The sequence below is a fragment of the Sphingobium sp. R-21 genome (genome assembly GCF_049913335.1).
Classification (GTDB): Bacteria; Pseudomonadota; Alphaproteobacteria; order Sphingomonadales; family Sphingomonadaceae; genus Sphingobium.
The window spans coordinates 1,452,098-1,509,768 of record NZ_CP184375.1 but is presented as its reverse complement, the minus strand read 5'-3'; the positions used below and the strand labels follow the sequence as shown (position 1 = coordinate 1,509,768).

Sequence of the window (57,671 nt, the reverse complement as noted above, 5' to 3'; positions counted from 1 at the left end):
CGAAATCGGGCAGGGCGGCGCGCAGGGCGGGGGCATTGCTATCGTCCACCTTCGGCAGATCGAGGTCGAGCGCCTCGCAAAGGTCGAGCGTCAGCGCCTTGAACGCGCCGCTCTCTCCCAGCACCGCGACGCCGCCAGCGGGAATGGTCGGGCAACGCAGCGCGATTTCCGCAATGTCGCCCAGTTCCTCCAGCGTTTCGGCGAAGATCACGCCGGCGCGTTCAACCTTCACGCGCATCAATTGATAATCGCCCGCCATGGCGCCCGTATGAGTCGCGGCGGACTCGCGGGCCGCGCTCGACTTGCCGGGATGAAGCAGCACAATGGTCTTGCCCAGTGCCCGCGCGCGCCTAGCGGCGGCCAGGAAGCGCCGGGGCTTGCGGAACTGCTCGACGATCATGGCGATGACCTGGGTGGAGGCATCGTCCAGCAGATAGTCGACATAATCCTCCACTCCGGAGGCGGCTTCGTTACCGGTAGAGATGGAGAAGGAAAGGCCCAGGTCACGGCTTGCCAGCGTGGTGCCGAGGACACAGGCCATGGCGCCGCTCTGGGAGACGATGCCGATACCGGCGCGGTCGCCCAGCGGCCTGGCCTCCGTCTCGACGAAGGTCAGCGGCACGCGGTCGATGAAGTTGGTCATGCCAAGGCAATTGGGGCCTTCGACCACCATGCCCGCTTCCGCCGCGATCCGGCCGATTGCCCGCTGTTCGGCAAGGCCGTCCTCGCCGCCTTCGGCGAACCCTGCCGAGAAAATCACCGCCGCGCCCACCTTGCGGGCGGCGAGCGCCTGTACCGTTTCCAGCACTGCGACCCGCGGGATGGCCAGCACAGCGGCGTCCACGCCTTCCGGCAAGGCATCGACGGAGGGCAGGCAGGGGCGTCCGCCAATCTCCGCCCTTTTGGGGTTGATGAGGTGGATGTCCCCGGCAAATCCGTTGCGGGTCAGGTTGGAGAGCACTGACGCCCCCAGCGCGCCCGGCTTGTCCGACGCGCCGACGATCACGACCGAGCGGGGCCGCAACAGCCGGTCGAGCGAGGCGGCGGGCGCATCGGGCAGGTTCAGGGTGTCGACCGTCATGGCCTGTCTCTCCAAAATCTGTCTGTCAGGACGGGCCGCGGGGCGGGGCGGCCCGATCGGTCGTCAGGCGCTCTGCCTCGACTTGTCATAGGCGCCCAAGCCCGGCTTGTAGCTCTTTTCGTCGATGAACTGCTTGATGCCTTCCTTGCGGCCTTCATTATCGTAGCTGTTGGCGGCCTCCTGCGCGCGGACCAGATAATCCTCGGCATTGTCATAGGTCATCTCGCGGACCCGGCGAATGGCATCCTTGGTCGCCTTCAGGGCCACCGGATTCTTGGTCAGCAGCACATTGGCGACCTGGGTGACGCGATCCTTCAACTGCGCGAGCGGCAGCGCTTCATTGACGAAGCCCCATTCGGCGGCCTTCTTGCCATCGACATTCTCGCCCATCAGCGAATGGTACATGGCATTGCGGAAATTGGTCAGCTCCGTGGCGACCTTGGCCGCGCCGCCGCCAGGCAGGATGCCCCAGTTGATTTCGGAAAGCCCGAACTGTGCCTCCTCGGCTGCAAAGGCCAGGTCGCAGGCAAAAAGCGGACCATAGCCGCCGCCGAAGCACCAGCCATTCACCATGGCGATGGTCGGCTTCTGATACCAGCGCAGGCGCCGCCACCAGCCATAGCTTTCCCGCTGTGCGTTGCGCGTGCCGGCCATTCCATGCGCTTCGGTTTCGCGGAAATATTCCTTGAGGTCCATGCCCGCCGACCAGGCCGATCCTTCCCCGGAGAGAACGAGGACGCCGACATCGGCCCGAAACTCCAATTCGTCCAGGACGCGCATCATCTGGCGATTGAGGCGCGGCGACATGCAGTTGCGCTTGTCGGGTCGATTGAAGCTGACCCAGGCGATGCCGTTCTCGACTGTGAAGGCGACGGTTTCAAGCTCGGACTGTTCGACATTGTCGACATGCAGGATGTTGGTCATGGGAAAATCTCCGGCAAAATCAGGAAAGATCGGTTCGGCCAAATTCAGATGGGATAATGGCCGGGCTGGGTCTCCATCGTGATCCAGCGCAATTCGGTGAAGCTGTCGATGCCGGCCTTGCCGCCAAACTTGCCATAGCCCGATGCCTTGACCCCGCCGAAGGGCATCTGGGCCTCGTCATGGACGGTCGGGCCGTTGACATGGCAGATGCCCGACTGGATCTGGCGCGCGACCTTCAGCCCGCGCGCGGTGTCGCGCGTGAAGACGGAGGCGGAGAGGCCATATTCGCTGTCGTTGGCCAGCTCGATCGCATGTGCCTCGTCGCGGGCGCGAACGATGCCCACGACCGGGCCGAAGCTCTCCTCGCGGAACAGCTTCATGTTCGGGGTCACGTAATCGATGACATGGGCGGGCATCAGGACGCCGTTCGCGTCGCCGCCGTTGAGCTGCTTCGCGCCGGACGCGACCGCATCCTCGATCAGCGAGCGCACATGCGCGACCGTTTTGGTGTCGACCACCGCGCCCAGCGGCGTTTGGCCCAGGCGCGGGTCGCCAACCGCCATGGTGCTTGCTTTCGCCCGGAACTTTTCCGCAAAGGCATCGGCAACGGCATCGACGACGATGATCCGCTCGGTCGACATGCAGATCTGGCCCTGGTTCATGAAGGCGCCGAAGGCCGCCGCCTTCACGGCTTCGTCAAGATCCGCGTCCTCCAGCACGATCAGCGGCGCCTTGCCGCCCAGTTCGAGCAGGACCGGCTTCAGATGTTCGGCGCAGCGGCGCGCAATGATCCTGCCCACCGCGGTGGAGCCGGTGAAATTGACGCGACGCACCGCAGGATGGTCGATCATCGCTCCCACCACGTCCGCGGCGTCCTGCGGCGCATTGGTGATGAGGTTGACGATGCCGCCGCCAAGTCCCGCCTCGACAAAGGCCTGGATGATGAGTCCGTGCGTGCGCGGGCATTGTTCGGACGCCTTGAGCACCACCGTGTTGCCGCAGGCGAGCGGCACGGCGATCGCGCGGGTGGCAAGGATGATGGGAGCGTTCCAGGGCGCCATGGACAGCACCACGCCTGCCGCTTCGCGGACGGCCATGGCGATGCATCCGGGCTTGTCCGATGGAATGACCTCACCGCCGATCTGCGTGGTGAGGCTGGCGGCCTCCCGCACCATGGCGCTGGAAAGGGCGATGTTGAAACGCGCCCAGCCTTCGGTCGCGCCAATTTCCTCCATCATCGCATCGACAAAGTCGCCAGCCCTTGCGTCGAGTGCATCGGCCGCCTTCATCAGTGCGGCGCGGCGGGCGTTGGGGCCAAGCGCGGACCAGGCCGGAAACGCCGCCTTGGCCGCTTCCACGGCGGCGATGGCGTCATCCACGGTGGCCGCAGCGGCGCGGGTTGCGATGTCACCGGTCACGGGATTTGCGCGGTCGAAGGTGGACATGGCGGCACGCGATTCGCCGCCAATAACCAAGAGAATTTCCGATGCAGGCATATCCTGGCTCCTCATTATTGTTATGTAACATAGCAATATTGATTGTTCTGGGCAATAGCACTATTTCGAAGGTCATGGAAAAGCCGATCGCCGCCAAAACCCTGCAGGATCCCGTCGTTTCGCGGCTGGGCTATCTGTTGCGCCGGGCATCTTCTGCGATGATGACGGATCTTGGCGGCGCGCTGGCGGAGGTCGGGCTGCGGCCGGTGGAAGGCACGATCCTGATTCTGGTCGGCGCCAATCCGGGGTGCATCCAGATCGAACTGGGACGGATGCTGGGGATCAAGCGCGCCAATATGGTGCCTCTCGTATCGGGGCTCGCAGGGCGCGGCTATCTTGAAAAGACGCCGGTCGACGGACGGTCTCTGGCCTTGACGCTGACGGAGGCGGGGGAGGCGATGCGTCGGCAGGTCGAACAGATCATGGACGCGCACGAAGCGCGCTTTGCGCGATCACTGGCGGGGCAGGATCAGGCGGCGCTGCGCACGGCGCTTCTGACGATCGCGCAGGCCGGGCAGGATGATATGGCCTGACCGGTCGTCCTGCCCGCGATGACGCCAGTTGACTGGCACCATCGCCGATCAACAGCCAGGGCTACGCCGGAAACGGCCGGGCGCTCATTCCACTTGATCGACATGGAGCGCGCCCCGCTGCAACTGGTCCCGCTCGATGCTCTGGAACAGCGCGGTGAAATTGCCCTCGCCAAAGCCCTCGTCCTTCTTGCGCTGGATGAATTCGAAGAAGACAGGGCCGATCTGCGGTTGCGCAAAGATCTGGAGCAGGAGGCGGGGGTCGCCGTCCTGCGTCGATCCGTCGAGCAGGATGCCGCGCGCCTGCAACTCGCCCACCGGCTCGCCATGGCCGGGCAGTCGCTCTTCCAGCATCTCGTAATAGGTGGCGGGCGGCGCGGCCATCAGCGGCACGCCCAGCGCCTTGAGCCTGTCCCAGGCAGCGATCAGGTCGTCGCACAGCAGCGCGATGTGCTGGATGCCCTCGCCATTATAGGCGCGCAGAAACTCCTCGATCTGGCCGCCGCCCGCCTTGCCTTCCTCGTTCAGGGGGATGCGGATCTTGCCATCGGGCGCGGTCATCGCCTTGCTGGTCAGGCCGGTATATTCGCCCTTGATGTCGAAATAGCGGATCTCGCGAAAGCCGAATACGCGCTCGTAGAAGCTGGCCCAATGGGCCATGCGGCCGCCATAGACATTGTGGGTGAGGTGATCGATGATCCTGAAGCCCGCTCCTTCGGGGTGACGTTCCACGTCCGGCTCATAGACAAAGTCGATGTCGTAGATCGACAGGCCGCCATTCTCGTCCTCGTAGCGGTCGATGAGATAGATGATCGATCCCCCAATGCCGCGCACGGCGGGCAGGCGCAGTTCCATGGGGCCGGTGCGGACCTCCACCGGCTCCGCCCCGCGCGCGATGGCAAGGTCATATGCCTTGGCCGCGTCCTTCACCCGCCAGCCCATGCCGCAGGCGGATGCGCCATGCTCCGCGGCGAAATAGGCGGCCGGGCTGCGCGGCTCGTAGTTCGCGATCAGGTTGATGCCGCCCTGGCGCCACAGTTGCACGTCCTTGGAGCGGTGACGGGCGATCAGGGTGAAGCCCATGGCGGCGAAGACCGGCTCCAGCAGGCCCTTTTCGGGCGCGCTGAACTCCACGAACTCGAAGCCGTCGAGACCGATGGGGTTGTCGAACAGGCTCATATCTTCTTCCTCTCTGGTTCTGGTTCTGGTTGGCTGGCGACGCTGTCGGTCACTGGGCTCAGGGCGGCCCTTCCGCGATCGCGTCACAGCCTTCCGCCGCGGTGCAGTGGAGAATGGCGGGGGGACGTCACGCGTTCGCCTTCCCGTGGGCATAGGCCTGCGTGCCCGCATGGAGGACCCGATCCGTCGGCAACAAGCAGCCTACGTCGATCGCTTCCTGATCGCGCAGGCGATCGTAGATCGGTCCCAGATCAGCGTCTCGCGTCTGCTGCAGTAGGTCTTCGAAGCTGTCGATCACGAAGTAATTCTGCTGGTAATCGTCGATGCGGTACAGCGAGCGCATGACCCGTTCCAGGTCGAAACCGATGCGGTTGGGTGACGGATCATCGATGGCGAACAGGCTTTCTCCGTAGGACGACACGATACCTGCGCCATAAAGCTTGAGATCGCCGCCGTCCCGGATCAGTCCGAACTCGACCGTGTACCAGTAGAGCCGCGCAAGGGCATCGATCATGCCCAGCCTGGCGGCGCGCAACCCTCCCTCGCCATAGGCCTGCATATAATCGGCGAACACCGGATGCACGAGCAGCGGCACATGCCCGAACACGTCATGGAAGATGTCCGGTTCCTCCAGGTAATCCAGCTGCTCGGGTGTACGGATGAAGCGCCCCGCGACGAAGCGGCGGTTGGCGAGATGCTCGAAAAATATCTCGTCGGGAACGAGGCCCGGCACGGCGACGACCTGCCAGCCGGTTGCGCGGAACAGACGATCGTTGAGTTCGTCGAAATCAGGAATGCCCGGTTTCGACATGCGAAGTACGTCAAGGCCTTCCATGAAGGCAGGTATGACCCTGGTCGGCAGCATATTGGCCTGGCGGGCAAACAGCCGGTCCCACATCGCATGTTCGGCCGCGCTATAGGACGCCCAGTCCTGGGGGACGGTCCAGTCGGCTGCCGCTCCGGGCGGCGGTGCATCCATATGTGCCATGCCGAGATAATAGCAGCATTGCGTGAAAATCCGTTTCAATTTTCCAGTGAAATTGCGAAAAGGTGAAAGAGATTCATCATATTTTACGGATTTACGGAATAGTTTCTGTCAACGGTATCCACGACCTGCCGCTCGCAGTATTTTCCAACAGGACGATGACGTTGCGGCGGTCAGTGGTTGTTATGATATTGGAGTATATCAATCTCCTCACCGGATATTTGCTGCCCTCGTGGATCATCGCGTCGCGGCGGATGAGCCCACTCCACATCAATCGGACAGCGGCCGGCGGAAGAAACCGCGTGATTGCGACGATACGGGCTTTCCGAATCGGGCGAATCCTTCTTTGGTGCAGGATGCGGCGCGATCAGGTCGCTACGCGATATATGAAGATGAAGGGCTCATGGAAGCAGACGGCGCCATATTGAAGGATGAGGATTACGCGGCGCTGGCGGAATTCCGTTTCGCCTTGCGGCAGTTTCAGGCGTTCAGCAGCGACCGGGCGGCCCAGATGGGGCTTACCCCGCAGCAGCATCAGGCTTTGCTCGCGCTGCGGGCCGCTCCTGCGGAAGATGCCACTGTCGGTTATGTAGCGCGGCGCCTGTTGTTGAAACCCCATAGCGCGACCGGACTGGTGGATCGGCTGGAAAAGCTGGGATTGGTGACGCGCCATGCCAGCGCCACCGACCGGCGGCGATCGCAACTGCGTTTGACGCCGGATGCGTTGGACTTGCTGGCGAAGCTGTCCGCCACGCATCGGGACGAGATCCGCCGGCTGCGCCCCTTGCTCAACCAGTTGCTGGCGCGCTTTGCATAGAGCAGTGCATTGCCGTGTTCGATCGGGCAACTGACGGCGAAGCCGCCGCAGGATCATGCGACAGTCATTTGCGCGCTGCCGTAAGCGCGCGAGCACCGGGAAGCAGTGCCCTCAAGGCCCCCGTCAAGGTCCCCGTCGGTGATGCAGGCGCGGAACCGCGTCGGACTGGCGGCGGATCAGACTGCAGTTCAGTTGCGCCAATCCCTTGACGTCCAACTCGTCTCCGCCCTTCATCGCTTCGGCCAGCAGCGTCATGGCGGCGCGACTCATGTCGCGGATCGGCTGGCGAATGGTGGTGAGCGTGGGCCAGATCGCGGCGGCAAGCGGCGTGTCATCGAAACCGCAGACGGTCAGATCGGCCGGCACGTTGATCTGCCGCTGATGCGCGATGGTGATGGTCGCGGCCGCCATATCGTCATTGCAGGCGAAGATGGCCGTCGGCGGCGTCTCCAGGCTGAGCAGATGCGCTGCCGCTTCCAGCCCGGAGCGGTAGCTGAAATCGCCTTCGACGATATAGTCCTCTTCGACCGGCAGGCCCTGTGCCGTCATCGCGGCGCGAAAGCCTTCCAGCCGCCGCGCGCTGGAACGATGCTGGGGATTGCCCTGGATGAAGGCGATGCGCCGGTGCCCCAGGTCGATCAGATGCCGCGTCATCTCGCCTGCGGCCTGCCGGTCGTCGATCGCGACCACCATCATGCCACGGCTTTCGTCCGGCGCGATCGCGACCCATGGAATGCCGTGCCGGGAGAGCGCCTGCGCCAGCTCGTCCCAGTCGCACAGGGGCGGTGGCACGATGACGCCGGATACGCGGGCTTGCAGGATCTGGGCGATGATATCTTCCACGGCGGCGTCGGTTTCGCATAGTTCGACCACCAGATGGAGATGATGCTTCGCGGCCTCGTCCAGCCCACCCAGCAGCAGTTCGCCCAGATAGGCCGAAGTGGTGGTGTTACGGTAAAGCAGGGCTATCCGCCGATCCTCTCCGCCTGCCAGCGCCCGCGCGGAGGCATTGGGTGCATAATTCAGGTCCGCGATCGCTTTTTCCACCCGGGCGCGGGTTTGGGGGCTGACCCAGCTCTGCTTGTTGGCGACGCGCGACACGGTCATCACCGACACGCCGGCTCGCGCAGCGACTTCCCGGATTGTCGGCGGCTTTCGTTCGTTCATGATCGCTCACCGCTTAGCCTTTGTGGCCATTGAATGCCAGTCATGGATTGCCCGGCGCGTAGGGAAAGTTGAGCGACTTGTACCAATTCAGATCATGGTCCGGCGCCGCCGCGTCAGCGGGCAGTGGACGTTTGGATATGGACTGGAAATAGGCGATGCTGGCGTCGCGCCACCATTTCGCCTCACGATGCTGGATGCCCAGGAATGTCCGGGTCTGGGCGAAGCGTTCCGCGTCGATGAAGGGGCGCAGGCTGTCCCATGTCCTGCGCATGGCCGCGACATAGGCCACGCCTGCATCATAATGATGGATGAGACCGTTCCACAGTGTCTCGCCCGATTTCAGCTTCGCGTCCCAACCGACATGATGGAACCAGAGGAGGTCGCGTTCCGGCGTCGTTTTCGGGTTTGCCAGCATCTTCGCGACCGGCGGCGCATATTGGGCGACGGCATTGCTGCCGGTCTTCGTCCGGTCAAAGCCGATCCCGCCGGCGTCCGCCTTGTGATAATAGACCGGGTTCCATTCGGGCCGCGCCAGGTCCGAAATCCAAGGCGCAGGGCCGTAATGATGGCCAGTGCCCATGACATGGGCGAGGCCAAGCGGCGTCATGTAATCGACCGCCGCCTCACGCGATCCCATCATCATTGCAACGACAGGATCGAGCAGCCTGGCGTCGGTCGAGAAGGTCTGCGCCGCCCATTCGCGGGCGATCGCCTCCGCCGGGAGATCGGGATTCCAGGCGAGGCGACCGAAGGCATACCAGTCCGCCTGGTTGAAGATCGATCCGCTCCAGTCGCGGTCGGCGCCGATATTGGCGACACCGGCAATGCCGGTCAGCTTGTGGCCCTCCAGCGATCCGTCAATCACCCTTGCCACCGTCGATCCCTTGCCACGGGCGAAGGTGTCGCTCTTCAGCGTCTCCTGGAACAGGGGGCCAAGATAGGTGAGATGGGTCGATTGGCCGAGATATTCCTTGGTGATCTGGAATTCCATCATCAGCGGCGTTCGTGGCATCGCCCCGAACAGCGGATGGAATGGCTCGCGCGGCTGGAAGTCGATCGCGCCATTCTTCACCTGCACCAGCACATTGTCGGCGAACCGGCCGTCCAGCGGCTTGAAGTCGTCATAGGCCTGTTTCGCTCGGTCGTCCGGATTGTCATGCGCGTAGACGAAAGCGCGCCACATCACGATCCCGCCATGCGGCTTCACGGCGGCGGCCAGCATGTTCGCGCCGTCGGCATGGGTGCGCCCGTAATCCTGGGGTCCGGGCTGTCCTTCGCTGTTTGCCTTCACCAGGAAGCCGCCAAAATCGGGGATGGCCCTGTAGATTTCGTCGGCCTTCGCCTTCCACCAGGCGGCAACGGCGGGATCAAGCGGGTCGGCGGTCTTCAGGCCGGAAAGCTCCATCGGGGCTGTCCATTTCACCGACAGATAGACCTTGATGCCATAGGGCCTGAACACGTCCGCCAATGCCGCCGCCTTGGCGATATAGGGTGCCGTCAGGCTGTCCGACCTGGCGTTCACATTGTTGAGCACCGTGCCGTTGATGCCGATCGAGGCGTTGGCGCGGGCGTAGTCGGTGTATCGCGGCCCCTTCCAGTCGGGCAGGCGCCACCAGTCCCAGATGGATTGTCCGGCATAGCCGCGCTCCACCGTGCCATCCAGATTGTCCCAATGGTTGAGCAGCCGCAGCTTCATGCGCGGGGCGCTGCGGATGTCCAGCCGATCGAGCGAAGCGCCGGTTTCCGCCAGCCGCAAATAGGCATAGGCGCCATAGAGCAGGCCCGCATCGCCATTGGCCGCGATCAGCGTTACTGGCTGGCCGTCCACGGCGATGCTGCGGATTGCATAACCCTCCTCGCCCAGCCCATCGAGCTTGATCGGCAGATCAGGTGCTGACGCTGGCGTGGCGAGCCAGATCGCGCCGGCCCTCGGTCCATCGACGAGCAGCGGCGCCGTACCAATTGCAGCGGAAAGGCCGCGCAGCAGTTCATCCCGCGCGGCGATCGCCGTCGCGCTGCGGCCGGGCGCGACAAGGGCCGTGGCGTGACGCGCCAGTTCGCCGTCGTCTGCCACCTTTGCGTGACGCAACCATAGATCATAGCCGTCCTCCGCCAGTGCCGGCGTGGTCATCAGGGCGGTTGCCACCGTCCAACAAAACAGGCGCGCGATCATGGCTCCCCTTCCTCTCCTGCGTCACGGCCGCATCGAAGGCCATTGACAGGTTCCTATTGCATGAGCAATGTTACCGTTATCAGTTTTAATCCGGCCAGTTCCAATCCGGCAAGCGAAAAGCGCGGCCTTGGCGAAAAAGGGGGGAGAGGTGTTCGTGATCCGGTCCTGTACGCTGTCATGCGCGGTTTCGGCGGCAGCCCTGGCCTTTGCCGCGCCCGTTGCGTCCGTCGCGGCGGCGCCCACATCCGCGACCTCCAGGCCGCTCTACAAGGATGCGAGCGCTCCCATCGAATCGCGGGTCGATGATCTGCTGGCGCGCATGACGCTGGACGAGAAAATCGCGCAGATCACGGCGGTATGGACCGACAAGGTCAAGATATTCGACGACCGGCTGCAACTTGATCCGCCGAAGCTGGCGCAGGTCTATCCTCATGGTATCGGGCAGTTCACCCGCCCTTCGGACGCCAAGGGCGCCTTCTCCCCTCGAGAGGTGCCCGGCCGCGATCCACGCCAGACCGTGGCGTTGGTCAACGCGCTGCAACGCTGGGCGACGACGCAGACGCGGCTGGGCATTCCGATCCTTTTCCATGAGGAAGGTCTGCACGGCTATGCGGCTGTTGGCGCTACCAGCTTTCCGCAGTCCATCGCGATGGCCTCGTCCTGGGACCCGGACATGCTGCGCGAGGTGAATGCGGTCATCGCCCGCGAAATCCGTTCGCGCGGTGTCAGCCTCGTCCTTTCGCCGGTGGTCGACATCGCCCGCGATCCGCGTTGGGGGCGGATCGAGGAAACCTATGGCGAAGACCCCTATCTGGTCGGAGAGATGGGCGTGGCCGCCGTGGAGGGTCTGCAGGGCAAGGGCCATGCGCGCCTGCTGCTGCCGGGCAAGGTGTTCGCGACGCTCAAGCATCTGACGGGCCATGGCCAGCCCGAAAGCGGCACCAATGTCGGTCCGGCGCCGGTTTCCGAACGCGAACTGCGCGAGAATTTCTTTCCGCCCTTCGAACAGGTGGTGAAACGCACCGGGATCGAGGCGGTGATGGCCAGCTATAATGAGATAGACGGCGTGCCCTCGCATGCCAATCACTGGCTGCTGCATGATGTGCTGCGCGGCGAATGGGGCTTCAGGGGCGCGGTGGTCAGCGACTATTCGGCGATTGACCAGTTGATGAGCATCCACCATATCGCCGGCAATCTGGAGCAGGCGGCGGAGCGTGCTTTGGAGGCGGGCGTGGACGCGGACCTGCCCGATGGCCTGTCCTATGCGACGCTCGGCAAGCTGGTCCGCGAGGCACAGGTCGATCAGGCGGTACGGCATATGCTGGAACTGAAGTTCCGCGCCGGCCTGTTCGAAAATCCTTATGCGGACGCTGCTGCCTCGGAAAAGATCACGAACAACCCCGAAGCCCGCGCCCTGGCGCTGAAGGCGGCGCAGCGGTCGATCACCCTGCTCAAGAATGACGGCATGTTGCCGCTGAAGCCCGAAGGCGCCATCGCCGTGATCGGGCCGAGCGCCGCGGTGGCGCGTCTGGGCGGCTATTATGGCCAGCCGCCGCACAAGGTTTCGATCCTCGACGGCATAAAGGCCAAGGCCGGCGCCAAGGCGAAGATCGTCTTCGCGCAGGGCGTCAAGATCACCGAAAATGACGACTGGTGGGAGGATAAGGTCACGAAATCCGACCCCGCCGAAAATCGCCGGCTGATTGCCGAGGCCGTTGAGGTAGCGCGCAATGTAGACCGCATCGTGCTGACGCTGGGCGATACGGAGCAATCGAGCCGCGAAGGCTGGGCAGACAATCATCTGGGCGACCGGTCCAGCCTCGATCTCGTGGGCGAACAGCAGGAACTGTTCGATGCGCTCAAGGCGCTGGGCAAGCCGATCACCGTGGTCCTGATCAACGGCCGCCCTGCCTCCACCGTCAGGGTGTCGGAACAGGCGAACGCGATTCTCGAAGGCTGGTATCTGGGCGAGCAGGGCGGCAATGCCGTGGCGGATGTGTTGTTCGGCGACGTCAATCCGGGCGGCAAGCTGCCGGTGACCATCCCGCGCTCGGTCGGGCAATTGCCGATATTCTACAATGTGAAGCCGAGCGCGCGGCGCGGCTATCTGTTCGACACCACCGACCCACTTTATCCCTTCGGCTTCGGCCTCAGCTATACGAGCTTCGACCTGTCCGCGCCGCGCCTGTCGCCCGCGAAGATCGGCGTGGGCGGAACGACCAGCGTGTCGGTCGACGTGCGCAACAGTGGCCAGCGCGAAGGCGATGAGGTCGTGCAGCTCTACATCCGCGACAAGGTCAGTTCCGTCACCCGGCCGATCAAGGAGCTGAAGGGCTTTCGGCGCGTGACGCTGAAGCCCGGAGAGGTCCGCACCGTCACCTTCACGGTCGGGCCGGAAGCGCTGCAGATGTGGAATGATCATATGGACCGCGTGGTTGAGCCGGGCGATTTCGAGATCATGACCGGCAACAGTTCGGTCGCACTGAAATCGGCAACGCTGACGGTGGCGCCATGAGGGACTTTGCGCGTCGCCAGGCGTTGGGCCTGTTCGCCTCGACATCGCTGATGGCGGCGGCACCCGCTGCCGCTAGGGGGAAGGCGGGACCGCTCTACAAGGATGCCTCCGCCCCCATCGACCTGCGCGTCAGGGACCTGCTGGCGCGCATGACGCTGGATGAGAAAGTCGGCCAGATCATTGCGCTTTGGGCGACCAAGGCCGACATCATGGACGATCTGACCTTCTCGCCCGCCAAGGCGAGCAGGGCCTATCCTGACGGTTTCGGCCAGATCACCCGCCCGTCGGACCGGCGTGGCGCGCCCAACGGATCGACCCAGGCAGGCGGCGTCGGTGCGCGCTGGCGCACGCCTGCGGATACGGTCGCCTTCATCACCGCTGTCCAGAAATGGGCGATGGAGGAAACGCGGCTGGGCATCCCAGTGCTGTTTCATGAGGAATCGCTGCATGGGCTTATGGCGACGGATGCGACCATGTTCCCCATGGCGATCGGGCTCGCGGGCAGTTTCGACCGCCAGTTGATGGAGGATGTCCAGTCCGTCATCGCCCGGGAGGTCCGGGCGCGCGGTGTCCATCTGGCGCTTTCCCCGGTGGTGGACATCGCCCGCGATCCGCGCTGGGGCCGCATCGAGGAAAGCTTTGGTGAAGATCCCTATCTCTGTGGCGAGATGGGCGTGGCCGCGGTGCGCGGCCTTCAGGGCGAAGACAGGCAGATCGGCCCCGACAAGGTCATGGCGACGCTCAAGCACATGACCGGCCATGGCCAGCCCCAGGGAGGCGAGAATATCGCGCCCGCGCCGATTTCCGAGCGGGAGCTGCGCGAGAATTTCTTTCCACCTTTCCGCGCCGTGGTGAAGCGCACGGGCATCGCCGCCGTCATGCCGTCCTATAACGAGATAGACGGCGTGCCCTCGCATCAGAACCGCTGGCTGCTGAACGACATATTGCGCGGCGAATGGCATTTCGACGGCGCGGTGGTCAGCGATTATGGAGCCGTCCACGAACTGGACAGCATTCATCATGTCCAGCCCGATCCGGAGGCGGCGGCACGCGCCGCGCTGCGGGCGGGCGTCGATTGCGAGCTGCCCGATGGCCAGACCTACCGGACGCTCGTCGAACAGGTCCGTGCGGGCAAAGTGCCGCTTGAGGCGGTCGATCTGGCCTGCACCCGGATGCTGACGCTCAAGTTCCGTGCGGGCCTGTTCGAAAATCCCTGGCCGCGCAAGGATCATGAGCAGTTGACCGGCAATGCTCAGGCGCGCGCCCTGGCGTTGAAGGCTGCGCATCGTTCGATCGTCCTGCTCAGCAATGACGGCACGTTGCCCCTTACTCCTGGCGCGCATGGCAGGGTGGCGGTGATCGGTCCCAATGCCGCTGTCGCGCGACTGGGCGGTTACAGCAGCATTCCGCGCCAGACCGTCTCCCTGCTGGAAGGCGTGCGGGCAAAGCTCAAGGGCAAGGCGGAGGTCGTCCACGCCCAGGGCGTCTTCATCACCCGGAATGAGGATCGCTCGGCGGACGAGGTGCTGCTGGCCGATCCGGGGCGGAACCGCGAACTGATCGCGCAGGCGGTCGAGCTTGCGAAAACGGCGGACATCATCCTTCTGGCTATCGGCGACACGGAACAGACCAGTCGGGAAGGCTTTGCGAAGAACCATCTGGGCGATCGTACGAGCCTGGACCTGCTGGGCGAGCAGAACGATCTTTTCGCGGCCTTGAAGGCGACGGGCAAGCCGGTGGTGGTATGCGCCATCAACGGCCGCCCGCCCAGCTATGCCGCGGTGGCGGAGGGCGCCAATGCGCTGCTGGAATGCTGGTATCCGGGGCAGGAGGGCGGCACGGCCATGGCCGACATATTGTTCGGGGACGTCAATCCCGGCGCGAAGCTGCCCGTGACGGTGGCGCGCGACGCTGGGCAGATCCCGATCTTCTACAACCGCAAGCCGTCGGCCCGGCGCGGCTATGTGTTCGAGGATATCTCGCCGCTTTTCCCCTTCGGCTTCGGCCTCAGCTACACCCGTTTCGAATTCGCCCCGCCCCGCCTGTCGTCGCCGCGCATCGGCACGGGTGGCGAGGTGACGGTGGAGGTCGATGTCCGCAATGCGGGGCAGAGGGCAGGGGATGAGGTCGTCCAGCTTTATGTCCGGGACCAGACCGCCAGCGTCACCCGGCCGATCAAGGAACTGAAGGGCTTCGAACGCATCACGCTGGCTCCCGGCGAAAGCCGCACCGTGCGCATCACGCTGACGCCGGCCGCATTCGCGCTCTGGAATCTCGACATGGAGGAGGTGGTCGAACCCGGCCTGTTCGACATCATGACCGGGCCGGACAGCGAGAATCTCCAGAAAATCACGCTCGAAATTATCTGAACAGGACCATTTCAATGCCCAAGATCATCGATGCCAAGGTCATCGTCACCTGCCCCGGCCGCAATTTCGTTACCCTCAAGATCATCACCGACGAAGGCGTATATGGCGTGGGCGACGCGACGCTCAACGGCCGCGAACTGGCGGTGGCAAGCTATCTGGCCGACCATGTCCTTCCCTGCCTGATCGGGCGGGACGCGCACCGGATCGAGGATATCTGGCAATATCTCTACAAGGGCGCCTATTGGCGGCGCGGCCCCGTCACCATGACCGCCATCGCGGCGGTCGACATGGCGCTGTGGGACATCAAGGGCAAGATTGCGGGTCTTCCGGTCTATCAGCTTCTGGGCGGGGCCAGCCGGGAAGGCGTGATGGTCTATGGCCATGCCAATGGCGCGACCATAGAGGATACCATCAACGCCGCGCTGGAATATCAGGCGCAGGGATACAAGGCGATCCGCCTGCAATGTGGCGTGCCGGGCATGGCATCGACCTATGGCGTGTCGAAGGACAAATATTTCTACGAACCCGCCGACGCCGACCTGCCGACCGAAAATGTCTGGAACACGTCCAGATATCTTCGCGTCGTGCCTGAACTCTTCAACGCAGCCCGCGAAGCGCTGGGCTGGGACGTGCACCTGCTGCACGACATCCACCATCGCCTGACACCCATAGAGGCGGGGCGTCTGGGCAGAGATCTGGAGCAATATCGTCCCTTCTGGCTGGAGGATGCGACGCCGGCGGAAAATCAGGAGGCTTTCCGGCTGATCCGCCAGCATACGACGGCGCCGCTCGCCGTGGGCGAAATCTTCAATTCGATCTGGGATGCCAAGGATCTGATCCAGAACCAGCTTATCGACTATATCCGCGCCACGGTGGTGCATGCGGGCGGCATCACGCATCTGCGCCGGATCGCCGCGCTGGCCGATCTCTATCAGGTCCGCACCGGTTGCCACGGCGCGACCGACCTGTCGCCGGTCTGCATGGCCGCCGCACTGCACTTCGACCTCAGCGTGCCCAATTTCGGCATTCAGGAATATATGCGGCACACGCCGGAAACCGATGCTGTCTTCCCCCATGCCTACACGTTCGAAAGCGGCATGATGCATCCGGGCGAGGCGCCGGGCCTGGGCGTCGACATCGACGAGGATATGGCCGCGAAGTACGAATATAAGCGCGCCTTCCTGCCGGTGAACCGGCTGGAAGACGGCACCATGTATAATTGGTGAATCTCATGATGCAGGCGCTCCCGAAACCTTCAGGAAAAGTCCGCTGGGTGGTCTGCAGCCTGCTCTTCGCGGCTGTGGTGCTCAGCTATGTCGACCGGCTGGTCCTGCCGACATTGAAGCCCGATCTTCAGGCCCGCTATGGCTGGAGCGAGAGCGGCTATGCCGACCTCGCCATCTGGTTCCAGGCGGGCTACGGCATCTCCTATGTCTTCTTCGGGCGGCTGATCGACCGGATCGGGGCGCGGGCAGGCTATGCGCTGGCGGTTGGGCTTTGGACCGTCGGCCATGTCATGCACATCTTCTTCACCTCGACGGCGAGCATGCTGCTTGCGCGCATCCCGCTCGCCATCGGGGAGGCGGGAACCTTCCCGGCCGCCATCGCCGCGACCAACGAATGGTTCCCCAGGAAGGAGCGCGCCTTCGCCATCGGCATCTTCAATGCCGGGTCCAATGTCGGCGCGATCCTGACGCCGCTGATCGTGCCGGTCATCGCCGTCACCATGGGCTGGCGCTGGGCCTTCATCCTGACCGGCCTGCTGACCGTGGTCTGGCTGGCAGCATGGCTCGGCTTCTATCGCCGCCCGCGGGAGAAGAAGGCTCTCTCGCCGGAAGAACTCGCCTGGATCGAGGCAGACCCCCAGGAGCCGCAGCGCCCGGTCAAGTGGCGCACCCTGTTCCGCCACCGCCAGACCTGGGCCTATATCGCCGCCCGCTTCCTGATCGATCCGGTGTGGTGGACCTTCCTCTTCTGGCTGCCGGACTTCTTCAACAAGCAATATGGCGTCAGGATGCTGGACTTCGGCCCGCCGCTGATCGCCGTCTATCTGCTGGCGGATGTCGGATCGGTCACGGGCGGCTGGTTGTCCTCTCGCCTGATCGGCCGGGGCATGAGCATCAACCGCGCCCGCAAGACGGCGATGTTCTGCGCCGCGCTCTGCGCCCTTCCCATCGCCTTCGCCGCGCAGGCGCCGGGCCTGTGGGTGGCGGTCGGCCTGATCGGCCTCGCCTGCGCCGGGCATCAGGGCTTTTCCGCCAATGTCTATGCCCTGCCCGGCGACCTCTTTCCGCGCTGGATGGCGGGATCGGTTGTCGGCCTCGGCGGCCTGTCGGGCGCCATCGGCGGCATGCTGATGGCGAAGTTCGCCGGCATGATCCTGGAAAGCGTCGGCAGCTTCCAGCCGATCTTCATCGTCGCGGCCTGCGCCTATCTGGTCGCGCTGCTGGTCGTCCACCTCATCGTGCCGCGCTACGCGCCCGTCACCCTATCGGAATCCCGTTCATGAAGCCGCTGAAGCTCCACCCCGACCGCCTTTTCCCTGCCGATCCGCGTACCCGCGACATTGCCCGCGCACTGCACGCCACGGTCAGGGATCTGCCCATCGTCAGCCCGCATGGCCATACCGATCCGCGCTGGTTCGCCTATGACGATCCCTTCGCCAACCCGTCCGAACTGCTGATCGTCCCGGATCATTATGTGTTCCGCATGCTGATGAGCCAGGGCGTCAAGCTGGAGGAGCTGGGCGTGCCGACCCGGGACGGCAGCCCCACCGAAACCGATCCCCGAACCATCTGGCACAGGTTCGCCGCCCATTATCACCTGTTCCGCGGCACCCCGTCCCGCATGTGGCTCGACTGGGTCTTCGCCGAAGTTTTCGGCATCGACGTCCGGCTGTCCCCGGACACAGCAGATCATTATTACGACATCATCGACGCGGCGCTGAAGACGCCCGACTTCCGTCCCCGCGCCCTCTTCGAGCGCTTCGATATAGAGGTCATCGCCACTACGGAAGGACCGCTGGACCCGCTCGATCACCATCGCGCGATCCGGGCGTCGGGCTGGGGCGGCAGGGTCGTCACCGCCTATCGGCCGGACCCGGTGATGGACCCGTCCGTGCGCGGCTTTGCCGACAATGTCCGTGCGTTCTGCGCCATGGCAGGGGAGGATGCGGGGAGCTTCGCGGGCTATCTGCGCGCCCATGAAAAACGCCGCGCCGACTTTCGCGAGGCCGGCGCCACCTCAACCGACCATGGCCATCCCACGGCCTTCACCGCGCATCTGGGCAGGGCGGAGATCGAGGCGCTTTATGCCAGCGTCATGTCCGGTCCCGCCAGCGCCAGCGATGCCGAACTGTTCCGCGGCCACATGCTGGTGGAAATGGCGCGCATGTCGATCGAGGACGGCATGGTGATGCAGTTGCATCCCGGCGTGCACCGCAGCCATAATGCAGCCGTCCTGACACGTTTCGGCAGGGACAAGGGCGGTGACATCCCGGCGGCTGGCGAGTTTGTCCAGGCGCTCAAGCCCCTGCTTGACCTCTATGGCAATGATCCCCGGCTGATGCTGATCCTCTTCACGCTGGACGAGGATGTCTACTCCCGCGAACTCGCGCCGCTGGCGGGCCATTACCCTGCCTTGAGGCTCGGTCCGCCCTGGTGGTTCCATGACAGTCCGGAAGGGATGCGCCGCTTCCGCGAGTGCGCGACAGAGACGGCGGGCTTCTACAACACGGTCGGTTTCAACGACGACACCCGTGCCTTCCTGTCGATCCCGGCGCGGCACGACATGGCGCGCCGGATGGACTGTGCCTGGCTGGCGCGGCTGGTGGCCGAACACCGGCTGGAGGAAGATGAGGCGTTCGAACTGGTGCGTGCCTTGTCCTACGATCTGGTGAAGCAGGCCTACAGGCTGTGAGGCGGCTGTCCTCCGCGACGCTCGATGCGTTGCCCGATGATGTGATTCGGCCTGCCTATGATCGCGCTGCGGTCAGGCCCGGCGTCGTTCATCTGGGCATCGGCGCCTTTCACCGCGCGCATCAGGCGGCGGTGTTCGACGACGTGCTGAATGCCGGCGACCTGCGCTGGGGCATCGTCGCCGCGTCCTTGCGTTCGCCGCGGGTGCGCGACCAGATGGCGCCGCAGGACGGCCTCTACACCATGCTCGTGCGGGACGGCTCGTCCGAGCACGCCCAGATCATCGGCGCAGTCCAGCGGGTCATCGTCGCGCCGGAGGAGCCTCTGGCGCTGCTGGATGCCCTCGCATCGCCTCACACGCATATCGTGACGCTGACCATTACGGAGAAGGGCTACAAGCTGGACCCCGCTACCGGCGAGTTGATCGAGCATGATCCGCAACTGGCGGCGGATCTGGCCTCGCTCACCCGGCCGCAGACGGCGCCGGGCTATCTGGTGGCGGCTCTGGCGAAGCGGAAGGCGTTGGGCCTGCCGCCCTTCACGGCGATCTCCTGCGACAACCTGCCGCATAACGGCCGAAGGCTGCGCAACGCCGTACTGGCGCTCGCGCACCGTCACGATGCCCCGCTGGCGGAGTGGATTGCGGAAGAAGGGGCCTTTCCAGAAACGATGGTCGACCGGATCGTGCCCGCCACCACGGCGGAGGATGTGGCCGCCCTCGCGGCACGTCTTGATGTGGCCGACCACGCTATGATCAAGACCGAACCCTTCACCCAATGGGTGATCGAGGATCGATTTTGCGGCCCGCGTCCGGAATTCGGAGCGGGGGTGCAACTCACGGCGGCCGTCGCCCCCTGGGAAGAGGCGAAGCTGCGCCTGCTGAATGGCGCGCATAGCGGCATTGCCTATCTGGGCGGCCTGGCCGGTATCGAGCATGTGCATGAGGTGCTGGCGCTGCCCGCGGCGCGTGCCTTCGTCGAGGCCCTGTGGGACGAGGCGCAGACGACGCTGTCGCCGCCGCCCGAACTGAACATCGCCCTCTATCGCCGCGAGCTGATGGCCCGTTTCGACAATCCGACGCTGCGCCATCGCACGCGGCAGATCGCCATGGACGGATCGCAGAAGCTGCCCCAGCGCCTGCTCGCCCCGATCGCTGCGAGGCTGGCAACCGGGAAGGGGATAAAGGCGCTTTCGCTTGCCGTGGCGGCCTGGCTGCGTTGGCAGGCGGGACAGGATGATCTCGGCAACGCGCATGACGTCGACGATCCGCTTGCAGGCATGATCGCCGCCCGCCTGAAGGGTGCGGGCACAACGGAGGAGCGGGTCGCCGCGATCCTGCGCGTCGACGCTGTCGTTCCGCCCGCATTGGCGGAGAATGGGGCCTTCCGCATGGCGCTGACGCGCTGGCTCGCCATGCTCGAAACGCAGGGCGCGCTGGCCACGCTGGCGACCTTTCAGGGAGAGATATGATGCAATGGGCGAAGATCGGCGCCGCCGTCGCCGCGCTTGCGATCGCCGCGGCGCAGGCCGAACCGCCCCGGCTGGTCCGGCAGGGCAGCGCCACGCAGATCAGCATGCAGGGCAAGCCGATGCTGCTGATCGCAGGCGAGCTGGGCAACAGCAGCGCGTCTAGCGCAGCCTATATGGCGCCGCACTGGAAGCGGCTGAAGGCCATGCACCTCAACACCGTGCTGGCGCCAGTCTCCTGGGAACTGATCGAGCCGGAGGAGGGCAGATTCGACTTTTCCTCGGTGGATGCGCTGATCCGCGATGCGCGGGCCAATGATCTGAAGCTGGTCATCCTCTGGTTCGGCGCCTGGAAGAACAGCATGTCGACCTATGTGCCCGCCTGGGTGAAGCGCGACCAGGGCCGCTTTCCGCGCGCGCGGCTGCCCAATGGGCAGGGCGTCGAAATCCTCTCCGCCATGGAGCCTGCGACGCTGGAGGCCGATCAGAGAGCCTTCGCCGCGCTGATGGCGCATATCAAGGCGGTGGATGACAGGCAGAACACGGTCCTCATGACCCAGGTGGAAAATGAGATCGGCATGCTGCCCGTTGCCCGCGACTATGGCGCATTGGCCGATGCGGCGTTCAAGGCGCCGGTGCCCGCCGAACTCACCACTTATTTGCAGCATCATCGGGACGTTCTGGTCCCGCAGATGAAGCGCCTGTGGGAGGAACAGGGGAGCAGGACCAGCGGCACCTGGTCTGAAGTGTTTGGCCCAGGCCATGCGGCGGAGGAAATCTTCACCGCCTGGCACTATGCCCGCTTTGCCGATGCGCTGGCCCGTGCGGGCAAGGCCGTTTATCCGATGCCCCTCTATGTCAATGTGGCGCTCAACCGCCCTGGCCGCCTGCCCGGCGAATATCCGAGCGGCGGACCGCTGCCGCATCTGATCGACATCTGGAAGGCGGGGGCACCCGCGATAGATTTCCTGGCCCCGGACATTTATTTCCCGAACTTCGTCGACATCGTGAACATCTACAAGCGGCCCGACAATCCGCTGTTCGTCCCCGAAGCCAATAATGCCGACCATCCCCAGGTGCCGGGCAACGCCTTTTACGCCATAGGCAAGCTGGACGCGATCGGCTTTGGCCCCTTCTCCATCGAGTCGATCGACGAGAAGCCGGGCGCATTGGGCGAAGCCTACGACCTGCTGGAACAGCTCAGCCCCCATATCCTGGCCGCGCAGGGCATGGGTCGCATGTCGGCTTTTCGCCCGAAATCGCTCTATGACGAAACGCTGGTCCATGAGCCGGTTACGGAGACGATCGGCAATTACCGTTTCACCGTGGCCTTTGCCGATATCCAGAAGCCTGTCGCCACCCCTGATACCGGTAACGCAGCCGGCATCATCATCCAGACAGGGCCGGAAGACTATCTGATCGCCGGGCAGGGCATCACCGTCACCTTCGCTCCGGTGGGAGCAGGCCCGAGTCTCGCCGGGATCGACAGCGCCTGGGAAGGGCATTTTGATGCCCACGGCACCTGGATCGCAGGACGGTTGCTGAACGGCGACCAGACCCATCAGGGGCGTCATATCCAGCTTCCCACCGGCGATTTCCAGATCCAGAAGGTCCGCTTGTACCGTTACCAATAATCATGGCTCCGGTCTTGACAAAATAAACTCAGGGTTTATCAACGCCGAACTGATAGCGCTACCAGACAGGTTCACCGGATAGGCGGGAGCCGCGCTCAGGAGGGGATTTTCAAATGGTTGATTCTCATATTCGCTCTTTTCGCCTGGCGCTCTGCGCGGCCTCGGCCTTTGGCGCGCTGACGCTGGCTCAGGCCGCGATCGCCCAGGACAGCGCGGCCCAGCCCGCTCCTCAGCCCGTCGCCCAGCAGGATGAAGCAGCCGACATCGTCGTGACCGGCATCCGCGGCAGCCTGCAAAGCGCCACCAATGCCAAGAAGAACGCAGTCGCCTTCGGCGACTCCATCTTTGCGGAAGATATCGGCAAGCTGCCCGCGACCAACCTGGCCGAAACGCTGAACCGCATGCCCGGCGTGCGCCTGACCCGCGACATCAGCGGCGAAGGGACGCAGGTCGCGATCCGCGGCCTCGGGGCCAGCTTCACCCGTGTTCTCCTAAACGGCTCCCAGCTTCAGGTCGCCTCTGACGGCGGCACGAATGGCGGCAGCGCCAACCGGGAGGTCGATCTTGACTTCTTCCCCTCCGAACTCTTCACCCGCCTGGATCTTGCCAAGACGCCGTCGCCCTCGACGCTGGAAGGCGGCATCGCGGGCACCGTCAACCTGCGCAACGCCCGTCCCTTCGACAAGCCGGGCACCCATGTCACCGTGGTGGCGCAGGGCCAATATACCGACAGCAATGAGAAGCTGAGCCCGCGCGGCGCGATCGTCGCCAGCCACACGACGGATAGTTTCGGCATCCTGGTGGGCGTGGCCGGCGTCAAGACGAAGACGCGCGTCGACGGCTTTGACACGGTCGGCTGGACTGACGGCAATCTGGGAATGGTCAATGGCGTGGCCGATCCCGGCGGCAACAATTTCTTCTGGGCCTCGACGGTTCCCGCCAATGCAGGCCATGGCCTCATTCCCGGTCAGCCGGTCGATGTCGTCGCGACTTCGGGCCTGACCCGCAGCCAACTCAGCACGGCATTGCTTCCCCGACTGGGCCGCAACACCCTGACCGATGGCGACCGTTCGCGCATTTCCGCCCTGGCCTCGCTCGAATGGCGGCCCAGCGACACGCTGCACTTTGCCCTCGACGGCATCTGGGCCAAGTCGAAGCGCGACTATTCGCGTATCAACATGAACTGGCAGGTCCGCAATTCCGGTCCCGGCACCGGCGCGCAGGCGACCGGCGGCATGATTCCCATCGACCTCACCGTCGACGACAACGGGGTCGTGACTTCGGGTACCTTCGCCAACTCTTCCTTCTTTCTGGAGGCGAGCCAGTTCAAGCAGACGACGAAGTTCTGGAACATCAATCCCAGCCTGAGTTGGCAGCCGACCGAAACGCTGAAAGTCGACCTCAGCGCCAATTATTCCAAGAGCCGTTTCTTCCGCGAACAGCCGACCTTTGCGTTCCAGACGCCGCCCAATTCGGGCGTGGACGTCTATTATGACAACAGCAACGGCTATTATCCGTCGATCACGACCAATATCGACTTGAACGATCCCAATCTGGGTTGGCAATGGTATCGCCAGAATGTTGCGCTGGTCCGCCGCAAGACGGAGACCAAGGGCGCGCATCTGGATGTCACCCTGGGCGACGCGATGTTCAACGTGAAGGTCGGTGCCGCCTATGACCGGGCGACCCGCTCCATCCGCGCCTATGATAACAGCCAGGCCTATCAGCTCTCGGTCTGCGGAACGGGCTGCACCGGTGCCACCGGATCGATCCCGACCGGCGCCATTCCGCAATATCTGATGCCGATGACGGTCAGCAATTTCGGGCATCTGGCGGGTCGCAACATCGGCTACAACGCCTTCATCATGCCCGATTTCGGCGCGATCAAGGACGCCACCGACTATTACAGCTATCGCGACAGCGCGCCGGAAACGCGCGGCGCGGTGACGGGCGGCGCGACGGGCGACATGGATGAGAAGGTGTGGGGCGCCTATTTCGAACTGAACGGCGTCACTACCATTGCGGACCGCGACCTGCACATCAATGCCGGCATGCGCTACGCCGCCACCAACCAACTGGTGGTCGGACCCAGCCAGGTGGGCGCGGCGATCGTCGACATAACCTCGCGGTCGAAATATGACAATTTCCTTCCCTCCATCAACCTGACCTACGACATTGCCGACAATGTGAAGCTGCGCGCCTCCGCCTCGCGGACCATGACGCGGCCGGATGCGAGCCAGATCCTGCCGGGCGTGACCTTCACCGATCCTACGGCACTGGTAGCCAATGCAGGCAACCCGGATCTCAAGCCCTATACTTCCGACAATTATGACATGGGTGGTGAGTTCTATACGGGCGGCATTGGCTATGTCGGCCTTTCGCTGTTCATGAAGAACGTTCAGGGTTTCACTGTCATCGATCCGCGGGATGTCACCTTCGCCTCGCTCAATATCCCTTATGACAGCCTCCTCGCGACCCAGCAGCAGGCATTGACCAACCGTGCGGCATCGACCGGCGTGCCGATCAATGACCTGACCGTTTCCGTGGACCGGCCGATCAACCTCAGCGACCTCAAGATCAAGGGCATTGAGGCGACCTGGGTGCAGCCGCTCGACTTCCTGGTGAAGGGGCTCGGCTTCTCGGCCAATGGAACCTATCTCAAGCAGTCTTCGAAGCTGATGCCGGGGCAGGCGACGAAGCTGGTCGCAACGGGCGTTTCCAAATGGTCCTATAATCTCCAGGGATTCTATGAAAATAACGGCCTCTCGATCAGCCTGAACTATGTCTGGAACGACAAGTCGATCGCAGTCAACGCGCCGCAGAACGGCATTACTGGCGCGGCCCTGCGCAATGATGCCCGTGGCCAGCTCGATCTGTCGGCAGGCTATCAACTGCCGTTCCTCAACAAGGCGATGCGCCTGACGCTCGACGTACTCAACATCACGAACGAGCCCATCCGCACAACATTCGAATATGATAATGCGCCCTATTCGATCTATTATCCGGGACGAACCATATTGGCGGGCATCCGCGCGAACTTCTGATCCTCCCCCAAGGACCCTGGGCCGGTTGCAAGACCGGCCCATTTTTCTATCGTCAAGGACAAGTCCATGCGGTTGACCTTTGCTCCCGTCCTGCTTCCCCTCGCGGCGTTCGTCGCGATGCCGGCCTGGGGCGCGCCGTGCCGGGGGCAATGGACCGTGGCCTGGGCATCCGCCCAGATGGCGCCGAACGGGGACAATGCGCTGGCGCCGGGGACATTGACGGACAGCAGCCTGCGGCAGATCGTCCGCCCATCCATTGCGGGGAACCGGCTGCGGGTGCGCCTTTCCAACCAGACGGGCACCGCGCCTCTGCACTTGAAGGGCGCCAGCATCGCGCGGGCGCTGCGCGCCGGATCAGCGGCGATCGACGCGAAGACTGTCATCCCGCTCCGCTTCGACGGGCGCAGCGAAGTGACGATCCCGGCCGGTGCCGATTATCTATCCGATCCGATAGGCTTGCCGGTCCGCGCCTTTGACGATCTGGCGATCACCATCGCCTTTGCCGAGGAACCGTCGGGCCAGACCTCTCATCCCGGATCGCGGGCGACATCCTGGCTGCTCAGGGGCGACCATCTGGGCGATGCCGCCATGGCGGGCGCGCAGGCCGTCGACCATTGGTTTTCGCTCGCCGCGCTGGAGGTGGAGCGCTGCACGGCGGCGCAGTTGATCGTCGCGCTCGGCGATTCCATCACCGACGGCCGGGGCTCGACCACGAACGGCAATGATCGCTGGACCGACCGTCTCGCCCAGCGGTTGCAGGCCGATCCGGCGACGCGCCATCTGGTGATCGTCAATCAGGGCATCGGCGGCAACCGCCTGCTGAACGACGGTCTTGGGCCCAATGCGCTTGCCCGGCTGGACCGAGATGTGCTGGCGCAGCCGGGCGTGCGTTATCTGATCCTGCTTGAAGGCATTAACGACATCGGCACGCTCACCCGCGAAACGCCGGTCAGCGACGTGGAGCATGCCCGCCTGGTATCGCGCATCATCGGCGCCTACCGGCAGATCGTGCTGCGCGCCCGGGCGAAGGGCATCAAGGTGATCGGCGGCACCATCCTGCCATTCGCGGGCAATGATTATTATCATCCCGACGCCCGGAACGAAGCCGACCGGCAGGCCGTGAACCGCTGGATCCGCGAGCCGGGGAATTTTGACGGTGTGGTCGACTTCGATCGGGCGATGCGCGATCCGGCCCGTCCTGACCGCCTGCTCCCGCGCTATGATGTGGGCGACGCGCTGCATCCCTCACCGGAGGGCTATCGCGCCATGGCCGAGGCGATACCGCTCGATCTCTTCAACTAGCCGCCGGCGCGTTCATCCCCTCTGTTTCGAGGTGCGCATGCAGCCTGCACTCGCCCCTCATCCTTTCGGGCAGGGCGGATTGCCAACCGCGATCCTGCCATTATGAATCGACAGCGACGATATTGTCGGACTTGATGAAGCAGGGCGCCAAGGAATGCCATGGACGACATGACCAGCATCCCGGCCGATCCCTTTGCAGCGCTCGGCCAGCGCAATCATCCGCTGCGCGCATCCCTTTCGCGGGAAATGCATGTTCGCGGCCTGTCCCGCTTCGATGCGCCTGCCCTCGCGCTTCAGTTCGTGCTGCTGGTGGACGAAGCGCAGGCCGAAAAGGGCATTGCCCTGCTGTCCGAACGTTTTCCTGCCCTCAAGCCCGGCGATCGCTTCCTCGCCGGCCGGGTCGGTGACCTCCATTTCTCCTGGGAGCGTCATACCGAATTCATGACCTACAGTTTCCTCGCGCCGGTCGAAGGTGCGAGCTTGTTCGACCTCGCGCCATTTGCCAATGTGCCCGCCTGGATGGCCGACATGCCGGGCCGGGTGATCCGGTCGACACAGATCGCGATGGTCATGAATGAACCGCCGCCGGCCGCCATCGCCGCGCATTTTGCCACCGAAGACCTTATCATCTCCGACGTGGCGGACGGTCATGCCCGCATCTGGAGCGACTTTCGCCTGCATGGCGATGGTTTTGGCCGACTGCTCATCCATGATAGGGGACTGGTGGGCGACGAAAGTTCGCAACTGGTCCAGCGGCTTCAGGAATTGGGCAATTACCGCAAGATCGCCCTGCTGGGCCTGCCCGAGGCGCAGCAGGCGACGCCTCTGCTGAACGGGCTTGAACAGCGGCTGACGGCGATCACGAGCCGCGTGGCCCAAAAGGATGCCGACGCTGATCAGGTGCTGGAGCTGCTTTCCGCCCTGAGCGCCGAACTGGCCGAGATCGTGGCGCGCACCCGCTACCGCATGAGCGCGACACAGGCCTATGCGGAAATCTGCCGCGACCGCATCCGCCGCCTCGCGGTCGCGCCCGTGCGCGGTTACCGATCGCTCGACGATTTCACGGAGCGACGGTTGCTGCCGGCCATGCGGACCTGCGATGCGTTCAACCGGCGACTGGAGGATCTGGCGCAGCGCGCCGCCTGGACCAGCGCCCTGCTGCGCACCCGGGTCGACACCGCTCTCGCGCGGCGGAATCGCGATCTGCTGGCATCCATGGATCGCCGGACGGCGCTGCAATTACGGCTCCAGCATACGGTTGAAGGGCTGTCGGTGGTGGCGATCAGCTATTATGCACTGGGCCTTTGGCATCATCTGAAGGAAGCGCTGGAGCATCAGGGATTGCATCTGCCCGGCTGGATCGACGTCGCGCTTTTCCCGCTGACGATCATCGGCGTTTTCATAGGGGTCGGCCAGATCAGGAAGGTGAAGCGGCCGTCCGGTGACGGGCATTAGGGCGGGTTTCGAAACGCGAAAATGCGTGCCGGTTCGGCAAACTCCGCTAAAACGCTGATCGAGTTTGTTCGCCGGCGGGACGATGGAAATGATAAATTGCGAATTGCTTGATCTTCGCGCGCTGGTCGCGGTGGCGGAGGGGCGAAGCTTCCATCGCGCGGCACAGCAGCTCAACCTGTCGCAACCCGCGCTCAGCCGGCGGATACAGAAGCTGGAAAGCGCCGTGGGATCGGTGCTGATCGAACGCACGACGCGAACGGTGCGGCTGACCCCGTCGGGGCGTGAGGTGCTTCCGCTGATCCGACGCATGTTGGACGAATTCGACGGCTCGCTCATCGGGCTCATGGCCCAGGGGGAGCGGCAGGCGGGTCGCATCACCCTGGCCAGCGTGCCCAGCGCCACGGTGCGGTTCATGCCTGAGGTGCTGCAGAAATTCGGGGAGGATTATCGCAACACCCGCGTCCGAATCCTGGACCTGTCGGCCACCGAATGTGCTGAGGCAGTCAGAACGGGGGAGGCGGAATTCGGCCTGTCGCTGCCGGTTTCGACGGACGCCGACCTCTCCTTCTCGCCATTGCACGATGATCCCTACGGGCTTGTCTGCCACCGGGACGATCCGCTTGCCATGCTGCCGAATGTCGGCTGGGGCGATCTGGTGGGTAAGCGGCTGATCACGGTCCACAGGGCGAGCGGTAATCGCACCACCCTTGAAGCAGGGCTGGCGGCCCAGGGCATCCAGCTCAGCTGGTTTTACGAGGTGACCCGCCTTACGTCCGCGCTCGCCCTGGTGGACGCAGGCCTTGGCCCCTCCGTTCTTCCAAGGCTTGCCTGCGCAGGCCCTGAAGCGCGCGATCTGGTGTGGCGTCCTCTTGGCGAGCCGGTGATCGTCCGCACGATCGGACTGCTGAAGCGCCCTGCAGCCCCCATCTCACCTGCGGCCGAACGGCTCGTCACCCTTTTGTCGGAGGCATGGGCTTCGGCCTGACCTCTCCGATCGTTGCGCCGTCCCAGCGCGCCAGAAGCAATGTGGCGCTGATGTTGGCAAGGCCGCTGGTGGTCGCCCTGATGGCGGACAGCACGCGATCGACGGCGATCAGCATGGCGGCAGCCCCCACCGGAATGTCCGGCAGCAGCGACAATGTCAGCAACAGGGCCGAGAAGCCGCTGCCCGTGACCCCCGCGGCTGTCTTCGACGTCACCAGCATGACGAGCAGGTACAGGGCGAGCCTGTCGGGGGGCAGCGGAATGCCGAGAGCCTCTGCAAGAAACAGGGTGGCGACGGTCAGGTAGACGGCGGTGCCGGCAAGGTTGAGCGTATAGCCCAGCGGCACGGTCAGACCGACGACAGCAGGACTTGCGCCCAGTCGCTCGAGTTTGGTGATGAGGCGGGGGAGGACGACCTCGCTCGACGATGTGCCGACGACGATCAGCAACTCGTCGCGGAAATGACGGATCAGCTTCCATATCGGCATGCCGGTCGCGAGCCGAACGGCCATGAGGAGGCAAGAGGCCAGCATCAGGCACGCGATGGCGAGGGTCGCGATCAGCATGCCGAGCGAACCGATGAAACCGATGCCATAGGCGCCAACGGTATAGGCGATCGCGCCAAAGGCGCCGACGGGGGCGAGGCGTACCAGAAAGCCGAATATCGTGAACTGCAATTGCGTGAGCGCCCGCAGGCCCCGGACGATCGGCTCGCCCGAAGCGCCGATCCGGACCAGTCCGAATCCCACCAGTCCGGCAATGAAAAGGACCGGCAGCACGTCGCCGGCCGTGAAGGCGGAAAAGAAGGTGTCCGGTATCATGCGCAGCAGGAATTCGCCGGGACCGTTGATTGGTGGGCCCGCCAATTGCCGATGCATATCCTGGTTCATGGCGACGGCATGCAGGTTCAGGCCAGCTCCGGGCTGCATCAGGCCGGCGACGACGGTTCCGGAAAGAAGCGCCAGGATGGTGATCGCTAGAAAGACGATCAGCGCGCGGACGATGGTTGAACCGGTGCGCAGCGCGCCGCCATGCAAAACGATGCCGTCGACGATCGTGCAGAACAGGATGGGCGGAACCATCATGCGCATCGTCTTGATGAAGGCTATGCCTAATGGGCCGAGGGCCACGCCCGCATTGGGCCAGACATATCCCAGGATGGTCCCCGCAACCACCCCCAGGATCATCTGAACATATAGCTGTCGCAACAAGCCCCGCCTCCCATTTATGCGTAAAATGCATCACATGGACCATTCATTGCATTTGATAAAAATATTCGGACCCGCTTCTATCGTCAACTGAATGCAGGCGCCGGCAGGATCTTCTTCCTGCCAGCGGACAGAATGGATTTGAAGGAGAGGTGCAATGCAAATGGCATGGAGCGATCCGTCGTGACCGCGATGCTGTCGGCCCTGCGCCGCAATGTGTCGCGCGTATCCATGGCGACCTTTGCGGCATTGCTGCTTTCCGCCTGCCAGACCTCCGCCGACATGGCCGCCCGGCCCGCCGAAATCCACGTGCTGACATCGGGCGGTTTCAGCGCGGCCTTTGACAGGCTCGCCGCGCAATATCGCACCGAAACCGGCACCCGGATCGTGACGGAACATGGGCCATCCATGGGCGAAACCAGCAACGCGATTCCCGCGCGCCTTGCCCGCCATGAACCGGCCGACGTCGTCATACTCGCGCGTTCCGCACTGGATAAGCTGGTCGCCGCAGGTCAGGTCAGCCGCGGCACGGAGATCGATCTGGGGCTCTCCAAGATCGCCGTGGCGGTCAAGGACGGCGCGCCCATTCCCGACATCTCGACCGCGGATGCCGTCCGGACTGCCTTGCTCAACGCGAAGTCGGTCGCATGGTCCGACAGCGCCAGTGGCGTCTACATCCAGACGACCATGCTGGACAGGCTGGGCGTCGCTGATCAGGTTCGTCCCAAAGGGCGGATGATCCCCGCTACTCCGGTCGGCGAGATCGTGGCGAGGGGGGAGGCCGAGATCGGTTTCCAGCAACTCTCCGAACTCAAGCCGGTCAAGGGCATCCGCATCGTCGGGCTGCTGCCGGACTCGCTCCAGAAGGTGACACCCTTTTCCGGCGGCATCGTCGCCTATTCGCCCCAGCCCGAAACGGCGCGGGCCCTGCTCGACTATCTCTCCTCGCCCAAGGCCTACAGCATCATTCGTGAAAGCGGCCTTGAACCGGCATCGCAAAAGGTGACCCCATGACCGCCCAGACCCACACGGCCTCAGCCGATTTCACTGAAGCGGCAACCGACAGGAAGAAGTCGGCCTTCAAATCCATCTTCATCGTGGCCAGCGGCAACTTCCTGGAGATGTTCGACTTCATGGTGTTCGGCTATTACGCCACCTACATCTCGAAGGCGTTCTTTCCCACCGGCAGCGAGTTCGCCTCGCTGCTGCTGACATTGATGACTTTCGGCGCCGGATTCCTCATGCGGCCGGTCGGCGCGCTGGTTCTGGGCGCCTATGTCGACCATCATGGCCGCCGCAAGGGGCTGCTGCTCGTGCTGGGGCTGATGGCGCTCGGTACGCTCGCCATCGCGATCACCCCGACCTATGAGCAGATCGGCCTTGCGGCGCCGCTCATCATCCTGGTCGGCCGGCTGGTCCAGGGACTTTCCGCCGGCGTCGAGGTCGGCGGCGTGTCGGTCTACCTGAACGAGATCGCACCGCCGCATCGCAAGGGCTTCTTCACATCCTGGCAGTCGGCCAGCCAGCAGGCGGCGGTGGTGTTCGCCGCGCTGATCGGCCTCATCGTCTCGACGAGCCTGCCGCCTGAAACCATGCAGGCCTGGGGCTGGCGCGTGCCCTTCATCATCGGCTGCGTGATGATCCCCTTCCTCTTCATCATCCGCCGCCATGTCGAAGAGACCGAGGCGTTCCTGAACCGCAAGGAGCATCCGCAGATCGGCCAGATCGTGCGCATCATCGGCGCGAACTGGGGCATCGTGCTGCAAGGCGCGCTGATGGCGGTCATGACCACCGTGTTTTTCTACATGATCACCGCCTACACCCCGACCTTCGGCAGCAAGGTGCTGAACCTGGACGCGGGCGACAGCCTGCTCGTGACTGCCTGCGTCGGCCTCACCAACTTCATTCTGCTGCCCGTCATGGGTGCGCTGTCGGACAAGGTCGGCCGCCGCCCGTTGCTGATCACCGCGACGTTGCTGGGCGCGGCGCTTGCCTATCCGCTGATGAGCTGGCTGGTGGCTGATCCGACCTTCGGCAAGCTGCTGGCGGTGGAACTGCTGCTGGCCGCGATCTACGCCACCTATAACGGCGCCTTCATCGTCTATCTGACCGAAGTCATTCCGGGCCATGTCCGCACTGTCGGCTTCAGCCTGGCCTACAGCACGGCGACCGCGATCTTCGGTGGCTTCACCCCCGCGATCAGCACCGCCCTCATCGGCGCGACCGGGGACAAGGCGATCCCCGGCGCCTGGTGCGCCGCAGCGGCGCTTCTTTCCCTGCTCGCCCTGCTGATCGGCAGTCGCGCCAATCGCAAGGCCATCGAACAGGACTGAGACTTTCCTCGCTTCAACCTGACAATATAAGATCTGGGAGACTATTGATGCACAAGCAACTGAAGGGCCTTTTCGCGCAAGGGGCGGCGTTGATGCCGCTGGCGATGGCGCTGACCGTGATGACGCCTTCGGGCGCGGCGGCGCAGGACGCGACAGCCGCGCCTGCTGCTGATCCGGCCGTGACGCAGGATGTGGCGCCGCAGGATGTGGCGGCCCAGGATGTGGCTGCCGATCCGGCTGCCGCTTCTGTCGACGACGCATCGATCGTCGTCACCGGCAGCCGCGTCGCCAACGGCTTCAAGACGCCGACGCCAGTCACCATGGCGAGTTCCGAGCAACTGCGCGTGGCCGCGCCGACCAACCTTGCCGACGGCCTTAACCAGTTGCCCGCCTTCAACGGCAGCACCAAGACGTCCAGTCCGTCAACCACCAACAGCCGCGGCGGCAGCAGCGGCCAGAATCTGCTCAACCTGCGCGGCCTGGGCGCGCAGCGGACCCTGATCCTGCTCGACGGCCGGCGCCTGCCCGCCACCAACAGCGGCGGTTCGGTCGACATCAACATCATTCCGCAGGGCCTTGTCAGCCGCGTCGATGTCGTGACCGGCGGCGCTTCGGCGGCCTATGGTTCCGACGCGGTGGCGGGCGTCGTGAACTTCGTGCTCGACACGAAATTGCGGGGCTTCAAGGCGGAGGCGCTGACGGGCATTTCCACCCATGGCGATCTGCCCTCGTTCGGCGGTTCCTTTGCCTTCGGCACCGCGGGCGCGGACGATCGGCTCCGTTTCGTCGCGGGTATCGATTATTTCTACCAGAAGGGGCTGCGCGCCGACCAAAGGACGCATCGCGACTGGTTCGACGACAATGCCGGGCAGATCGTCAACCCGGTGGCCGGCGCTCGCCCGCTCAACCTCATCATCCCCTCGATCCGCAGCTCGATCGGCACCTATGGTGGCCTGATCAGCGCCGGTCCGCTGCGCGGCACGCAATTCCTCGCCAACGGCGTTTCGGCGCCTTTCGATTATGGCACGATCACCGGCACGGCTTTCCAGAGCGGCGGCGACGGCGCGAGGGCGAATATCGGCCTTCAACCGACGCAGGAGCGCTATAACGGCTTTGCCCGCGCCGAATTTGACCTGTCGTCCGCCACGACGCTGTTCGTCGAGGGACTCTACGCCCGCAGCCATACCAATCAGGGCGCTTTCGTCAGCCAGAATGTCGGTTCCAACGCGGCCTACACCATCTATCGCGACAACGCCTATCTGCCGGCGGACATCCTGGCCCGCATGGTGGCGGCCAATGTCCAGTCCTTCCAGCTCGGCCGGTTCGAGGGCGAATTGCCGCTGGTCGAGAATGAATCGACTATAGACGTCTATCACGGATCGATCGGCGTGCGCGGTGAGCTTGACGGCACATGGAAATGGGACGCATCCTATAATTTTGGCCAGTCGGACCAGGAACTGCGGTCGAACAACCTCACCATCGCGCGCAATCTCTATGCTTCGGCCGATGCCGTGCGGAACCAGGCCGGACAGATTGTCTGCCGTTCGACGCTCGCCGGCCTCGATCCGGGCTGCACCCCGCGCAATCTGTTCGGACCGCAGGCCCCCAATCAGGCGATCACCGACTATGTGACCGGTGACAATGTCCTGAACCTGCGACTGCGCCAGCAGGTCGCCGCGATCAACATCCGGGGTGATCTGGGCGACAATCTGCAAATTGCCGGACCGATCTCGGTCGCGGCCGGCGTCGAATATCGCAAGGAGACGGCGAAGCAGACGACTGATGCCCTGTCCCCCACGCGCATCGATTTCACCGGCATTCGCGGTGGCCCGGCCGCGCTTCAGGGGCGGCAAGGGCCCTATCGTTTCTTCAATCCGCTGCCTTTTTCCGGCGAATATGACATTCGCGAAGGCTATCTGGAAATTGCCGTGCCCGTGCTCAAGGACAGCCCGATCGCCCAGTCGCTGGACCTCAATGGAGCGGTCCGCTATGCCGACTACAGCACGTCGGGCGGGGCGACGACGTGGAAACTGGGCGGCAGCTGGCAGTTGAACGACGCGCTCCGCTTCCGCGGCACCTGGTCGCAGGATATTCGCGCGCCCAACCTGCTCGAACTGTTCAACCCCGCGACGCAGTTGAACGGCAATGTGGTCTACAATGGCGTGACGACGCCGCAGGTCAATTTCGCCACCGGCAACCCCAATCTCAAACCTGAACGGGCGAGGACCATCACCTTCGGCGGCGTCTATCAGCCGAGCTGGCTCCCCGGCTTCCAGGCGTCGGTCGACTATTACAAGATCAAGCTCAAGGACGCGATCACCACGCTGGCGGAACAGCGGGTGGTCGACGAATGCGCGGCGGGCAACCAGGCCCAGTGCGCGAACATCACGGTGCTGCCTTCGGGATCGCTCAGCATCCTGCGCCCCAACCTCAACCTGGCGGAGCAGACCGTCGCCGGCATCGACTTCGAAATCGGCTACAAGACCGATTTTGCCGGCGGCAATCTCAACGTGCGTCTGATCGGCAATCATGCGACGGAAAATAATTCGCAGACTCCCGGGTCTCCGGTGCGCGAGGCGCTGGGCGAGACGATCACGCCGAAATGGAGCGGCGTGCTTCAGGCGAACTGGTCGAACGAAGCCTTCTCGCTGTTCGTGCAGGAGCGTTTCATCAGCGCAGCAAAGCTGGATGCCACGCGGATAGAGGGCATCGACATCAACGACAACAGCACGCCCGCGGTGTTCTACACCAATGTCACGGCGACCTATAATCTCCACATGGGCGGCGGCAAGCAGCAGGTCTATCTGTCCGTGGCCAATCTGTTCGACCGCGATCCCCCGCTGTCGCCTCCGCCGGTGACGACGTTCACCACGGCCGCCAGCAGCGCTTATGATCCGATAGGTCGCTATATCACGGCGGGTGTCCGCATATCCTTCTGATCCTTTGGGGAGCGCGTCCGGCCCGTCGCGCTCCCCGCCAATCCGGGGAATGGAAAATGACCATCGACCGTCTTGCGACCATGCGACCCGTATCCAGGCATGTGGTCGATCATATGCTCTCTGGCATGCTGGGCCAGACGAGCGACGTGCTGATGATGCAATATGGAATCAGCTACAATACCTGGCGAAAGATCCGCGCCGGCGACCCGATACGCAAATCCGTCGCGGAGCGGCTGGAGCAGCGTATCCTGGGCAAGAGCGGTACGTAGAGCATCGTGCGGAAAAGTGGGAACCGGTTTTCCGCGCAAAGGATGCGACAACAAAGAACCCACAGCATCGTGCGGAAAAGTGGGAACCGGTTTTCCGCGCAAAGGATGCGACAACAAAGAACCCACAGCATCGTGCGGAAAAGCGGGAAACGGTTTTCCGCCTGGAACATATCTTTCGGCCGCGACATGGCCTATGAAGGCACTGGTACAGTTCGGGCGGTCGACGGTCTGGAAGCATGAGTTTGCAAAAGAGTGTCTGAGCGCCGGCGGAATTATCGCGTCATTGCGTTGGTGGTGGCTTTCGCCCTGTTCATGCAGCAACTGGATGCCACCGTTCTGACCATCGCGCTGCCGGCCATGTCGCGCGATTTCGGTATCCCGGCTTCGGGCCTCAGCCTCGCGCTCACATCCTATCTCGTCGCGCTCGCGGCATTCATTCCCGCCAGCGGCTGGGCGGCCGATCGTTTCGGCTCACGCACCATCTTTTGCAGCGCGATCGCCATCTTCATGGCGGGGTCGGTTGCCTGCGCCTGGTCGAACAGCCTTCCGACGCTGGTTGGCGCGCGCTTCTTTCAGGGTATCGGCGGCGCCATGATGGTGCCGGTCGGCAGGCTGGTCCTGCTGCGCAGCGTCAGCCGGGATGACTTGGTCGCCGCCTTGTCATGGCTCGTCATGCCGGCCCTGGTGGGGCCTATCGTCGGACCACCGCTGGGCGGGCTGATCGTGACCTATCTGGACTGGCGCTGGATCTTCTACATCAACATCCCGATCGGCGCGGCCGGGCTGGCGCTGGCGATCTGGCTCATTCCCCAGATAAGGGAAGACGACGTGGCGCAGTTCGACGCGCGGGGCTTCGTTTTGTCGGGACTGGCGCTCGGATGCCTCATCTTCGGTCTGGAACTTGGCAGCCATGCTGTCGGGCTGCCGGTCATCATCGCACTTCTGGGATGCTGCGCGTTGTTCTTCATCGCCTATCTTGTGCATGCCCGTCGAACGAAAGACCCGATCCTCGATCTTTCGCTCATGCGCATCCGCACCTTTGGCCTTTCCGTGGCGGGCGGCACGCTGACCCGCATCGCGCAGGGCGCGCAACCCTTCCTGCTGCCGCTGCTTTTCCAGATCGGCTTTGGCATTTCCGCAGCCCAGGCGGGCACGATCATGGCGGCGACAGCGATCGGCGCCCTGGCCATGAAGCCGATCGCGCCGTCGGTCATCCAGCGGTTCGGCTATCGTGCATGCCTGATGGCGGGAAGCGTGGCGGCTGCAATCGCCATCAGCGGCTGTGCCCTGTTCAGTCCGGCCTGGCCCCAGCCTGCACTGGGCGCGGTGCTGCTCATATCCGGATTTTTCACGTCCTTGCTGTTCACCGGGTACAATGCGCTGGCCTTTGTCGATGTCGACCAGTCGAAAATGAGCGCGGCGACCAGCCTCTATGCGACATTCCAGCAGATCAGCCTGTCGCTGGGCATCTGCTTCGCCGCCAGCCTGCTCGAACTCCGGGGTTCGATGGACGCGGCCAATTTCAGCGGGATATTCATCCTTATCGGCCTGGTGGCCTTTTCCGCGACCTTCACGAACCGGCTCCTGCGGCCAGATGCCGGCACTTCCTCCCCTCCGGCCCAGGCCCTCGACCAGGCATGAGCGGCTGAGCGGAACGCCGCGCCGGCTTGCCAATATAGGTTCTTACGCGTACCTTTAAATTCGATGGCGACATCGGATATGGAGGCATGGGTGCAGAACTTCTTCAAGGGCTTCTTCCAGTTCGGCTATGTAACCCGCGATGTGGAGGCGGCCGTCGCGGCGTTCCGCGACAGGTTCGGCGCGGTCGAATTCATGGTGAACGATCCTCCGGCGATCGACGGCCGGCCAGCGCCCACCCGACGCATAGCGCTCGCCTGGATCGACAATGTGATGACGGAGATCATCGAGCCCGATCCCATGCAGAAGACGATCTATGACGATCATCTTCCTCCCGTCGCCGGGCCGATCCGGCTGCACCATTTCGGATATCTGATCGACGATCATCAGGCGATGCTCGATCGCCTTGGGGACATGGGTTATGATGTGCCCATGGCCGGCTCGATGCCGGGCGCTCTCGACTATATTTACGCGGACACACGCCGCGATCTGGGAGTCTGGTCAGAATTTATCCGCCTGGACGAGGGCGGAAAGGCCTTCTTTGGCGCCGTGCCGCGTAACATGACGGGGTGATAAGAACGATCGTTCCTTCGATGCGCGAACATCTCTGAATTGAATACGAATATTTGCACGAATAATTGGCATATTGACTGTATTCGCTGAAAATATAATAAACTTGGCGAAACATATACAAGGAGAGAGTCGTGCAGCCGATATTGGCGGGCAAGGTGGCTGTCGTCACGGGCGGCGCATCGGGGATCGGCCGGGCGACGGCGGAACTGCTCGCGGCGCAAGGTGCGGCCGTGATGATCGCCGATCTGGACGAAAGCAATGCGAGCGCGGCGGCGGATGCCATAACGGCATCGGGCGGGCGGGCGCTGGCATTGCGCGCCGACATGCGGGAAGAGGGCCAGGTGCGGGCGGCGATCGAAGCGACCGTCGCACATTTCGGCGGCGTCGACCTGCTCGACAACACCGTGTCCTACAATGCACCCGAACAGACCGGCGCGGACGGCGAAATCCACGAGATGGATGCCGCAATCTGGAACCGGGCGCTGGAGATCAATCTGCGCGGCCCGATGCTGGCCGCCAAATATTGCATACCCCAGATGCTGAAGCGCGGCGGTGGCGCGATCGTCAATATCTCGTCGACCGCCGGCATATTGTCGCTGGGCACCGTCCCCGCCTATGCGGCGTCGAAGGCGGCGGTGCACAGCCTCAGCCAATCGATCGCCACCGCCTATGGCAGGCGCGGCATCCGCTGCAACACGATAGCGCCCGGCTTCATCGATACGCCCACGACGCGGAACATGGGCGATCAGTTCTTTCAGATGACCCTGGACAATAATGTACTGCCTTATCTGGGTCAGCCGGACGATATAGCGCAGGCGGCGCTGTTCCTGCTGTCGGACGCGGCCCGCTACATCACGGGTCAGTTGCTGGCGGTCGACGGCGGACAGACCATCCACCTGCCGGTGGTCGCGGATATGTGGCGCATGGCGGCGGGCAAGCCGCTGGTCGAGACAGCGTGAGGAGAGACGGGATGCAGACGCATGGACGGCTGAACGGCAAGGTGGCGGTGGTCACCGGCGGGACCAAGGGCATAGGGCAGGGCATCGTCCTGCGCTTCCTCAAGGAGGGGGCTGCGGTGGTCTATTGCTCGCGCAGCCCGGAGAATAACCGGGAGAATGAGGCGCTGATCGCCAGCATCCCCGGCGCGGCGGATCGGGCCCGCTTCGTCGCCGCCGATGTCGGCAATCGGCAGCAGATGGAAGATCTGGTGAACAATGCGGCCGAACAATTCGGCCGACTGGACATCGTCGTCAACAATGCTCAGGGGATCGCGCCGGTCCGATCGATAGAGAACAAGCCGGATGCTGACTATACGATGACGCTGATGACTGGTTTCTACCAGTCGCTCTGGACCAGTCGTGCGGCGGTTCCACACATGCGCAAGGTGGGCGGCGGGAGGCTGATCTATTTTTCCAGCCACTGGAACATCTGGGGGCAACCCTATGCCAGCGACTACAACATCACCAAGTCTGCCAATGAGGCGCTGACGCGCAGCGCCGCGCGGGAGTTTGGCAAGGACAATATCACGGCCAACTGCATCACGCCGGCGGGCGATAGCTGGGCCTACAAGAGTTGGGCCGACCAGAACCGGGAAATGGCCGAAGCGAGCGTGCGGCAGTTCCCGATGCGTCGCATGGGCGATTGCGAGGTCGACATTGCCGGCGCGGTGCTGGGTCTTTGCAGCGACAATGGCCGCTTCATCACCGGGCAGGTCTTCTGCGTCGACGGCGGCGTATGGGCGACCGCACCGCTCCAGATGCATGAGGAGGGCACGGATATCCACAAGGGCCACAGCCAGGCCGCCGTCGAACTGACGGTTTGAGCGCGGGGAGGACAGGATGGGATTGATCGAAGGGCAGGTCGCGATCGTCACGGGCGCGGCCAATGAATTGACCCAGGGCATTGCCCGCCGCTTCGCCCGGGAAGGTGCGAAGGTTGTGCTGGTGGACCGCGATCAGGACGCCGCGCAGGCGGCTGCGCGCGCCATCCCGGATGCGGAAGCGCGCAGCGCGGACCTTGCCGATCCAGCCGCCGCGCGGGCGCTGGCCGATGCCGTGGTGCAGGCGCATGGCCGGATCGACATAGTGCTGAACGGCGCCCACGCGGCTCTGAAGTGGGACCGGCTGGCAGACAGGCAGGCGGCGCCGGACTTCACGGCGGCGTTCAACGACGTGCTGCTCAGCGCGCTCAACATGATGCAGGCCGCCTATCCTCATATGAAGGCGGCAGGCACCGGACGCATCGTCAATCTGGGGTCGATCTATGGTCCGACGGCGAACGAGGGCGTGTCGGATGCCGTCACCATGGATTTCGCGCTGACCGGGCTCAGCCGGTCGGCGGGCGTCGAATGGGGGAAGGACGGCATACTCGTCAATTTCCTGCAGGCGGCAGTGCCCGATATCGGGGTCTTTGCGGAGTATCGGGCGAAGAAGGGCAGAAGCGTCGAGACGCTGATCGCCAATACGGCGATGCCGCGCCTCGCCGATCCGGTGGAGGATGTTGGCGGCGCGGCGATGTTCCTGGTGTCGGACGAAGCCTGCTTCATTCTGGGCCACCGCGTGCTGGCCGATGGCGGGCAGCATCTGACGGCCGCGATCTTCGAACCCGGCGCGGAGCGGTGACGAAGGGCTGGACCAGCATGGCCGCGAACAGCTGGGCGAGGCCGTCCAGCTCCTTCCCCTGATGCATGACAGGCGGCCGGCCGTGGCCGATCGCCTGCGCCAATGCGGTAGCTCGTGGCTTCAGAGCTTCTTGAGATCCTCAGCGGTCAGGCTTGTGACCAGTCCCTTGTCGCCGGCGGACAGGGTCGCGGCCGGGATGGAGACGAAGCGGCCCCTGTAGATGATCTGAACCGATGCCGGCGCGCCTTCGCCATTCTGGATGATCCGGTCGATGAATCCGACGCGGACGCCATCGGCGGTCTTGACCATGGTGCGCGTCTTGATGGCGGGAGCCTCCTGCGCGATCGCGACGGAGGAAAGGGAAAGGGCGGCCGCAAGCGAGAAAAGATATTTCATATATGCCTCATAACTGATCTGGCGGGCTGCTATCATGTTGTTCGGGCGGGAACAAAATCAAAGCGCGGTTGCCGCCAAGCGATCACCTATATGAACGATGCTGCCGGCCGGCCTTGCAGCGGCGGGCTGGGCGGCGATGTCGGCATTGAATTTCGTCGGGTTTCAGAGCATGGAACCTGCATGCATAATGAACAGCGACATGCCGATGCGTCGGGACAGCTTGAACCCCTGGCTCGGCCGGAAGCCCTGACGGAAATGGTGGCTGATCGACTTCGCAGCGCGATCCTGTCGGGCGCCCTCGCTCCCGGCACGCATCTTAGCGTGCCGGAAATCGCCAAGCGGCTTGGCGTCAGCCGGACCCCGGCGCGGGAAGGGCTGATCGCCCTGGAACGGGAGGGGCTGGTGGAGCCGCGGGCGAGCGCCGGCGTCGCCGTGATCGCGGGCGGTACCCGCGACATTCTCGACCTGCTGGATATTCGCGAAGGGCTGGAGATCGTCACGGTGCGCCGCGCAGCCGAGCGCATGGATGCGGATGGCATCGCCAAACTCAAGGCGCTGTTCGCGCAGCATGAGGCGGTGGTCGCGCAAAATGATCTGGCCGGCCATGTCGAACTGGACGCTACCTTTCACGGCATGATCCGCGAGGGGGCGTGCAATGGGCGTCTGGCGCGTCAACTGGTGCAGATCGATCAGCAGTTGCGGGTTCTCAACAGCCGCCTGTCGCGCGCGCGGGGATGGAGCGGCCGTGCAGTATTGCGTGATCACAAGGCGATCATCGATGCCATAGAGGCAGGCAATCCCGACGCTGCCGAACGCCACATGCGCGCCCATATCGAGCGAACGCGCACTTTCCAGCAACGGTCAGCCGGACAGGCTGAATAACGGTCCACAGCGTGTTCACCGCATAGGCGATGCTTGAACGCCCATGCGCCGGGCCAGTCGATCCTCTGCATGTTGCATGTATACTGATGCGACTGACAGGAGGAACCGGGGATGATTCGACTGGATGGACGCGTCGCGATTGTCACCGGCGCCGGACGGGGAATGGGACGGACCCATGCGCTCCTGCTCGCCGCGCGCGGAGCAAAGGTGCTGGTGAACGACTATGGCGGCGCGCAATCGACCCTGACTCCGGGCAGCATTTCCCATGCGCAGTCGGTGGTGGAAGAAATCCGTGCGGCAGGGGGCGAGGCGGAGGCGGATGCCGCCATGGTCGGCACGGGCGAATCCGCGAGGGACATTGTCCAGCACGCGCTGGATGCTTTCGGCCGTATCGACATATTGGTCAACAATGCCGGGGGATCGTTGATCGGCGAACCCGATGCCTTCGCCGATGAAGAGATCGAAGGTGTTTTGCGGACCAATTTCATCGGACCCTACATGCTGTTGCGGCGTGTCTGGCCGCTGATGCGCGATCAGGGTTTCGGCCGGATCGTCAATGTCATGTCATCGGCGGTGCTGGGGGCGGGGCATTTGGGCCCATATGCGGCGGGCAAGGCCGGGTTGCTGGGGCTGACCCATGACGCCGCCTTTGACGGGCGACCGCATAATATCCTGGTGAACGGAGTCTTCCCGACCGGCGCCTCCCGCCTGACGGAAACATCGCATGAGGATCTGGCGCTCTGGTACCGAACCCATTTCCAGCCGGAAAAGGTATCGGCGCTGATCGCCTATCTGAGCAGCGAGGAACTGGATTTCAGCGGCGAAGTCTTCAACGTCGGGGGAGGGCGCGTCGCGCGGCTGGCCATCTTCGACAATGACGGTCTGTTCGATCCGGCGATCACGCCGGAGAGCATCGCCGCGAATATCGACCTGATCCGCGACCTGAGCCAACCCACCATCATCCCCACCCTGTGGGCGCAGACAGAGCGCTATTTCGCCTACATTCCCTGGACGGGCGGCAGGGCGGGGCTGTTCTGAACAGCAGGAGGACAAGATATGGAAGGACCGCTCAAAGGAAAGGTCGCGCTCATCACCGGCAGTGGATCGGGCATGGGCGTGGGCATCGCGCTTGCAGTCGCCAAGGCGGGAGCGGCCGTCGTCTTGGTGGGACGGACGGTTGAGACGCTGGAACGCACGCGGGCGCAGATCGAGGCGGCCGGTGGGCGCGCGATGGTCGCGCCGTGCGACGTCACCGACCGCGCGCAGGTCGACGCCACCGTGGCGCGCGCCCAGGCGGAACTCGGCCCCATCTGGCTGTTGGTGAACAACGCCGTATCGACCGACAACCGGCCGATCGAGGATGTGGATGACGCCAATCTCGACCTCGTCCTGCGGTCGGCGATCCACGGCTCGCTCTACATGATGCAGGCGTGCTTCCCCACGATGAAGGCGCGGGGCGGCCGGATCGTGAATTTCGGCTCTGGCGGGGCGACCATGGGCCTGCCGGAAGTGGGCGCCTATGCGATCGCCAAGGAGGGCGTCCGGGGGCTTACCAAGACTGCGGCTACAGGCTGGGGCAAATATGGAATCACGGTCAATACCGTCTGCCCCATGGTTGCGACGCCGCTGTTCGACAGCTGGTGGCAAAGCCTGAGCGAGGCCGAGCGCGAACATCAGCTATCGATGATCCCGATGCGCCGAATGGGCGAGGGGGAGCAGGATGTCGGCGGCCTCATCGTCTTTCTGGCAAGCGAGAATGCCGGCTACATCACCAGCCGCACACTGCACGTGGACGGAGGGCGTGCCTTCTATGACCGCTGACCGGAGGGGCACGGCACCAGCCTCGTCCTGACATATATCATCAACAGGCTTGATATTTTGCATGCAACATGCAAATAAGTGCTGGAGGTGTTCCCATGACGATTATTCTCGATCCTACCGCATCGCTGGTCCACGATATTGCCGATCCCGGTCCCCCTGCGGGCGATCTTCAAGGCAGGAAGATCGCGATCCGCATCGACATGCTGTGGCGCAGTTGGGACTGGGTCAGTGAAATATGGGCCGAAAGGCTGCGCGCCGAAGGCGCGGAGGTGACCTTCTGGCGAAGCTGCGGCCGCACCGGCGAGGAAGGCGAACAGGCCGACCGTGAATATCAGGCGTTGCTGGCGCAGAGCGACATGGCCATTGTCGGCCTGGGCAATTGCGGGTCCTGCACAAGCTGGACCATCGCTGACGCGCTGACGGCGGCCGCCACCGGAATGCCGACCATCGCGGTGGCCACCGCCCATTTCGAAGGTCTGGCCAGGAATCTGGCGAAGCGCGGCGGACGATCGGGTCTGCGCCTTCACATCCTTCCCTATCCTCTCGATATCCTTCCGAAAGAGCAGGTCCATGACATTGCAAGAAACCACTATCGATCGTTCCTGCGGGATTTCGGGGTGCGAAGCGGACTGGCTGAGCAGTCGGCGGCATGAGGTCGACGACGATATTGTCGCCTTCAACAATTTCGCCATGGCGCAGGGGTGGGGGGACGGGCTGCCGCTGATCCCGCCGACGCAGGCGCGGGTGCAGGATTTCCTGATCGCAGGCGGGCGATTTCCAGACGAGCTGATTGCCGTGCTGCCGCCGCTGCGCGCCGAATGCACGGTGGAAAAGATCGCGATCAACGCCGTCATGGCGGGCTGTACGGGCGAGTCCATGCCGCTCTTGTGCGCCGCGATCGAAGCCATGGCGGACCCGAAATTCGATCTTGCGGGCCTCAACGCCACCACCGGGTCGGTGGTGCCGGCGCTGATCGTCAACGGCCAGATCCGCAACCGGCTGGACATTCCCTGCCAGGCCGGCTGCCTGGGTGGAGTCGCCGGACCCGCAGTGGCCATCGGCCGAGCCATTCGTCTGATCATGCGCAATGTGGCGGGCCAGTTGATCGGCGCCACGTCGCAAAGCGTCTACGGCACGCCGGGGCGGGTTGCCGGCATCCTCTTCGGCGAATGGGAGGAACGGTCCCCCTGGGCGCCGCTGGCGGAACGGCGCGGGGTTCAGGGGGATGCCGTCACCGCCTATGGCGCGATGGGCACGGCCAATATCTGCGATGTCGTGGCGAACAGCGCCGACGGCTTCCTGGACATGATCGCCAAGTCCATGGCCTATCCCGGCGCCAACGGCTTCCTGCCTTCCTCCGCCTTTGCCGAAACGCTGTGCGTGATCAACCCGATCTGGGCAGAGGTGATCGCGCGGGCCTATCCCCGGATGGAGGATGTGCAGGCCTATATCTGGGACAAATGCGCATTGCCCATCGACTGGTTTCGGCCCGAATATCGCGACCCCATCGGCAATCTCGGCCGGATCAAGCCCGACGGGCGCGTTCATCTGGTGCCCAGTCCCGATGATGTTCTGGTGATGGTTGCGGGAGGAGAGGGCGGCCTGCACGCGGCGATGCTGCACAGTTGGGGCACCTGCCTTACGGTTACGCGTCCGGTCGCGTCTGCATGAACGGTGACGTCATCATCGGCGATCGCGTTCGCGGGCGGGCCGAATTGCTTGACAGGGCAGCGCGGCTGGCAAGCGCCATGGCGGCGGCAGGGGTGGTCGCCGGCGACGCGGTCGCGCTGCTGCTGCGCAATGATTTTGCCGTGCTGGAGGCCAATCTCGCCGTTCGCCGGCTGGATGCCTATGGCGTGCCGATCAACTGGCACTGGCACGGGGCGGAGATCGGCTACGTGCTGCGTGACGCCACGCCCCGGCTGCTGATCGGACATGCCGATCTGCTGGAAGGGATAAGGAACGAGATTCCGGACCACCTGCCCGTCATCGCCGTGGGCGGGAAGGGCAATTGGCCGGATTATGACGACTGGATCGGCGCGCACGAACCCCATGCCGGCAATGGCAATGGTCTCGGCTCCTCGATGGTCTACACCTCGGGCACCACCGGCAAACCCAAGGCGGTCCGGCGCCTGCCCGCGACGGGCGAGGAATCGGCGCAGCGCGCGCGGGTTCTCTCGATCATCCATGATACGGCCCCGGGAAATGTCGCGCTGGTCACCGGGCCGCTTTATCATCTCTTCAGTCAGGCGATCCTGATGGCGACCTTCGGCGCGGGTGGCACGGTGGTCGTGATGGAGCGGTTTGATCCGGAGGAGTGCCTGCGCCTCATCGAGAAGCATCGCGTCACCCATAGCGCGCTGGTGCCGACCCTGTTCGTAAGGCTGCTGCGCCTGCCCCCGGAGGCGCGGACACGATATGATCTTTCCACCCTTCGACATGTCGTCCATTCCGGTGCCCCCTGCGCGCCGGAGGTGAAGCGCGCGATGCTGAAATGGTGGGGTCCTGTGCTCTACGAGACCTATGGATCGACGGAGACCGGCGTCGTTACGAAGATCAGCCCGGAGGAGTGGTTGGCAAAGCCCGGCAGTGTCGGACGACCCGTGCTGACCGGGGAGGTTCGTATTCGCGGCGGAGACGGCCAGTGGGCAGGACCGGGGCAGACGGGCGACATCTATCTGCGTATCCACGGCACGCCTGACTTCACCTTTCACGGCGATCCCGAAAAGCGCGCCGCCGTGGAATATGACGGGCTCATCACATGCGGCGACATGGGATGGCTGGATGAAGAGGGCTATCTCTTCCTCTGCGACCGCCGCGTCGACATGGTGATTTCCGGCGGCGTCAACATCTACCCGGCGGAAGTCGAGGCCGCCCTGCTGGAACATCCCGGCGTGGCCGACTGTGCCGTGTTCGGGATTCCCGATCCCGAATTTGGCGAGGCGCTGGTGGCGTATGTCGAGGCTGAAGACGGGGTGAAGCCCGACGAGCTGAAGGCGTTTCTGCGTGCGCGGATCGCGGGATACAAGGTTCCACGGCATGTCGTCATAAGCGATGTCCTGCCCCGGGAAGAGACGGGCAAGATCATGAAACGGCGGCTGCGGGACAATTTCCTCGCCGACGCATCAGGGGAGAGCATCAAGGGATGAGCGGACAGGGGAGCAGCGCCATCCCGCCCGGCGCGCTGGCGGGATTGAAGGTCATCGACATGGCGTCGCTCTATGCCGCGCCGCTGGCGGCGACGATCATGGCGGATTTCGGTGCCGACGTCCTGAAGATCGAGCCGCCGGAAGGCGATCTGTTCCGCAACAGCAAGATGTGGCCGCTCGTCGCGCGCGGGAAGCGCTGTGTTGCGATGGACCTGCGTTCGGCCGAAGGAATTGCGCGGCTCAAATCGCTGGTCGAACATGCCGATGTGGTGGTTGAAAATTACCCCGCCGACGTGCTGGCCAGACGCGGCATCGGCTGGAATGTCCTCTCGGCCATCAACCCCCGCCTCGTCATGCTTTCCCTGTCCTGCTTCGGGGGAACCGGCCCCTATGCGGGCCGTCCCGGTTCGGGCACGATCGGCGAAGGCTTTGGCGGCCTGACGGAACTGATGGGGGCAGCCGACGGCGCGCCGATGCTGCCGTCGGTGGCGCTGGGCGATGCCGTGGGCGCGATGAGCGCCGTGATCGGAACCCTGTCCGCATTGTACTGGCGCGACCGCAACGGACAGGGGCAGCAGGTGGACGCCAGCCTCTATGAACCGATCCTCCAGATCGTCGCCCATGCGGCGCAAAGATGGGAGCCGGGCCGGTCGCCCGAACGGACGGGGTCGCGCCTGCCGGGCGTGCTGCGCAACGTCTATCGGACGGCCGATCGGCGATATGTCGCGATCTCCGCCAGCACCGCACGCCATGCCGCGGACCTGGTGGCGCTGGCGGCGGGCGAGGGGGCGGGTGGAGCGGGAGACGACGCCGACCCCGACGCGCAGGTGGCGGCCTGGATCGCCACCGTGCCGCAGTCCGCGCTGGTCGAGCAACTTGTCGCCCGGCGCATCCCCGTGACGCCCGTCAACAGCCTGGATGATATGCTGGCTGACCCCCATGTGCGCGCCCGCGCCAGCCTGGTTCATGTTTCGGACGATGCCTTGGGCGATCTGGCGCTCGCCGCGCCTGCGCCGCGCCTGTCGGAAACGCCGGGGCGGATCGGGGAGGTGAACCCGCCGCTGCACACCGATGTCGAGCCGGTGCTGAAGCGCTGGGCCGAAAGGTGAGGGCGCGTTGATCCGGCTGGCGGCGCATCTGGGCATAGTCGATCCCGCGGCGCCCTTGCTTGCGGCGACGGCCGGGTCGATCGATCCGGTTGCGCAGATCGAATGCGCCGCGCGACTGGGCTTTGCCGGCATCACCGACAATGGACTGAAGCTACGCCCGCCGATGGTGCAGCAGGCCATGGGTATGGCGCTGCGCGATCATGGAATGGCGATGGGCAGTTTCACCCATAATCCGCTAGGGCTGGAGCCGCCCTTTTTCTGGGGGGCGACCATTGCGGACATGGAAGCGGCAATGGCTCCCGGCCTGGCCGCAGCGGAGCGCATTGGCGGCGGCTGCATCAACATGATCCTGCTGGATTGCGGTGCACCCCAGGCGGAACAATTGGCGCGAGCGACCGAGAATTTCGCGAGCGCCGTGACGCTGGCACGGGAACGCGGCGTCGCGCTGGCGGTCGAGGTGGCGAGCCGGGCACGCGTGCCGCAGGTGCTGGTGGAGCATGTGGACGCGGTGGCCGCCATGGCCCGATCGGCAGGCGTGGGGCTGATCCTCGACAGTTGCCATTGCCATTGTAGCGGGGAGGACATGGCGGCGATGATCCTGGCGCATGCGGACATCCTTGCCGCGGTACAGATCGCCGACATGCCCGGCCGCGTTCAGCCCGGCGCGGGCGTCATCGAATTTGCGCCGATCATGGCGGCGCTGCGCCGGATTGGCTGGACCGGCCTGGTCGAGGCGGAATTTATGCCAAAGGTGAAGGGCGTCGAGGGAGAAGCCGCCGCCATCGCCGCATTGAAAGCGATCGGCTGACTTCAACCCTGTCGTTCGGGCGTATGCACGATCAGGCCATCCAGCGCCGGGCGCAGACGGATCTGGCAGGAAAGCCGCGAATCCTCGCGCTTTCCATGCGCGAAATCCAGCATGTCCCATTCATCCTGGGACGGCGGCCCCACCATGTCGATCCATGCCGGATCGACATGGACATGGCATGTCGCGCAGGCCGCGCTGCCGCCGCATTCGCCGATGATATTCTCGACGCCCGCGCGCTTGCCGATGTCCATGACCGACTGGCCGACATCGCCGTCCAGCGTGGTGACGACGCCGGAGGGGGTGATGAAGGTGACATGGACCATGATGATTTCCCCGGCCTTGGACACATGACCGGCGTGGTGAAACGCGCGGTCCCCTTGTCTTAGGGCGTTAAGCCAGGCTGGCGCCATCGGAAAGAATCGGCGTCCGGCATCATGTCTGCGATCCCTCCGGCGCGCTCTTGCGCCAGCCTTGCCGCTGCGGGCAGGTTCGGCCGGAGGCCGACATTTTCAAAGCCGATAGCTTGTTAATTTAGATACCCGTTAGTATCTATATAACGTGGCACAAGATTTTGGGAGAGAGCGATGCGGGCAGCGATATTCAAGGGCGCTGGTACGCCGTTAGTCGTCGAAAACGTGGCGGATCCCGAACCCGGCGAGGGCGAGGCGGTGATCAAGGTGACGCGTTGCGGCGTCTGCGGCACGGATCTGAGCATGACATCCGGCAAGGGCAATGATTTCCCCGTCAACAGCGTCATCGGCCATGAATATTGCGGCGAGGTCGTCGCCCTGGGCAAGGGCGTCGAAAGGCTGAAGGTCGGCCAGTTCGTCACCGCGATGCCGGTCGCCGGCTGCGGCCGTTGTCCGCCCTGCCTTGCCGGCTATCCGATGGCCTGCGCGCAGATGCAGGGACTTGTCGGCGGTTTCGGCGAATATATGCGGATCGCCGCCGCAAGTTCGGTGCTGTTGCCCGAAACCCTGACGCCTGCCGATGGCGCGCTGATCGAGCCTCTGGCCGTCGGCCTGCGCGGCGTGCGGCTGGCGCAGATGCAGCCGGGGGCGAAGGTCGCGGTGCTGGGTGCCGGATCGATCGGCCTTGCCGTCATCTACTGGGCGCGCCTGCTGGGCGCTGGGAAGATCGTGGCCATTTCCCGCTCCGCGCGACGCGCCGATCTGGCGATCCAGATGGGCGCCAACAGTTTCGAGGCACTGGGCGAGGGCGAAATGGAACGCGTCTCCGCTGCCCTGGGAGGTATGCCTGACATCGTGCTGGAATGCGTCGGCGCGGTCGGCATGACGCAGAAGGCGGTAGAGCTGGTCGCCCCCGGCGGGACAGTCGTGTCGCTGGGCTTCTGCTCCTCGCCCGATCCGATCCTGCCTTCGCTCGCCACATGGAAGCAGGTCACGATCAAATTCTCCTTCGCCTATGACCTGCGCGAATTCGAACATAGCGCCAATGCACTGGACGCCGGGCATGTCGAGCCGCGCCTGATGGTGTCGAGGACGGTGGGCCTGGACGCCTTTCCCGACCTGTTCGAACAATTGCGGGCGGGCGCCAACGAGACCAAGATTCACGTCGATCCGTGGAGCGTCGCCTGATGAGCAGCGAAGCCGTTTTGCAGGACCAGCCGCAACTGACCCTCGATGTCCTGCTGGCTGGCTCGACGGCCCGCACCGGCCTCAGCGACTTTGGCGACCCTGCTTTCCGGGAAGGGCTGGACCTGCTGCTGTCCGACATCCGCGCGCTGGACCTGGAACCTGCCTGCGTGCAGGCGACCGCATGGCGCATCGGTCAGTCGCTCGATACCCGCGCCTTGGCCGTCAAGGGGCTGAAGGCGCGGCCGGAGGTGCTGGAGACGCCGATCAGGGAACCGATCATCATCGCCGGCCTGGTCCGTTCGGGTACGACCGCGCTGCACCTGCTGATGTCGCTCGATCCGCAATTCCAGGGACCGGAACATTGGCTGACCGTCTACCCCATGCCCCGCCCGCCGCGGGACAGCTGGGACGCCATTGCCGAATACCGGACCGAAAAGGCGTCGCTCGACGCCTATCTGGAGGCGTCGCCGGAATCGGCCGACGACCATATGATGACGGCGGAAGGGATCGAGGAATCCCTGTTCATCCTGGGCTCCAGCTTCGCCAGCAACATGTGGCCGTCCATGTGGGACGTGCCGAATTACGACCGCTGGTACCGGGGCCGGGACGACACCGACAGCTATCGCTGGCTTGCCGACGTGCTGCGCCTGATCGGCGCAGGGGACGATCGCCGGTGGCTGCTCAAGAATCCCACGGATCTCTTTTCCCTGCAGGAGGTGCTGAACGTCTTTCCGGACGCGAAGATCATCCAGACCCACCGTGACCCGGTGGATTCGACGCCCTCCGTCAGCAACCTTATCTTCTCGGCGCGCAGGGCCTTTTGCGGCGACAAGGCGAACCGCGCCGATGTCGGACGGCGGGAAGCGGAGATGTGGGCGCAGGCGCTGGAACGTGCCGAAGCGGTGCGGGCGAAAAGCGACGCCACTTTCATCGATGTCGAGTTTCGCGACTTCACGCGTGACCAGATGAGCACGATCCGCTCCATCTATGATCGCCTCGGCCTGACGCTGACGGCCGAAACCGAAGGCGCGATGCAGGCCTGGCTCGATGCGCATCCCCACAGGCCCGGCACCGGGCCCAAGCACAGCCCGGAGGATTTCGGCCTGACCCGCGCGGGGCTGGAGGAACGGTTCGCCGCCTATCGATCGCGGCGCGGCTATATCTGAAGGGCGCGCGCAGCGACCGCTTGATGGGCCGGTCGCTGCGCCGTCGTTCCGGCAGGTTTTCAGATGATCCCGTCTTCGGCCAGCCCGTCGATCGCGGCCGCGTCCAGCCCCAGTTCCTGTGCCAGCACCTCCCGCGTATGTTCCCCAAGCATCGGCGGGGCGCGATAGTCGGTGATCGGCGTTTCGGAAAAATTGAGCGGACTGCGGATCACGTCGAGATCGGACTTCAGCGGATGCGGCGCGCGCACGCGCAATCCCCGATGCACGGCCTGCGGATAATCGAACACCTGCTCCAGATCATTGATCGGCCCGCTGGGAATGCCGGCCGCGCCCAGCTTCTCCAGCCAGTAATCGACGCTGTTCGTCTGGAAGATCGCGTTGAACACCTCGGTGATTTCGTCCCGGTTCTTCACCCGTTCGACATTGGTGTAGAAACGGGGATCGTCCTTCAGTTCGGGATGACCGACCGCGTCGCACAGCGCGAGATACTGCTTGTCGTTGCCCGACGTGATCATGATGGCGCCGTCGCTGCACGGGAACATGCTGGTCGGCATGCCGCCATTGCCCTGGGTGCCCCGGCGCACCGGCACCTCGCCCGAAGTCAGGTAGATCTGCGCATAATGCGACAGCGCCGACACGCCGCAATCCAGCAGGGCGATGTCGATATACTGGCCCTCGCCGCCAGCGGCGTCGCGATGATACAGGGCGGCCAATATGGCATTGGCGACGTTCAGCCCGGTGAACAGGTCGATGATGCTGGGGCCGACCTTCATCGGTCCGGCGCCCGGCTTGCCCTCCGGCACGCCGGTGACGCTCATGAGGCCGCACTCGCCCTGGAACACCGCGTCATAGCCTGGCTTTCCCGCCAGCGGCCCGTCCTGGCCATAGCCGGTGACGGAGCAGTAGATGATGCGGGGATTGACGGCCTTCAGGCTTTCATAGTCGAGGCCATAGCGCTTGAGATCGCCGACCTTGTAATTCTCCATCACCACGTCGCAGGACTTGACGAGTTCGCGGATCAGTTCCTGCCCCTTCGCGCTGGCGATGTTGAGGGCGACCGATCGCTTGTTGCGGTTGACGGACATGTAGAAGGCATTTTCCCGCGTCGGCTTCCCCTGCGCATCGCGCAGATAGGGTTCGCCGAAAATGCGGGCATCGTCGCCCACGACCGGGCGTTCGATCTTGATCACATCCGCGCCCATGTCGGCCAGGACCTGCGACCCGAACGGCCCCGCCAGAACGCGGGTCAGGTCAAGCACGCGGATCTTTTCAAGGGGCAGTCTGGCCATGGATCACCTTGCTGAAAATAGCATTTTCCCATGCCACCTGAGGGTATGATGACAAGATCGGACCATGCCTGTTCACAACCATGATATGCTTTCCAAAGAAGGCCGTCGGGGGTTCCGCAGCCCTCGTGTTTTGGTCGACTATGGTCCACAGCCGGGCGGAATGAAAGAAAAGGACGGGAGTCAGATGGGCGACATCTTGCGCGACATGCCGGTCGAGGGCGTCTGCAGACTGACGCTTAACCGGCCCGATGCCCTCAATTCACTCACCTACACCATGTATGCGGAGCTGATCGACCATCTGGAGGGCGTGCGCTACGACCATGATGTGCGGGTGGTCATTCTGACCGGCGCGGGGCGGGGTTTCTGCGCGGGCCACGACATCAGGGGGGCGGGCAAGCCCGAATGGGTCGCCGAAGGGCTGGGCAAGGCGCAGTTCCAGCAACGCGTCATGGCGAAGCTGGGGCAGATCCCGGTCCTGATGCGCGCCCTGCCGCAACCTGTGATCTGCGCGGTGAACGGGGTCACGGCCGGTGCCGGCTATCCGATCGCGATCGCCGCCGACATGACCATCGCGGCGCGCTCCGCCAAGTTCGTCAATGCCTTCCACAATGCCGGAACCGGGCATGAAATGGGCTTTTCCTACCTGCTTCCGCGCCTCGTCGGCCTTCAACGGGCCGCAGAGCTGATGCTGACCGGCCGTCCCGTCATGGCGGATGAGGCCGAGCGCATCGGCCTCATCCTGCGCTGCGTCGACGATGATGCCCTGATGGAGGAGGCGCTCAAGCTGGCCGAGGCGGTGATGGTCAACAGCCCGATCGGCATTGCCCTCACCAAGAGCTCGCTCCAGTTCAATGTCGATGCGCCTGGGCTGGAAGCCGCCATCGAGATGGAGAACCGCGCCATCTTCATGAGCCAGTCGACGGCCGACTCCGCGGAAAAGCGGACCGCCTTCATCGAAAAGCGCAGGCCCTTGTTCAAGGGACAGTGAGATGAGCCTCATCGATCCCCTGCTCCGCCCCCTCACGCTGCGCGGCCTGACGCTGCCCAACCGCGTGGTGATGGCGCCGATGACCCGTTATCGCTCCCCGTTCGGCGTGCCGACGGAGGAGGTGGCGAGCTATTATGGCCGCCGCGCCGCGACGGGACTGGGTGCGATCCTGACCGAAGGCGTGGCGCTGCCCCATTATGCCGCGGTCGATCATCCCGACATACCGCGCATCGACGGTGTCGAGGTTCTGGCCGGCTGGCGCAGGGTGGTGGAGGCCGTGCATGATGCGGGCGGGCGCATCATCCCCCAGCTCTGGCATCAGGGGCCGATGTGGAATGTCGAATATGCCGGCACCGGAACCGGCAATCCGATGCGGCCGTCGGGACTGTGGGGGCCGCCGGACGGCGTGATCTCCTTCCGCGAGGAAGGACGGGTGGAGAGCCTGTCCCCTGTCCCGCCGATGAGCGAAAGCGATATTGCCGACGTCATCGCCGCATACCGCCAGGCCGCGCGCAATGCGGTGGCGCTGGGCGTCGACGGCATCGCGATCCATGGCGCGCACGGCTATCTGATCGACAGTTTCCTGTGGGACTACACCAACCGGCGCGAAGACCAGTGGGGCGAGCGGGCGGCCTTCGGCGTGGCGGTGGTGAAGGCGATCCGCGCGGAGATCGGAGAGGACATGCCGATCGTCCTGCGCTTCTCCCAGTTCAAGATGCAGGATTATCGCGCCGTGCTTGCGGACACGCCTGACGGCCTTGGTGCGTTGCTTGGGCCGCTGGCGGACGCGGGCGTCGATCTGTTCGATGCCAGCCAGCGTTATTTCGACACGCCGACGTTCGAAGGATCGCCGCTCAACCTCGCGGGCTGGGCCAGGAAGCTGACCGGCAAGGCATCGATGACCGTCGGCGGCGTGGCGCTGGACAAGGCGCGGGGCAAGGCGCAGCATATCGATGCCAGCCAGCAGTCGGTGAACAACCTGCCGCTGCTGATCGAACGGTTCGAAAAGGGCGAGTTCGACCTGGTCGGCGTCGGCCGGGCGCTCCTCAACGATCCCGACTGGTTCGGCAAGGCGAAGCGGGACGAACCCTTCCTGCCGTTCGACCCCGCCAATCTGGAGCGATTGGCATGAATGACCTGGAAGCGCGGATCGACCGGCTGGAATCGCTGGCGGCGATCCAGCAGCTTCCGATACGCTATGCGATCGCGGTGGACAGCCGCGACATGGATGGCTGGGTCAATCTGTTCATTCCCGACGTCCATTGCGGACGGCGCGGCAATGGACGCGATGTCCTGAAGTCGATCATCACGCCGGCGGTCAGGACATTCTATCGCTCGGTTCACCAGATTTGCGGGCACCGGATAGAGTTCGACGATGCCGATCATGCGCATGGCGTGGTCTATTGCCGGGCCGAGCATGAGGATGAGGGCAAATGGGTGGTCATGGCGATCGCCTATTTCGACAGCTATGAACGGCGCGACGGCGAATGGCTTTTCGTCCGCCGCCGGGAAAAGCACTGGTATTCTGCGGACTGGCAGGAGCGGCCGGCGGCGCCCTTCACGGGTTGGGCCGGCCATGACAATCCACCCGATCTTCCGCAGGATTTCGACAGTTGGGCGTCCTTCTGGGCGGATATGGACGGGCAGGAGATCAGCCGCCTGACCGACCAGCCGGCGCATTGACGGGCGGTCAAGCAGGCCGGCCAGGATAGATGGGCCAGGATAGTCAGGCCAAGAGAAACAGGAGAGCGAGGATGGGCGACAGGCGGCGTTTCGAGGGGCGATCGGTTTTCATCACCGGCGCCGGATCGGGCATTGGCGAGGCGACGGCCCATGCCTTTGCAGAGGAAGGCGCGAAGGTCACGATCGCGGAGCTTGACCCGGCCAAGGGTGAGGCGGTGCGCGATGCCATTCGGGCCCAGGGTGGCACGGCGCTTTTCGTCGCCACCGACGCCACGGACGAAGCCTCGGTCAAGGCCGCGATCGCGGCTGCAAACGAGGCGCATGGTCCCATCGTCCACGCCTTCAACAATATCGGCATGTCGCGTCCAGGCAGCATCGAGGAGATGAGCCTGGAGGACTGGAACTGGACGATCAGCATTTCCCTGACCAGCACCTTCCTGGCGATGAAATATGAGATCCCGGTAATGAGGGCCAATGGCGGGGGCACGATCGTCAACACCGCCTCCATGGCCGCGCGTCTCTACACGCCGTCCGCGCCCTGTTCCTATGCCGCGGCGAAGGCGGGCGTCATCCATCTCAGCCATCATGCGAGCTGCGCCTATGCGGACGACAATATCCGGGTGAACAGCGTATTGCCGGGATTGACCGCCACGCCGCAGATCGCATCCATGTTCACGGCGGAGGAGCAGGCCGAGATCGCCGGTGAAAACCAGGTGATCCGCCGCGCCGTTGCGCCGCGCGAGATCGCCAACGCGGTGCTGTTCCTGTCCAGCGACGAGGCCAGCATGATCACCGGCCGCGGGATAGAGGTGTCGGGCGGCCGCAGGCACGGAAGCTGAGCCGGGCCCGCCTGCGCCCTGCGGCTCGCCCAACGGCCGGGACGCGGCCGGTACGCGGTCGCGTGCGGGCCGCATGAAGCGACGATATGGAGAAGGAGAGTGCCCGATGACGAAGCCAACGATCATGACCTGTCGCGACGGGGCCTGCTGGGCAGCGCGCTCTGCATATCCGTCGCCGGCCGGCCGGCCCGTGCATGGGGCGCGACCATGAACGGCGGCGCCGCGACCGCAGCCGCGCTCAGGAACTGGAGCGCCTATGTCGACCTTCTGAAACCGGCCGGCAGGCTCAACGATCTCACGGGTTTTCCGCAGGATGACCAGATCCGCGCCGAACTCTATCGCCAGTTGGTGATGAATATCGCGCAATCCTATATCTGGTATTTCCAGTCCACGCCCGAACATCCCGACTGGATGCCGTTCGAAAACAGTATTTTCCTGCTCCAGCCCAATCCTGACGCTATTTACCATATCGCTCCGGTCAGTGGCGACGGCGTCTACAGGATCAGCGGCTATCGAGGAACCAACAAGGTCATGGGCTTCGCCGTCGGGCGGGGCATGTTCGGAACGCAGGATCCCCGTCCGGGCTTCAACAATTATGATGCCGACGGCCTGACCCTGGGCAAGGACGGCTATTTCGAGGTGATATTCAGCACGGAAAGGCCAAAGGACTGGACCGGCGACTGGCGTTATCTCGATCCCCAGGCCGGCGACATCATGATCCGCCAGTTCGCCTATGACTGGGGCGTCGACGTGGACGCGCGCTTCGCCATAGAACGACTGGACAAGCCGCCGCTCAAACCCCGGCTGACGCGGGAGGAAATTGCCGCACGGCTCGATGCGATCCTGGGCGGATTCGTGGAACGCTTCTCCCGCATCTGCATCGGTTATCAGAACAAGGTCATCCAGGACCTGGGTCTGAACGTCATGGAACTTTCGGGCTTCGAAGATCTGGGCAATAGCGGCGAATGGCCGCAAAAATATTTCCGGTGCATATACGACTATCAGCCGGGCGAAGCGCTTGTCCTCGAAACCGAACTGCCTGAGACCTGCAAATATTGGAACGTGCAGTTGAACGATGAACTCTGGAACCAGATAGAATTCGGCTATCGCCAGAGCAGCCTGAACGCGATGCAGGCCAGGCTCGACAGCGACGGCAAGTTCCGCGCCGTGATCGCACTGGAGGATCCGGGGGTCGCCAACTGGCTGGACAGCGGTGGCCATGGCCGCGGCATGCTGGTGGGCCGCTGGCACGGGGCGGACAGCTATCCGATGCCGACGATCAGGAAGGTGCCGCTGTCCGAACTCGCCAGTCACCTGCCCGGC

General features: G+C 64.2%; 48 protein-coding genes (2 of these 48 running past the window's edge). 37 read left to right on the top strand and 11 right to left on the bottom strand.

What is annotated here, in order from left to right:
• From ACN9MX_RS21330 to ACN9MX_RS21320, 3 genes are all read right to left on the bottom strand, one after another.
• Positions 1-1,081, bottom strand: partial view of an acetate--CoA ligase family protein gene (locus ACN9MX_RS21330; protein ID WP_363829046.1) — the 5' portion only. Its footprint begins 1,064 nt before the window's first position; the window shows 1,081 of its 2,145 coding nt (coding positions 1-1,081); it begins with the start codon at positions 1,079-1,081; its stop codon lies beyond the left edge, outside the window.
• Between the two features lie 63 nt (positions 1,082-1,144).
• On the bottom strand, positions 1,145-2,005 hold the full coding sequence (locus ACN9MX_RS21325; protein WP_363829043.1) for a p-hydroxycinnamoyl CoA hydratase/lyase: 861 nt from the start codon (positions 2,003-2,005) through the stop codon (positions 1,145-1,147).
• A 44-nt stretch (positions 2,006-2,049) separates the two neighbouring features.
• Complete coding sequence (locus ACN9MX_RS21320; RefSeq protein WP_363829040.1) at positions 2,050-3,501, bottom strand: aldehyde dehydrogenase; 1,452 nt, start codon at positions 3,499-3,501, stop codon at positions 2,050-2,052.
• Positions 3,502-3,575: 74 nt separating this feature from the next.
• On the opposite strand from ACN9MX_RS21320, the gene ACN9MX_RS21315 reads away from it, so the two are divergent.
• On the top strand, positions 3,576-4,034 hold the full coding sequence (locus tag ACN9MX_RS21315; RefSeq protein WP_363736355.1) for a MarR family winged helix-turn-helix transcriptional regulator: 459 nt from the start codon (positions 3,576-3,578) through the stop codon (positions 4,032-4,034).
• 84 nt (positions 4,035-4,118) lie between these two features.
• On the opposite strand, the gene hppD is transcribed toward ACN9MX_RS21315, so the two are convergent.
• Entirely contained in the window at positions 4,119-5,210 is a 1,092-nt protein-coding gene (gene hppD / locus ACN9MX_RS21310; RefSeq protein ID WP_363829037.1) for a 4-hydroxyphenylpyruvate dioxygenase, read from the bottom strand.
• A 127-nt stretch (positions 5,211-5,337) separates the two neighbouring features.
• A complete protein-coding gene (gene phhA, locus ACN9MX_RS21305; RefSeq protein ID WP_363736889.1) occupies positions 5,338-6,198 on the bottom strand; it encodes a phenylalanine 4-monooxygenase in 861 nt (286 codons plus the stop codon).
• A 400-nt stretch (positions 6,199-6,598) separates the two neighbouring features.
• Between phhA and ACN9MX_RS21300 the strand changes: the two genes are divergently transcribed.
• Entirely contained in the window at positions 6,599-7,012 is a 414-nt protein-coding gene (locus tag ACN9MX_RS21300) for a MarR family winged helix-turn-helix transcriptional regulator (RefSeq protein WP_133651376.1), read from the top strand.
• Positions 7,013-7,135: 123 nt separating this feature from the next.
• Here ACN9MX_RS21300 and ACN9MX_RS21295 read toward each other — a convergent pair whose 3' ends face one another.
• Positions 7,136-8,179: a LacI family DNA-binding transcriptional regulator gene (locus ACN9MX_RS21295; protein WP_363829035.1), complete on the bottom strand. Its 1,044-nt coding sequence runs from the start codon at positions 8,177-8,179 to the stop codon at positions 7,136-7,138.
• A gap of 40 nt (positions 8,180-8,219) precedes the next feature.
• The gene (locus tag ACN9MX_RS21290) at positions 8,220-10,352 is read right to left on the bottom strand and encodes an alpha-glucuronidase family glycosyl hydrolase (RefSeq protein ID WP_363829032.1); all 2,133 of its coding nucleotides are present in this window, start codon (positions 10,350-10,352) and stop codon (positions 8,220-8,222) included.
• 154 nt (positions 10,353-10,506) lie between these two features.
• Between ACN9MX_RS21290 and ACN9MX_RS21285 the strand changes: the two genes are divergently transcribed.
• The 11 genes from ACN9MX_RS21285 to ACN9MX_RS21235 all read left to right on the top strand — a co-directional run bounded on the left by ACN9MX_RS21285 (position 10,507) and on the right by ACN9MX_RS21235 (position 29,040).
• Positions 10,507-12,867: a glycoside hydrolase family 3 N-terminal domain-containing protein gene (locus tag ACN9MX_RS21285; protein WP_363829029.1), complete on the top strand. Its 2,361-nt coding sequence runs from the start codon at positions 10,507-10,509 to the stop codon at positions 12,865-12,867.
• The gene (locus ACN9MX_RS21280) at positions 12,864-15,236 is read left to right on the top strand and encodes a glycoside hydrolase family 3 N-terminal domain-containing protein (protein ID WP_363829027.1); all 2,373 of its coding nucleotides are present in this window, start codon (positions 12,864-12,866) and stop codon (positions 15,234-15,236) included. The genes ACN9MX_RS21285 and ACN9MX_RS21280 overlap by 4 nt, the downstream gene beginning before the upstream one ends.
• A gap of 14 nt (positions 15,237-15,250) precedes the next feature.
• Complete coding sequence (gene manD, locus ACN9MX_RS21275) at positions 15,251-16,462, top strand: D-mannonate dehydratase ManD (protein WP_363736349.1); 1,212 nt, start codon at positions 15,251-15,253, stop codon at positions 16,460-16,462.
• 8 nt (positions 16,463-16,470) lie between these two features.
• A complete protein-coding gene (locus ACN9MX_RS21270; protein ID WP_363829448.1) occupies positions 16,471-17,745 on the top strand; it encodes an MFS transporter in 1,275 nt (424 codons plus the stop codon).
• On the top strand, positions 17,742-19,154 hold the full coding sequence (uxaC, locus tag ACN9MX_RS21265; RefSeq protein ID WP_363829024.1) for a glucuronate isomerase: 1,413 nt from the start codon (positions 17,742-17,744) through the stop codon (positions 19,152-19,154). The genes ACN9MX_RS21270 and uxaC overlap by 4 nt, the downstream gene beginning before the upstream one ends.
• A complete protein-coding gene (locus ACN9MX_RS21260) occupies positions 19,151-20,623 on the top strand; it encodes a mannitol dehydrogenase family protein (RefSeq protein WP_363829021.1) in 1,473 nt (490 codons plus the stop codon). The genes uxaC and ACN9MX_RS21260 overlap by 4 nt, the downstream gene beginning before the upstream one ends.
• Entirely contained in the window at positions 20,620-22,254 is a 1,635-nt protein-coding gene (locus ACN9MX_RS21255; protein ID WP_363829018.1) for a DUF5597 domain-containing protein, read from the top strand. The genes ACN9MX_RS21260 and ACN9MX_RS21255 overlap by 4 nt, the downstream gene beginning before the upstream one ends.
• A gap of 113 nt (positions 22,255-22,367) precedes the next feature.
• Entirely contained in the window at positions 22,368-25,298 is a 2,931-nt protein-coding gene (locus ACN9MX_RS21250; RefSeq protein ID WP_363829015.1) for a TonB-dependent receptor, read from the top strand.
• A gap of 66 nt (positions 25,299-25,364) precedes the next feature.
• Positions 25,365-26,600: an SGNH/GDSL hydrolase family protein gene (locus tag ACN9MX_RS21245; protein WP_363829012.1), complete on the top strand. Its 1,236-nt coding sequence runs from the start codon at positions 25,365-25,367 to the stop codon at positions 26,598-26,600.
• Positions 26,601-26,759: 159 nt separating this feature from the next.
• Positions 26,760-28,055: a DUF3422 domain-containing protein gene (locus tag ACN9MX_RS21240; protein ID WP_363829009.1), complete on the top strand. Its 1,296-nt coding sequence runs from the start codon at positions 26,760-26,762 to the stop codon at positions 28,053-28,055.
• A gap of 82 nt (positions 28,056-28,137) precedes the next feature.
• On the top strand, positions 28,138-29,040 hold the full coding sequence (locus tag ACN9MX_RS21235; RefSeq protein ID WP_363829007.1) for a LysR family transcriptional regulator: 903 nt from the start codon (positions 28,138-28,140) through the stop codon (positions 29,038-29,040).
• Here the strand turns inward: ACN9MX_RS21235 and ACN9MX_RS21230 are convergent.
• Entirely contained in the window at positions 29,006-30,250 is a 1,245-nt protein-coding gene (locus tag ACN9MX_RS21230) for a cation:dicarboxylate symporter family transporter (protein WP_426387707.1), read from the bottom strand. The genes ACN9MX_RS21235 and ACN9MX_RS21230 overlap by 35 nt on opposite strands.
• A 165-nt stretch (positions 30,251-30,415) precedes the next feature.
• On the opposite strand from ACN9MX_RS21230, the gene ACN9MX_RS21225 reads away from it, so the two are divergent.
• The 9 genes from ACN9MX_RS21225 to ACN9MX_RS21185 all read left to right on the top strand — a co-directional run bounded on the left by ACN9MX_RS21225 (position 30,416) and on the right by ACN9MX_RS21185 (position 40,620).
• On the top strand, positions 30,416-31,261 hold the full coding sequence (locus ACN9MX_RS21225; RefSeq protein ID WP_363829001.1) for a substrate-binding domain-containing protein: 846 nt from the start codon (positions 30,416-30,418) through the stop codon (positions 31,259-31,261).
• Entirely contained in the window at positions 31,258-32,580 is a 1,323-nt protein-coding gene (locus ACN9MX_RS21220; protein ID WP_363736331.1) for an MFS transporter, read from the top strand. The genes ACN9MX_RS21225 and ACN9MX_RS21220 overlap by 4 nt, the downstream gene beginning before the upstream one ends.
• Before the next feature lie 47 nt (positions 32,581-32,627).
• Entirely contained in the window at positions 32,628-35,519 is a 2,892-nt protein-coding gene (locus ACN9MX_RS21215; RefSeq protein ID WP_363829000.1) for a TonB-dependent receptor plug domain-containing protein, read from the top strand.
• A 56-nt stretch (positions 35,520-35,575) separates the two neighbouring features.
• Complete coding sequence (locus ACN9MX_RS21210; RefSeq protein WP_133651359.1) at positions 35,576-35,788, top strand: hypothetical protein; 213 nt, start codon at positions 35,576-35,578, stop codon at positions 35,786-35,788.
• Positions 35,789-36,040: 252 nt separating this feature from the next.
• Entirely contained in the window at positions 36,041-37,429 is a 1,389-nt protein-coding gene (locus ACN9MX_RS21205; protein ID WP_363828997.1) for a DHA2 family efflux MFS transporter permease subunit, read from the top strand.
• A 90-nt stretch (positions 37,430-37,519) separates the two neighbouring features.
• Positions 37,520-37,999: a VOC family protein gene (locus tag ACN9MX_RS21200; RefSeq protein WP_363736325.1), complete on the top strand. Its 480-nt coding sequence runs from the start codon at positions 37,520-37,522 to the stop codon at positions 37,997-37,999.
• A 131-nt stretch (positions 38,000-38,130) separates the two neighbouring features.
• Positions 38,131-38,958, top strand: coding sequence for an SDR family NAD(P)-dependent oxidoreductase (locus tag ACN9MX_RS21195; RefSeq protein WP_363828995.1), 828 nt, complete (start codon positions 38,131-38,133; stop codon positions 38,956-38,958).
• Between the two features lie 11 nt (positions 38,959-38,969).
• Positions 38,970-39,821 carry an SDR family NAD(P)-dependent oxidoreductase gene (locus ACN9MX_RS21190; RefSeq protein WP_363828993.1) on the top strand — a complete coding sequence of 284 codons (852 nt, stop codon included), beginning with the start codon at positions 38,970-38,972 and terminating at the stop codon, positions 39,819-39,821.
• Between the two features lie 16 nt (positions 39,822-39,837).
• Entirely contained in the window at positions 39,838-40,620 is a 783-nt protein-coding gene (locus ACN9MX_RS21185) for an SDR family NAD(P)-dependent oxidoreductase (RefSeq protein ID WP_363828991.1), read from the top strand.
• A gap of 120 nt (positions 40,621-40,740) precedes the next feature.
• Here ACN9MX_RS21185 and ACN9MX_RS21180 read toward each other — a convergent pair whose 3' ends face one another.
• On the bottom strand, positions 40,741-41,016 hold the full coding sequence (locus tag ACN9MX_RS21180; RefSeq protein ID WP_133651354.1) for a hypothetical protein: 276 nt from the start codon (positions 41,014-41,016) through the stop codon (positions 40,741-40,743).
• A 180-nt stretch (positions 41,017-41,196) separates the two neighbouring features.
• Here ACN9MX_RS21180 and ACN9MX_RS21175 point away from each other — a divergent pair, with 180 nt between their 5' ends.
• From ACN9MX_RS21175 to ACN9MX_RS21140, 8 genes are all read left to right on the top strand, one after another.
• Positions 41,197-41,898, top strand: coding sequence for a GntR family transcriptional regulator (locus ACN9MX_RS21175; protein ID WP_363828989.1), 702 nt, complete (start codon positions 41,197-41,199; stop codon positions 41,896-41,898).
• 111 nt (positions 41,899-42,009) lie between these two features.
• The gene (locus ACN9MX_RS21170) at positions 42,010-42,936 is read left to right on the top strand and encodes an SDR family NAD(P)-dependent oxidoreductase (RefSeq protein ID WP_363828987.1); all 927 of its coding nucleotides are present in this window, start codon (positions 42,010-42,012) and stop codon (positions 42,934-42,936) included.
• An 18-nt stretch (positions 42,937-42,954) separates the two neighbouring features.
• Complete coding sequence (locus ACN9MX_RS21165; protein WP_363736314.1) at positions 42,955-43,719, top strand: SDR family NAD(P)-dependent oxidoreductase; 765 nt, start codon at positions 42,955-42,957, stop codon at positions 43,717-43,719.
• Between the two features lie 95 nt (positions 43,720-43,814).
• Positions 43,815-44,372, top strand: a complete 558-nt coding sequence (locus ACN9MX_RS21160) for a UGSC family (seleno)protein (RefSeq protein WP_133651350.1) — start codon at positions 43,815-43,817, stop codon at positions 44,370-44,372.
• Positions 44,290-45,390, top strand: coding sequence for a hypothetical protein (locus ACN9MX_RS21155; protein WP_363828985.1), 1,101 nt, complete (start codon positions 44,290-44,292; stop codon positions 45,388-45,390). The genes ACN9MX_RS21160 and ACN9MX_RS21155 overlap by 83 nt, the downstream gene beginning before the upstream one ends.
• The gene (locus ACN9MX_RS21150) at positions 45,387-46,868 is read left to right on the top strand and encodes an AMP-binding protein (protein ID WP_363828983.1); all 1,482 of its coding nucleotides are present in this window, start codon (positions 45,387-45,389) and stop codon (positions 46,866-46,868) included. Before ACN9MX_RS21155 ends, ACN9MX_RS21150 begins: the two co-directional genes overlap by 4 nt.
• Complete coding sequence (locus ACN9MX_RS21145) at positions 46,865-47,977, top strand: CaiB/BaiF CoA transferase family protein (protein WP_363828980.1); 1,113 nt, start codon at positions 46,865-46,867, stop codon at positions 47,975-47,977. The genes ACN9MX_RS21150 and ACN9MX_RS21145 overlap by 4 nt, the downstream gene beginning before the upstream one ends.
• Before the next feature lie 7 nt (positions 47,978-47,984).
• Positions 47,985-48,785: a TIM barrel protein gene (locus tag ACN9MX_RS21140; RefSeq protein WP_363736307.1), complete on the top strand. Its 801-nt coding sequence runs from the start codon at positions 47,985-47,987 to the stop codon at positions 48,783-48,785.
• Between the two features lie 2 nt (positions 48,786-48,787).
• Here ACN9MX_RS21140 and ACN9MX_RS21135 read toward each other — a convergent pair whose 3' ends face one another.
• Positions 48,788-49,108: a 2Fe-2S iron-sulfur cluster-binding protein gene (locus ACN9MX_RS21135; protein ID WP_133651347.1), complete on the bottom strand. Its 321-nt coding sequence runs from the start codon at positions 49,106-49,108 to the stop codon at positions 48,788-48,790.
• Positions 49,109-49,369: 261 nt separating this feature from the next.
• Between ACN9MX_RS21135 and ACN9MX_RS21130 the strand changes: the two genes are divergently transcribed.
• Positions 49,370-50,383 (top strand): alcohol dehydrogenase catalytic domain-containing protein, encoded by a 1,014-nt coding sequence (locus ACN9MX_RS21130; RefSeq protein ID WP_363828978.1) that lies wholly within the window; start codon positions 49,370-49,372, stop codon positions 50,381-50,383.
• Positions 50,383-51,549, top strand: coding sequence for a sulfotransferase family protein (locus tag ACN9MX_RS21125; protein WP_363828977.1), 1,167 nt, complete (start codon positions 50,383-50,385; stop codon positions 51,547-51,549). Before ACN9MX_RS21130 ends, ACN9MX_RS21125 begins: the two co-directional genes overlap by 1 nt.
• 59 nt (positions 51,550-51,608) lie before the next feature.
• Here ACN9MX_RS21125 and ACN9MX_RS21120 read toward each other — a convergent pair whose 3' ends face one another.
• Positions 51,609-52,838: a CaiB/BaiF CoA transferase family protein gene (locus ACN9MX_RS21120; RefSeq protein ID WP_363828975.1), complete on the bottom strand. Its 1,230-nt coding sequence runs from the start codon at positions 52,836-52,838 to the stop codon at positions 51,609-51,611.
• A gap of 184 nt (positions 52,839-53,022) precedes the next feature.
• Here ACN9MX_RS21120 and ACN9MX_RS21115 point away from each other — a divergent pair, with 184 nt between their 5' ends.
• From ACN9MX_RS21115 to ACN9MX_RS21095, 5 genes are all read left to right on the top strand, one after another.
• On the top strand, positions 53,023-53,826 hold the full coding sequence (locus ACN9MX_RS21115; RefSeq protein ID WP_363828972.1) for an enoyl-CoA hydratase/isomerase family protein: 804 nt from the start codon (positions 53,023-53,025) through the stop codon (positions 53,824-53,826).
• A 1-nt stretch (position 53,827) separates the two neighbouring features.
• Positions 53,828-54,958: an NADH:flavin oxidoreductase gene (locus tag ACN9MX_RS21110; RefSeq protein ID WP_363828970.1), complete on the top strand. Its 1,131-nt coding sequence runs from the start codon at positions 53,828-53,830 to the stop codon at positions 54,956-54,958.
• Positions 54,955-55,509 carry a nuclear transport factor 2 family protein gene (locus tag ACN9MX_RS21105; RefSeq protein WP_363828968.1) on the top strand — a complete coding sequence of 185 codons (555 nt, stop codon included), beginning with the start codon at positions 54,955-54,957 and terminating at the stop codon, positions 55,507-55,509. The genes ACN9MX_RS21110 and ACN9MX_RS21105 overlap by 4 nt, the downstream gene beginning before the upstream one ends.
• A gap of 71 nt (positions 55,510-55,580) precedes the next feature.
• Entirely contained in the window at positions 55,581-56,348 is a 768-nt protein-coding gene (locus ACN9MX_RS21100) for an SDR family NAD(P)-dependent oxidoreductase (RefSeq protein ID WP_363828966.1), read from the top strand.
• Positions 56,349-56,447: 99 nt separating this feature from the next.
• A protein-coding gene (locus ACN9MX_RS21095; protein WP_363828963.1) for a DUF1214 domain-containing protein crosses the window boundary here: on the top strand, positions 56,448-57,671 show its 5' portion. Its footprint extends 84 nt past the window's final position; the window shows 1,224 of its 1,308 coding nt (coding positions 1-1,224); the start codon lies at positions 56,448-56,450; its stop codon lies beyond the right edge, outside the window.

Bases quoted from the DNA above. Each gene is read 5' to 3' on its own strand.
- ACN9MX_RS21120 (WP_363828975.1), bottom strand. From the start codon at position 52,838: ATGGCCAGACTGCCCCTTGAAAAGATCCGCGTGCTTGACCTGACCCGC.
- ACN9MX_RS21115 (WP_363828972.1), top strand. From the start codon at position 53,023: ATGGGCGACATCTTGCGCGACATGCCGGTCGAGGGCGTCTGCAGACTG.
- ACN9MX_RS21225 (WP_363829001.1), top strand. From the start codon at position 30,416: ATGGAGCGATCCGTCGTGACCGCGATGCTGTCGGCCCTGCGCCGCAAT.
- ACN9MX_RS21280 (WP_363829027.1), top strand. From the start codon at position 12,864: ATGAGGGACTTTGCGCGTCGCCAGGCGTTGGGCCTGTTCGCCTCGACA.
- ACN9MX_RS21325 (WP_363829043.1), bottom strand. From the start codon at position 2,005: ATGACCAACATCCTGCATGTCGACAATGTCGAACAGTCCGAGCTTGAA.
- ACN9MX_RS21125 (WP_363828977.1), top strand. From the start codon at position 50,383: ATGAGCAGCGAAGCCGTTTTGCAGGACCAGCCGCAACTGACCCTCGAT.
- manD (WP_363736349.1), top strand. From the start codon at position 15,251: ATGCCCAAGATCATCGATGCCAAGGTCATCGTCACCTGCCCCGGCCGC.
- ACN9MX_RS21105 (WP_363828968.1), top strand. From the start codon at position 54,955: ATGAATGACCTGGAAGCGCGGATCGACCGGCTGGAATCGCTGGCGGCG.
- ACN9MX_RS21110 (WP_363828970.1), top strand. From the start codon at position 53,828: ATGAGCCTCATCGATCCCCTGCTCCGCCCCCTCACGCTGCGCGGCCTG.
- ACN9MX_RS21250 (WP_363829015.1), top strand. From the start codon at position 22,368: ATGGTTGATTCTCATATTCGCTCTTTTCGCCTGGCGCTCTGCGCGGCC.
- ACN9MX_RS21190 (WP_363828993.1), top strand. From the start codon at position 38,970: ATGCAGACGCATGGACGGCTGAACGGCAAGGTGGCGGTGGTCACCGGC.
- ACN9MX_RS21185 (WP_363828991.1), top strand. From the start codon at position 39,838: ATGGGATTGATCGAAGGGCAGGTCGCGATCGTCACGGGCGCGGCCAAT.
- ACN9MX_RS21295 (WP_363829035.1), bottom strand. From the start codon at position 8,179: ATGAACGAACGAAAGCCGCCGACAATCCGGGAAGTCGCTGCGCGAGCC.
- uxaC (WP_363829024.1), top strand. From the start codon at position 17,742: ATGAAGCCGCTGAAGCTCCACCCCGACCGCCTTTTCCCTGCCGATCCG.
- ACN9MX_RS21320 (WP_363829040.1), bottom strand. From the start codon at position 3,501: ATGCCTGCATCGGAAATTCTCTTGGTTATTGGCGGCGAATCGCGTGCC.
- phhA (WP_363736889.1), bottom strand. From the start codon at position 6,198: ATGGCACATATGGATGCACCGCCGCCCGGAGCGGCAGCCGACTGGACC.
- ACN9MX_RS21150 (WP_363828983.1), top strand. From the start codon at position 45,387: ATGAACGGTGACGTCATCATCGGCGATCGCGTTCGCGGGCGGGCCGAA.
- ACN9MX_RS21180 (WP_133651354.1), bottom strand. From the start codon at position 41,016: ATGAAATATCTTTTCTCGCTTGCGGCCGCCCTTTCCCTTTCCTCCGTC.
- ACN9MX_RS21130 (WP_363828978.1), top strand. From the start codon at position 49,370: ATGCGGGCAGCGATATTCAAGGGCGCTGGTACGCCGTTAGTCGTCGAA.
- ACN9MX_RS21135 (WP_133651347.1), bottom strand. From the start codon at position 49,108: ATGGTCCATGTCACCTTCATCACCCCCTCCGGCGTCGTCACCACGCTG.
- ACN9MX_RS21145 (WP_363828980.1), top strand. From the start codon at position 46,865: ATGAGCGGACAGGGGAGCAGCGCCATCCCGCCCGGCGCGCTGGCGGGA.
- ACN9MX_RS21270 (WP_363829448.1), top strand. From the start codon at position 16,471: ATGCAGGCGCTCCCGAAACCTTCAGGAAAAGTCCGCTGGGTGGTCTGC.
- ACN9MX_RS21215 (WP_363829000.1), top strand. From the start codon at position 32,628: ATGCACAAGCAACTGAAGGGCCTTTTCGCGCAAGGGGCGGCGTTGATG.
- ACN9MX_RS21155 (WP_363828985.1), top strand. From the start codon at position 44,290: ATGACATTGCAAGAAACCACTATCGATCGTTCCTGCGGGATTTCGGGG.
- ACN9MX_RS21165 (WP_363736314.1), top strand. From the start codon at position 42,955: ATGGAAGGACCGCTCAAAGGAAAGGTCGCGCTCATCACCGGCAGTGGA.
- ACN9MX_RS21170 (WP_363828987.1), top strand. From the start codon at position 42,010: ATGATTCGACTGGATGGACGCGTCGCGATTGTCACCGGCGCCGGACGG.
- ACN9MX_RS21220 (WP_363736331.1), top strand. From the start codon at position 31,258: ATGACCGCCCAGACCCACACGGCCTCAGCCGATTTCACTGAAGCGGCA.
- ACN9MX_RS21315 (WP_363736355.1), top strand. From the start codon at position 3,576: ATGGAAAAGCCGATCGCCGCCAAAACCCTGCAGGATCCCGTCGTTTCG.
- ACN9MX_RS21210 (WP_133651359.1), top strand. From the start codon at position 35,576: ATGACCATCGACCGTCTTGCGACCATGCGACCCGTATCCAGGCATGTG.
- ACN9MX_RS21235 (WP_363829007.1), top strand. From the start codon at position 28,138: ATGGAAATGATAAATTGCGAATTGCTTGATCTTCGCGCGCTGGTCGCG.
- ACN9MX_RS21245 (WP_363829012.1), top strand. From the start codon at position 25,365: ATGCGGTTGACCTTTGCTCCCGTCCTGCTTCCCCTCGCGGCGTTCGTC.
- ACN9MX_RS21100 (WP_363828966.1), top strand. From the start codon at position 55,581: ATGGGCGACAGGCGGCGTTTCGAGGGGCGATCGGTTTTCATCACCGGC.
- ACN9MX_RS21240 (WP_363829009.1), top strand. From the start codon at position 26,760: ATGGACGACATGACCAGCATCCCGGCCGATCCCTTTGCAGCGCTCGGC.
- ACN9MX_RS21255 (WP_363829018.1), top strand. From the start codon at position 20,620: ATGATGCAATGGGCGAAGATCGGCGCCGCCGTCGCCGCGCTTGCGATC.
- ACN9MX_RS21175 (WP_363828989.1), top strand. From the start codon at position 41,197: ATGCATAATGAACAGCGACATGCCGATGCGTCGGGACAGCTTGAACCC.
- hppD (WP_363829037.1), bottom strand. From the start codon at position 5,210: ATGAGCCTGTTCGACAACCCCATCGGTCTCGACGGCTTCGAGTTCGTG.
- ACN9MX_RS21160 (WP_133651350.1), top strand. From the start codon at position 43,815: ATGACGATTATTCTCGATCCTACCGCATCGCTGGTCCACGATATTGCC.
- ACN9MX_RS21300 (WP_133651376.1), top strand. From the start codon at position 6,599: ATGGAAGCAGACGGCGCCATATTGAAGGATGAGGATTACGCGGCGCTG.
- ACN9MX_RS21290 (WP_363829032.1), bottom strand. From the start codon at position 10,352: ATGATCGCGCGCCTGTTTTGTTGGACGGTGGCAACCGCCCTGATGACC.